The following is a 56,680-nucleotide window of genomic DNA, read 5'->3' on the forward strand; positions in this document are numbered from 1 at the left end:
TCAGAGTTTGGCGACATCATGCCCCACATTCAGCGCTTGGATGCGGATGTGCTTTCCATTGAAAATAGCCGCAGTAACAACGAAACCCTCCGGCAAATTGCCGAGGCAGGCTACCGGCATCAAGTGGGAAATGGAGTGTATGACGTTCACAGCCCCGTGGTACCCACTGTAGAGCAGATAGTTCAACAGCTGAAAAAGGCTATAGAGCTTCTGCCGCTGCAGCAGATTTGGGTAAATCCTGACTGTGGACTGAAGACTCGCCGCTGGGAGGAGGTTATCCCTGCTTTGAAAAACATGGTGGCAGCAGCGAAAATGCTCCGGGAAGAAATTCAGGGAGCTTCTACACCCTCCTCAGCTCAGTAAAGCTGGCCTGCTACTATCCTTGGTTGTTCTCTAAAAGAGAGGAGGCGGTGATGGCAAGCCAAAAAACTTTGCTCACACCACACACCGCCTCTTTTCTCCGCTTAGCAAGGGCTGCTTTCGAGGGATAGGTAGATCCTTAGGCATTCTGGCTTTTGCTGGTACTTGCTAGCTTTACCCTTCACGGAGGCTACCACTTGAGCAGGTTGAACCTCTCCATATCAATGGTAGCGCGATTGCGATAGATCCCTAACACAATAGCCAAGCCTACAGCGGCCTCGGCAGCCGCCACAGTAATGACAAACACTGAGAAGACTTGGCCGCGGATCATAGCCGAGTCCAAAAAATTCGAGAAGGCCATAAAGTTTAAGTTGACAGCATTGAGCATCAGCTCAATTGACATCAGCACCCGAATGGCGTTGCGGCTAACAATTAATCCGTAAATGCCAATACAAAAGAGGACTGCTGCTACTACTAGAAAAAACTGCAGTTGCAACATTGCCAAAGGCTCCAATGGATAGAAAAGTACGAGGAAAGCACTAGGTGGATGGCCGAAAGCAGGCCGCTTTAACGGGTGCTCACCAGTTCTGTCTGGCGTTCCAACTCGGATTCAAGCGGGGGCCGGGCCCGCTCCAGCAAGCTAAGATCCCCCTCTTTGGCTTGGGGGGCGACGAACTCTCGACGCGCTAGTACAATGGCTCCAATCAGGGCCATCAGTAGCAGAACAGAAGCCAGCTCGAACGGCAACAGGTAGTCGCTAAAGAAATGCCCGCCGATCACCATAGCACTACTCATGGGCTGGATCGGCTGCAACTGCCAGGGGGTATTCAGGGCCATTGCTGTTAGGAGGGCAAACAGACCCAAACACACTACTGCTGTTACTCCATCGCGCAGCCAGCCTAGCTTTAGAGGGGCAAAGGTGTAGCGGCGGTTCACCAGCATGATGGCAAACAGGATCAGTACGTTGACAGCGCCGACGTAGATCAACACTTGAGCGGCAGCCACAAAATCGGCGTTCAAGAGGAGATACAGCCCAGCAATGCTCAGGAAAACGCCCCCCAAGAGAAAACCAGAATAGACAATGTTAGGGGCCCAAATCACCCCCAAGGCAAAGCCGACGGCCATTGCCGAGAGCACCCCAAACGTAACCAGCTGTACGCCTTCTGCAAGAGTCATGGGCTTTTATCCTCACCAGTTGTTATTGTCACTCCCTTACCACTGTACTGTCCTAACGGATCTAAGAGAAGGCCGGCTCTCCTTTTAGATCGATAGAGAAATCTCTAGGGTTAGGGGGCATTCACTACCTTTTACCAACTGCCGCCTGCTCCGTCGCCGTCGCTGCTGCCGCCCCCGAAATCGCTATCAGAGGTACTCCCAGAATCCCTCTCGGAGTCACTGTCCCTAAGTGGCGGGATCACCACTGTTCTCTCGCTACGGTACTGGCAAATCGGGCAGGTTAGGATCTCCAACTTCAAACCGCTGGAGGAATAGGTTGCTTCCTGGAGAATCTGGGTAGTGAGGTCAAGGGTAAGGGCTTGACAGCTAGGGCAGTAAAGGTGACGGTAGGCTATTCCCTCGCGAACAACCAGGGCAACTCCCCGACAGGCGGGGCAAAACCAGCCGTAGTAGCGGGCTCTGCGCCGGCTTTTGGCCAGGCGATGCGCTGGGGGAAGTTGCTTATCCAGAACTTGCGGCTGGATGGGGCGCAGGGGCCGACCGCAGCTTTGACACACCACCGGCTGAAACGGGATCCCACGCTTCGAGCCCAAGATGCCGTCGGTGGTCACAACTGCCAGGAAGGGCAGCACCAGTACCAGCCAGTTGCCGCTGACCGACATCAGGAAGAGACCAAGGCAGAGGGAACCAGGATAGAGAAGCCGGCGAATGGGGGCGCTCTGGAGCGAAGAGAAGGCAGCCGTTGTCCCCTGCTCTCGGCGTGTTAGCGATAGGACTTTCCCTCCTCCCCGCTTGGCCTTGAGATAGACCGGCAGGCGGGAGCGCCGCCACCCCAGCCCTAGGAGCAGGATCCCCAGCAGCAGTAGGCTCCCTTCCAGCAAGCCTTGAGCAACGGCCAAGGCTTCCCTTCCACCCGATCGAGGAACGGCTGCAGGGGAAAGCGCAGAGGAAGCTTGAACCTCGGCAACTGGCTGCCCCTGCAGCACTGCAGTTAACTGCCGTACTCCTGCCAAGGTGCCGCCATCGAAATCCCTATTGCGAAATTTGGGTAGAATGTGCTGGTCGATAATCTGCTGAACGCGGCTGTTAGGAAGGATGGTGGCCAAGCCTCTGCCCGTCTCAATTTCCACCCGCCGATCCCCCACCGAGATGAGAAACAACACGCCGTTGTTGCGACCGGCCTTGCCAATGCCCCAGTAGTTAAATAGCTGCGTGGTGAACGCTTTCGGCGTGGCATATCCCTGAGTATTGGGTACCGTCACCACCGCCATCTCGGCAGTGGTACGCTGCTCAAGCTGGGTAAGGAGACGGTTGAGCTCGTTTTCAGTGCTGCTGCTGAGGATGTTGGCGGTGTCGGAAACCCATCCTCCATACTGGCGGCGGGGGTTGGGCACTTGTTGGAGGGCAATGGCCCAAGCAGGCTGCGGGATCCACAGCGATACACTGAGCAAGACTGCCGCCCAAACTTTTGGCATGGCTCACCTGGCTGAGCGCTGCCTTGGTTTTAGCACAGGCCCCTCAGCTGGAGATTCCTCCTCCCTTGCAACGTTGTCTACCGTCTCCGCTGCGGGGAAGCCCTATCCCTCAGGGTCAGCTTTGCCCGGTTATCCCCGCGGGATCCTCCAAATGGAGCGGCTCTGGCCAGGCCTCCTCTTGCCACTCCACCCCAAAGCACTCCTGCGCTGCCTGGAGAAAATGGGCAACCAAAGCAGGGATCCCCGGCGCTGTGGGGCAAAGGTCGTACAGGCCAATCACCTGCGAGCCGGGCAGATAGCGCTCCCACAGCTCGAGATTGGGCCGCAGCAAGAGGGATCCCTGTTGCAGGATCCCCCAAGGTTGCCACAGTTGGGCATTGCCCATGAGCTTTTTGCCTCCCCAGCTGAGATCGGCGCGGGTACGGGCAGCAAAGCAACTGGTTTTGTTGCGGTAGCCCGAATCTGGGGTTGGGCGGTTCTGGGCATGGGTTCGGTTGTGAGCGAGGATTGGATCCACCTCAACGCCCAGTTCTGCCAGCCCCTTTACCCAAAAGCGGCAGCAGAAGTCGTACACCGAGGTTCGCTGCAAACGAGGCAGCCGAGCTTGGAGGTAAGACAGGGGCAGCACCAAGCTGTAGGTCAGCTCTGCTCCATCTTCAGCCGCCTGGTGTAAGACCGCTCTTCCGCCAGTGGGACGGCGCACCACCGGAATCCCTGGCGCTGGATCCGGCCAGGCCTGGTGCCGTCCCAGCGAGAGGGTAAGCCGATCCCAGCCGTAAAAGCGCAAACAGAGCCTGGGATCCTGGCGCAGCCGCTGCAAAAGCCAGGTATCTTGCTCCATTTGCCAGGTGCCGGGGGCTACGCAATAGGGCAGCCAGTAGCCTGGGGATCCCATCCTGATCGCGCCGCAGCTCAAGCTTTGGGAAACTCAGCCTGGAGCTGCTCATCGTACTCATCGGCCAAGCTGGCCACAAGGGTGATGGCGCGCGAGATCTCGCTGGCGCTGATCCCTTCCAGAGTGCGGTGGTGGTTGAGGACCACTTGGTTGTTCCAGATGCAAAAGCGCGCTTCCAGCGTTTCACTCCAGTTTTTCTCCAGGAGTTTCTGCATTAGCTTGGCCGGCTCCGCCACCGGCAGCGAGAGAACGGGAGACCACACCAAGAGGGTATCTTCGGGGGATTCGCCGCTTAGGTGGACAAACACTTCCACGCTGCCATAGGTGAATTTCCAGGTGTGCCCCTGCTCGTGGTTCTCGTAGGCGGCATCTTCTTTGAGGCTGGAAACCACTGCCGAGACCACTTCCACGTAGCGGGGTGGCTCTTCCACCAAACCTGGAAAAACCTCTGGGGAAAGCTCAATGAGCGGCTCGCTGGTGGCCATGGCCTTCTTTCCTACTTCCTGTCCAACCACCTTAACTATACCCCCTACGCGTCTAGCTGGCTGGTCTCTTTCCTGGCCGGATCCGGCTTGGGCCAGAATGGAGCTGCTTTGGGTTAAATGTCTCCAGGGCACCTAGTTTGGTGGAAGAAAGAACTGAGGGAAGCGTCATGGCAACTGCATCCAGCCCATCCCAGAAAGCTATCGGTATTGTGGGAGCCCTGCCAGAGGAAGTGGCCATGCTCACCCAGGCAATGGAGACTTATGCCGTCCATACCCACCTGGGGCGGCAATTCCATCAGGGATCCCTGGCTGGGCAGCCAGTGGTGGTGGTACAGGGGGGGGTGGGCAAGGTGCGGGCGGCAACCACGGCAGCTCTGCTGGTGGCCCATTTTCCCTTGCAGGGCATCATCTTTACCGGCGTGGCCGGCGCCTTGGCCGATCATCTCCATCTAGGGGATGTGGTCCTGGCCCATGCCGCTATCGAGCACGATTTCGGCACCGGACGCCCAGAGGGCTTTGTCTTGGGGATCGACTTCATCCCTGAGTTGCGCCATCCCCTCGCTGAGGCCGATAGCGCCCTCTACGACCTCCTCATGAAGCAGGTGGAGCGGATCCCTCTCCACCCCCTGCAAGGACGCTACCCGGCTATCCATCAAGGCCTGGTGGCCACCGGCGACGTCTTTGTGGCCGACGCCCAGCTCCGCCACCAAATTCGCAAGCGCACGGGGGCGCTGGTGGTGGAGATGGAAGGGGCAGCCGTGGTGCGGGTGGCCCAGGAGGCTGGGATCCCTTGCCTGCTGGTGCGCTCGGTTAGCGATGTAGGGAGCGATACCGATTTCCTCAGTTTCTTTCAGACAGTAGCCCTCAACTCGGCGGCCGTGGTCCACAGTCTTCTCCAGAGCTTGCCTCCCCCCTCTGCGTAGCCTACTCCAGAAGAAAAACTGCGGCCCCTGTCCTTGGACAGGGGCTCTTTCCTAGTTAGGGATCTAAGTCGGAGCGAAAGGATTTGAACCTTCGACCCCCACTACCCCAAAGTGGTGCGCTACCAAGCTGCGCTACGCCCCGACGCACCTGTACCAGAGACGCGCTCTGGAGGTGCTCTACTAAACTAGCACTAGAAGCTGGCTCCTGGCAAGAGCCCCAAGCCAGCTGCCAAATCCCGCAAAGGACGTGCTAGCTTAGTTAGGCTGTCAAAACCCCACACGCCTGAACCATCGGGTGCCCTCAACTGGGATCTGTTCAGGCGGAGGCTAACCCGTAGGAGAGAACTGAACCATGAGCGTCGTCACTTTGCCTCAACTGTTGGAGGCGGGGGTTCACTTCGGTCACAAGGCCAGCAGCTGGAACCCCAAGATGCGGCCCTACATTTTTGCCGAGCGCAACGGCATCCACATCATTGACTTGGTGCAGACAGCCCGCTACCTCAATGAAGCCTATGAATACGTGCGGGAGGGTGCCGAAAAGGGCTGGCGCTTCCTCTTTGTTGGCACCAAGCGCCAAGCTGCTGGGATCATTGCCCAGGAAGCCACCCGCTGTGGCAGCTACTACGTTAACCAGCGCTGGCTGGGGGGCATGCTTACAAACTGGGCCACGATTAGAACCCGCATTGATCGCCTCAAGGAAATCGAAGAGATGGAAAGCAGCGGTCTGCTGGACCGTCTGCCCAAACAAGAAGCAGCCCGCCTAAGGCGTGAGTTGGCCAAGCTAGAGAAGTACCTAGGCGGCATCAAAACCATGCGCCGACTGCCGGATGCCGTGATTATCGTGGATCAGCGGCGCGAAGCCAACGCTGTCCGAGAATGCATCAAGCTCAAGATCCCCATCATCTCCCTCCTAGATACCAACTGTGATCCTGATCTCAGCGACGTTTTCATCCCCGCCAATGACGATGCCATTCGAGCCATTAAGCTGATTGTAGGCAAGCTGGCCGATGCCATCTATGAAGGTCGACACGGGCAACTCGACACGGTCGAAGAGGAAGAGTACGACTACGAGGGGGCCATGGATCTAGAAGAAGAGGACACTTTGGAAGATATGGAAGAGGAAGGAGATCCCGAGGCGGGCGAGTAGCCCTCAATTCCAAGGCAGGGAGGATTTCCCTGCCTATTCTCTGTCCAGAGATCTCAGCTTAAAATTTTCCCAGGGAACGGCCGCAAGCTCCGTACCCCCGCAGTGGGGGGAAGAAAAGTCCTGAGGCGACTTTAGTCGCTCCCATGGTAGGCTACAGGAGCGGATACCAGCGGTTCAGGGTCCTGGTAATGCCCACTTGGGCGCGGAACACTTTTAGGGGCTGCCTTGGTAACCCAGGCGGGGAATGGACGGTTGGCTTGCCGACAGCACCCCCAGCTTGGCCCAGAGTCAGGTGACATCTTTACCATATCCTTAGTTTGTTGAGGAACCCTCATGAGCGATGCCAAGACTAATGTCAAAATTGATCCCCAACTAGTCAAACAACTGCGCGAAGAAACAGGCGCAGGCATGATGGACTGCAAAAAAGCCCTGGAAGAGGCCGGCGGCGACAGGGAGAAAGCTATTGTTTTGCTGCGGCAGAAAGGCTTAGCAGGGGCAGCCAAGAAGGCCAGTCGCATCACTGCAGAAGGAGTTGTTGATAGCTACATCCACTTCGGCAACCGAATCGGGGTTTTGGTAGAGGTCAACTGCGAGACAGACTTTGTAGCCCGCAACGAAGAGTTTAGAAAGCTGGTTCAGGACATTGCCAAGCAGATTGCCGCCTGCCAAAACGTGGAATACATCAGCATTGACCAGATCCCTCCTGAAGTGGTGGAGCGAGAGAGGGCCATCGAGATGGGCAAGGAGGATCTGGCTAGCAAGCCCGAGCATGTGCGGGAAAAAATTGTTCAAGGTCGCGTTGAAAAGCGTCTGAAAGAGCTGTCTCTGATGGATCAGCCCTTTATCAAAGATCCATCAATTACCGTAGAGGAATTGGTAAAGCAACACATTGCCAAGCTGGGAGAAAACATCCGGGTGCGGCGGTTTGCTCGCTTTGTCCTGGGGGAAGGGATTGAGAAAGAAAAAGTGGATTTTGTCGCTGAAGTGGCTGCGCAGGCCGGTCTCAAGCCAGCGGAGCCACCGCAAGCGGCAGAAGCAGCAACTGCTCCTCCCGCAGAACCTGCGGCTGACCAAGTTGCGGTGGAGGCTGCTGGGAATGAGCCTGTTGCCGAGGGCAAGCCGGCCAAAAAAGGCTCTAGCAAGAAGAAGAAATAGGGGACTTCGTGGCGAAAGGAAAGTCAGCAGAAGTGTGGAAGAGCGCCTTGACAACGCCTTTGCGAGCTCCTTTGTGGGCTGCGTAAGAAGCCGGGGGAGTGGCAAGCTAGGGTAACAGGCAACCATTTCGGATCTTGGGCATGGGCTTTATCCTGCGCAATGCGGTGATCCCTACCGCCGGCGGCTACGAGACTACAGATGTCCGCATTGAAGGGGAGCGAATTGCTGCCATCGGCAAAGGGCTGGCCTCAGTAGGCCCAGATGGCGTAGAGCTCGATGCCCACAACAAGCTTTTGTTGCCTGGCTTTGTTAATGCCCACACCCACTCTTCCGAGCTGTGGCAGCGCGGGATCATCCCGCCCTACCCGCTAGAACTGTGGCTGGCGCAACTGCACGAGTACTCGCCGCCGGATCCAGAAAAGATCTACCTCAGCGCGCTGGCGACGGCGGTCGAGACCCTGCTCAGCGGCGGCACGACCGTAGTGGATCATCTTATCCTCATCCCTGGCCAGGAGCTGGCCACCCTCGAGGCAGCCGTGCGGGCCTACCGAGAGGTCGGGATCCGCGCCTTCATTGGTCCGCTGCTTCAGGATCAGGCGCTTCCTGCTTGCCTGCCAGGCGGAGAAGGGGAGGCACCAGCCTATCCCCTCTCTACAGCAGAAGTGCTGGCCCTGGTGGAAGAGGCGGTTGAGAAGTACCACCGCCCAGAGGAGGGCATTAGCCTGATGGTGGCCCCCACCGGCATTCAGCTCTGTTCTGACAAGCTGTTTGAGGGCTGCGCGGAGTTGAGCCAAAAGTATGATCTCCCCCGCCATGCCCACCTGCTGGAAACCCGCGCTCAGCAGATGCTGGCCCAGGAAAAGTACGGTTGCAGCGCAGTCAAGCATTTGCAGCAGATCGGCTACCTGGACAACCGGACTTCCCTTGCCCACTGTGTCTGGCTCACCGATGCGGATATCGAGATCCTGGCCCGCACCGGCTCTACGGTTGTCCACAACCCCTTGAGCAACCTGCGCTTAGGCAGCGGTATCGCCCCCATCCTCAAGTATCGCCGAGCAGGGGTGAATGTGGCCTTTGGCTGCGATGGGGCTGCCAGTAACGATTCCCAGGATCTCCTGGAGGCCATTAAAATCGGCACCATCCTGCACAACATCACGGATCCCGACTACCGCCACTGGATTGCTCCCCGTGAGAGTATTGAAATGGCCTCCCGCGGCGGGGCCATTGGCCTAGGGCTGGGAGAGGAGCTGGGATCCCTGGAAGTGGGCAAGCAGGCGGACCTCGTGCTTTATGATCTCACCCAACTGTCCCTGCTACCCCGCACGGATCCCATTGGGCTGCTGGTACTGGGCCGGCCCACCCAGGTAGTACACAGCGTCTGGGTCAGAGGAAAGCGGGTGGTGGCCGACGGCAAAGTAACAACGGTGGATGTAGCCAAGCTGCGGCAGGAGCTGTTCGAGCACAGCTTTTGGGATCCCTGGCGCCGCTCACAGCAGGTGGCCCAACTGGAGGCCCGCTACCGCCGCGTGATGGGTCTGCCAGAATAGGGATGTCGGGGATCGCTCGAGAATCAGAGATGGACTCGGCCAGAGTCACTGCCCAGCTAAAGCAGCAGGCTCTGGCGCTGGGCTTTGACAAAGTTGGCATTGCCAGCATAGAAAACCCCCCGGACTTACGGGGTCTGTCAGCCTGGTTAGCTGCAGGCATGGCCGCCGACATGGCCTGGATGGCTGACCCGCGACGAATGGATCCAAAGCGGGTGCTGCCGGGGGTGCGCTCCCTGGTCTGTGTGGCCCTAAACTACTACACCCCCACCTGCCATAGTCAGGATCCCAGCAAAGGCAAGATTTCCCGCTACGCTTGGGGGCGGGATTATCACCGCGTGCTGGGGCGGCGACTCAAACAGCTCCACCTCTGGATGCAAGCGCAATTCCCGGATTACCAGGGCCGATTCTACGTAGACACCGGCCCAATAGCAGAAAAGCCCTGGGCCATGCAGGCGGGCTTGGGTTGGATTGGCAAAAATAGTCTCTTGCTCACCCGTGAGTATGGCTCCTGGGTGTTTCTAGGGGTCATCCTGACCACCCTTAAGCTCGTTCCTGACCAACCTCACACGAGCCACTGCGGCACCTGCACCCGCTGTCTGGAAGCCTGCCCCACCCAGGCCATTGTTAGTCCAGGCGTGGTCGATTCCCGCCGCTGCATTGCTTACCACACCCTAGAGAGCCACGCCGAGCGGATCCCTGCTGAGATTGCCCAGAACCTGCAGAACTGGGTGGCCGGCTGCGACATTTGCCAAGAGGTCTGTCCTTGGAACCAACGCTTTGCCCGGCTCAGTCCCCTTCCCGATTTTCAGCCCTACCCCTGGAACATCGCCCCCGACCTCGAGGAGCTGGCTCGCATTGACGACGAGGAGTTCGACCGCCGCTTTCCCGCCTCCGCCCTGCGCCGGCTCAAGGCCAACCGACTGCGCCGCAATGCCCAAGCTGCCCTCCAAGGCCATGAGGCCAGCTAGCCTATCCCTCTTGTTGGCCTCCCGCCTGCCCCAGCGCTGCCTGGACCTGTTCCCAACCTCACTTACACTGCAGCCTTTCCCCGGAAACTGGGGGGTGGGGATAAGCACTAGCCGGAGGGTGGGAGAGTGTTACGTTGCCCGCAGTTGCACTGGCATGACCAAATAGCAAAGGCGCACCGCTCCCAGTGGCTTCCAAACAGCCGGCTGCGTGGCCCCGTTGAGTTCTAGGCTTACCTGCTGCGTGTGAAACACCTTGAGAGCCTCCAGCAGGTAGCGGACATTGAAGGCCACCTCTAGATCGGGGCCGGACATCTGCACTGGCAGCGATTCCTCGCCACTGCCTACATCAGGTGCTTCGGTGCTGATGCGCAGGGTTTGGGTTGCTGCCGAGAGACTGAACTTGATGATGTCGTTTCGCTGGGCAGCAAACACTCCCACCCGCTCCAGCGACTCCATCAGGGGTCGCCGCTCCAAGGTCACTTGCCGCTCAAACTGCCTGGGCAGCAAACGGTTGTAGTCGGGGTACTGACCCTCCAAGAGACGACTGGTAATCCGCTGTTGGGGCAAAACAAATTGTACCTGTGACTGGTCAAAGCGCAACTCCACCTTGGAGGCACCAGTCTGGGCGCTGAGGATGCGCTCCACCTCCCGCAGAGTCCGAGCGGGAATGGTGAAATCAGGCCCTCTCCCTTCCCTGGCTACCTCAACTGGAATTCCCTCGACTTCTACCTGAGCTATGGCCAGCCGATGTCCATCAGTGGCTGCAAACTCCAGCTGCGGCGGCTCCCCAGGCACAAGCTTGACATGCACCCCTGTGAGTACCTGCTTGGTTTCGTCACTAGAGGCGGCAAAGAGGGTCTGGCCAATTCCCTGCAACAAGCTCTCGATGGGCACCTCTAGAGCCCGCGCGGCACCACCCTCAATGGCAGCAGGGATCACTACCTCGGGCAGGGTGGGGTACTCCTCTGCCGCAGCACTGCGTAGCTGGTACTGACCAGCAGCTGAAGTGAGGATAACCTGCTCCTGAACTTGGCTCACCGTAACTGAACCACTGGGCAGACGGCTGACGATGTCGCCAAACAGCTTGGCTGGCAGCGTAAGGCGACCGGATGCTTTCACCTCCGCCTCAAACTCGCTGCGAATGCCCAAGCTTAGGTCAAAGCCCGTCAGAGCCACCTGCTGCCTTTCTGCGCTGGCTTCCACCAGCACGTTGGCCAGAATCGGCAGCGCGGGCCGACTGGCGATAGCTCGCCCAACTGTTGCCAGTTGCTGGCTAAGCTTGGCCTGCTCACAGGTAAAGCAAAGGCCACCAGTAGGACTACCTCCCGCTGCTGCAAAGGGCTGCTCCTTGGCCCCGTCCAGGAGCTCAGTTTCACGAACCCCCAGCGAAGTTCCCGAGCGGCCGTCGCGCGGGGCAGACGCGAACATGCTTGCCCTAGGTTCTTCCTGCAGAGGGCGTTGAGCTTGTACCATTGCGGGCCTTGCGAGCTGAATACGCTAATCCTAGCACTGACTTGCCCCTAGTTTGCACTCTCGCGCGCGCGAAGAGGATTAAAAACCACGATCCCTACCCAATTTAAATTTTTAACAGTAGTAGTAGGGCCTGTGGAAATTGTGGAAATCGATGGCCTGGTGATTGGCAAAGCCTTGTGCTGTAAGCCTTTGGGCTTGTCCCCTGCCTGTGGAAAATCTGTGGATAACTGGGTGCTCTTTTCCACAGAGTATTTATACCTTGTGGATAACTAGGGGGTTTTTTCCACAGGTTTTCCACAGTTTTTCAAAGTTTTCCACAAGTTTTCCACAGGCGGGTAGGGCAGGAGCTGGGAAAGTTTACAAAACTTAATGATCGATCCGTTGGGGATCCCCTAGACTGGGGAACTGTAGACTTAGGGATCCTGTCCAGGTCAGGGGCAGCCTGGGAGGGAAAGCTAGGTGGCTTCCTCTGGTCCGCTGAGGAGGTGGGAAAACTGTTGCGGCTAAAGTAGATATGAGGGTAGGGGAACTTCTCTTAGAGATTGCCCTACCTCGGGTAGTAGCCTAGGAGATTACGAGGACACAGAAGGCCCAGTCCTCTGCTCCTTTAAGCCAGAAGAGCTTCTTCACAGGCCGCTTGCTCTCCCTCAGAAGCCTCACCTGGCTCCTCGGGCTGCAAAACAGCTTCTTGGCAACGCTCCATAGCCTGCAGCAGCAGGGTTTCTCCCTCTTGCAGGGTCTCAATGCGGCAAAGAAGAGCACGAAAGTGGGAAGCGCCGGCAAAGCCCTTAACGTACCAGGCCATGTGCTTGCGGGCTTGCCGGATCCCGCGTTCCCCTTTATATTCCCAAAGACCTCGTAGATGCTCTAGAGCTATTTGAATTCGCTCCAAGGGAGTAGGAGCCGGCTTTTCTTGCCCGGTTTTCAGGAAGTAATCGATTTCCCCCACCAGGAAGGGGTAACCCATCGTGCCGCGGGAGCACATCACCCCGTCGGCGCCAGTTTCTTCGAGACACTTCACTGCTGCAGCTGTGGAGAAAATGTCTCCGTTAGCAATGACCGGAATGTGCAAACGTTCTTTGACGCGGCGGATCCACTCCCAGCGGGCTTTGCCGCTGAAGCCCTGGGCACGTGTCCGAGCATGTAGAGTAAGGAGTTGGGCTCCCGCCTCTTGGAGGCGGTAGGCAAAATCCAAGATGTTAATTTCCTCGTCCGACCAGCCCAAGCGCGTTTTTACAGTAACGGGTACCTCCACTGCCTTGGCCACCGTTTCAACAATTTTCGCAGCGGTATCTAGGTCTCGCAGCAGGGAGGAGCCGCCACCGTTTCTGGTAATTTTATTTACCGGGCAGCCCATGTTGATATCTACCAGAGTTGCCCCTTCGTCTACAGCCATGCGAGCGGCTTCAGCTAAAAAATGGGGCCGGCAGTCGAACAGCTGAATGCCAATGGGCTGCTCTCCCTCCCCCACCTCCATAATGCGGGGCAGCTCGCGAGCATAGTGCAAGCCAATGGCGCTAACCATCTCGGTGTAAACCATGCTTTGGGGGGCAAAACGGCGGACTAGCCGCCGGAAGACCATGTCGGTTACCCCTGATAGGGGTGCCTGGAAGACCCGACTGAAGATCTTTACCCTCCCAATCTCTAGGGGTTGGGCCATTCGTGCTTGCAACTGCGGTGAAAGCTGCAGGCTCATGGAAGGCCAACGCAACTATCCTTCTTTGTTGACAAAGTAGAGAAGGCCTAGGATGCGCGCCTGTTTGATGGCTTTGGAGACTTGCCGCTGCTGCTTGGCAGTTAGGCCTGTGATGCGGCGAGGCAAGATTTTGCCACGCTCAGTTACGAACTTCTTGAGCAGCTCAACGTCGGTGTATCTAATGGGTTCTCCTGGCTTGATGGGAGACAAGCGACGGCGAATGTAAACCATAGCTCAGGAACTACTTAATCTCTTTGTGAAGGGTATGGCGGTTACACTTGGGGCAGTATTTTCTCAACTCCAAACGACCGGGGGTGTTGCGGCGATTTTTGGTAGTAGTGTAGCGGTTCACCCCTGGAGAACGCTTGTTAACGTTGGTGCGGCACTCCGAACACTCCAGTGTAATGATGATGCGAGCACCTTTTCCCTTTGCCATGGGTGGATCCCTCTGCAGAGGAAGAAACTACCTCCCCCTTCAACAGCCACGGTTGAAGAAGGGCTTGCGCGTAGCGCAATTACCAATTATCTAACTTTTCTTTGAGGGAAGCAAGCCAACTTTTAACTTGCTTTCCAGCTTGGTGGCGAAGGCTGCGGGTGTTGCGGCCAACCTCCTGACGTAGGCGCCCCAGTTGGTTGGAGAGGTCCCGTACTGTCTCATGGCGCTGGGCTTTGCGCAGAAGATCCCGCGCAGCCAATTGAACGTCCTCAGTAGCTTCCCCTTCGAGGAGGTTTTGTAGCAGCCGCAGGACTTTTTCATCTAGGTGGTAGCCCCGCTCGGATTCCACCACTAGGGTGCGCCCGGCACGGTCGTGGATGCTCTGGCGTTTTTCCTTGTCGAAGAAGGCAAACAGACCATCGGCAACTAGGGGTACCAGAAGGGCTTCCGTGAGAACAAACAGCGAGAGCACTCCCTCCCGGGCCAGGGAGCGAATCAGATGAGGCGAGGCTTCGGTTTCCGGATCCCAGGTTTTAATGTTCAGCAGCCATTTGCCGAGGCTTTGGCCCTCAGGACGGGATTGGAAATAGCCGCGGTTCACCAGCCAAGTGGCAAAGAAGGCAATGTAGCCAGTCATGTCCACGGCGCCAGCATCGGCTCCCAGCAGGGAAGCTAAACCCTGCGCTAGGTAGGAGACCCCTAGCCCCAGCCCAAAATCCAGGGCAAAGGCCCCAATCCGCTTGCCCCAGGGAGCTAGTTTGGGCAGGTTTTCCTTAGCCTGGGGGGCGCCGGCTGCCGGGGAAGCCGGTTGCTTCGTCTGGACAGAAGGTAGGGAGGTTGCTGGAGGCAGGGCGCTAAAGGCTTGCCACTCGCTGGCGCTTTGATCCAGCTGCTGGGTTTTGGGCCGTTCGGGAGAGGGTCTGGGATCCGTCATCGCAGGTTGAGGCTGTTATCCCTAACCATTGTAGCTAGCAAAGCGGGCCTAGACCCCTATCGGCAGGGAAGCAGGGCTGCGGCGCGGGATCTCGTAGGTCATCCGATCCCGGGCCAGGAGTGTATTGGGGAAGATGGCGCGGGCTTCGGCCAGTAGGTCTTCCAAAGTAATGGGGCCATCTGACGTGTAGCGAGGGCTAAAGTGGGTAAGGATGAGGGTCTGGGCCTTGGCTTCAGCGGCCACCCGCGCAGCCATGGCAGCAGTGGAGTGCTTAGCCCGCTGAGCCAGCTCGCGATCCGCTTCGGCGTAGGTGGCCTCGTGGATGACCAGGTCAGCAGCACGGGAGAGATCGACGGCGTTGCGGCAGAAGATGGTGTCGGTGCAGTAGGAGAACTTGCGCCCTGGGATGGGATCCCCCACGTAATCTCGCCCGTGGAACCAGCGGCCCTGCCAGAAGATGGATTGCCCAGCCTTGAGTTGGCCATAGAGGGGGCCAGGTGGGATCCCGTCGGCCTGGGCTTTGGCCACGTTAAAGGTGCCTGGCCGATCCTGTTCCACCACGCGGTAGCCAAAGGCGGGCACCCGGTGATCCAAAGGCGCGCAGAAAACCCAATACTCTGGATCCTGAAGAATGAGACCTGTTTCTACGGTGTGAACCTGGAAGGAATAGGGGATCCGCGTCTCGCTGTAGCGTAGCACCGCCTTCAGGTACTCTTCCAGGCCGGGGGGGCCGTAGATGTCGATGTGTTGGGGGGTGCTGCCCAGGCCACAGGAGGCCAACAGCCCCGGCAGGCCGTAGATGTGATCCCCGTGCATATGAGTGATGAAAATGCGGCGCAACTGGCTGGGGCGCAGCTCGTCTAGCCGCAACAGTTGGTGTTGGGTGCCCTCGCCACAATCAAACAGCCACCATTCCGACCGCTGCGGAAACTGCACCGCCACGCCCGACACATTGCGCTGGCGGGTGGGCATGCCGGAGCTAGTACCCAGAAAGGTAACGCGGATGGCGTTGGGATCTGTCACAAGGGCCAAATGCCGATAGCGCTAAGGACTGGGATCCCTAGCTTATCAACTTACCTAGAAAGGGCGCCCAAAACCCTTGTTAGCTTAATTGGCGGCAAGCCCCGCCCTGTATTTGTGTTCCGTATTGCCAATCAGTGTCGGGATAAAGCCGTTCGTGCTACAACTAAGGAGAACAAGTTCAATCTCGGGAGAGCTTCCCTGACTTGTTCCCGCCGCGGGTTGCACACTGGCGGCAGGCTGTGACCTTCGTACCAACAAGTCGGTAAAGCGTGCAGTCCGTACGCTGGCTGTTCGTGCAGTGTGGCGTAAGCCATGTTGTGCTTACTTAGCGAATGAGGGTTGGGAGTCGTTCACGATAAGGGTACGTGTCAGCTTTCTTGCCATGATCACCTTGACCGAGAGCGCCATCCAAGAGCTAAAGCGCCTGCGCAGCAAGTACGAGAAGGAGGGATCCCAGCCCATCCTGCGGCTGGGGGTCAAGCCCAGCGGCTGCTCTGGCCTCTCTTACGTGATGAACTTTGAGCCCCAGGCCAACCCTGATGACCATACCTTTGACTTTGGCGAGCTCCGCGTGGCAGTGGATCCCTTGAGCATGACCTTGATCCAGGGCCTTACCGTCGACTTTTCCGAGGATCTGTTGGGGGGCGGCTTCAAGTTCAAGAACCCCAATGCAGTGGCTACCTGTGGCTGTGGCACCTCCTTTGCCACTGCCGAAACTGCCGTTGCCACTGGCCATTGATCACATCCTGCTGGAGGGTTCTAGGCTGGGCAGGCGGAGCACAAACCATGTCCACCCGTCCTTGCTGCTGACTCGAATGTGGCCCTGCAGGTATTCCACCCACTGCTTCACCAAAGCCAACCCCAGACCGCTGCCTGGCTGGGCCCAGGGATCCGCAGTGGGCACCCGGTAAAAGCGCTCAAACAGGTAGGGCAGATGTTCCGGCTCAATCTGAGCCGTGTTGGCGATCTTAAACTCAACCCCTCCAGGGATTGGCTGAACCTCTAGACGGATCGTGCCACCTGGCTGGGTAAACTTGCAGGCATTGTCCAGCAGTTCTTTGAGGATCTGGGTCAGGAGCTGCGGATGGCTGTAAAACCGCCAGGGGGAGGAGGGCGGGTCCCCCACCTGCAGCGTGAGGGAGCGGGCCTGAGTGCATTGCTGCGCCGATTCGATCAAGCTGTGCCAGAGGTGGGGCAGGTCAATAGCTGCAACGGCAGAGCCCAACTCTTTCCTTTCCAAGCCCTGCAGATCCAACAGGCGGTTGATGAGCTGGATTTCGGCCTCGCACTCCTGCAGGGCAATGTCCCAGTATTGCCGCTGCTTCTCGTTGAGGGGGGTGCGGCCCAGAAGCTCCAGAGCTAGCTTGATCTTGGTCAAGGGTGTGCGCAGCTCGTGGGAGACCGTGGCCAGAAAGTGGTCTTTGAGGCGGTTGAGCTGCTCCAGATCTGCCACCTGGCAGGCCAGCTGGGCGGTGCGCTCCTGCACCTTGGCTTCCAGTTCCTGGTTAAGCTGCTGCAGACGGCGCTGGGCCTGGTTGGCTTGCAGCAAGTGGCGCAGCCGCCGCTTCAAAACCGACCAGTGGATGGGCTTGGGGATGTAGTCGCTGGCACCGGCGGCAAAGGCCTCACTGACAAAGGCTTCGTCTTCTAAAGCGGTGACGATTAAAATTGGCATGTCGGGGTTTTGGGCGTGGAGGCGGCGGCAACACTCAAACCCATCCAGATCCGGCATCACCGCATCCAGGAGCACCATGTCCGGCCGATGGCGGCTTACGGCTTCTAGACAAGCCAAGCCGCTGTCCGCTTCCACAACTTGGTAGCCTTCCCGCTCCAGGGTATAGCGAGCCAAAAGCCGCTGGCTGGGATCATCGTCGGCAATCAGCAGCAGTGGCTTTTCCTCGGCCCCAGAGGAGCCCTCTCCCTGTCGGGGAAGGAGATCTGCCACAGGATTGGCATTAAGCTTCTGCATGGGTACTGGCAACAGGAGAAGGCCCAGACGCGGCAGCCGATAACTCCAGGGTAACTCGCTGGTACTCGGCTTCCAACCGTTGCAAGGCCTGCTTCAGGGTATCCCAGTTTACAAAAGCGGGAGAGGGGTGGCGAGAGAGGTTCTCCAGCTCCTGACACATCTGAGCTAGCGACTTGGCCCCCAGGGTGCTGCTGCTGCCCTTGAGGCGGTGGGCCAGTTGGGCCACGGTTTGGGCATCTTGCCGCTCCAGAGCCTGGCGCAGGGATCCCAGCAGGGCCTGGCTGTCTTGCTGGTAGGTTTGCACCATCTCCTGCCAGTCTTCGGGGGATCCCAGCATGCTGCGTAGGCTGGCTAGGGTGTCGGGATCCAAGGCTGGCTCCGGTTTTTCTTCCTTGCAGGAAGAAGAGATTTCCTGCAAAGCGCGCTCCAGCACAGCCGGCTGCAGGGGCTTGGTCAGGTAGCCGTCGACGCCGGCGGCCTCGGCAGCAGCACGGCTTTCCAGGAAAGCGTCGGCGGTGAGGGCAAGGATGCGCGGCTGGCGATCTGGGGGAAGTTCGCTGCGGATGCGGCGGGTGGCGGCCAGGCCGTCCAGCTCCGGCATGTGCAGATCCATCAAGACCAGGTCGTAGGCGCGCAGTTGCAGCGCCTGCAGGGCTTCCAGGCCATTGGCCACGATGTCCGGCTGATAGCCCAGCCGCTCCAGCATCAGGCGGATGACTTTTTGGTTAACGGGGTTGTCCTCGGCTACCAGGATGCGCAACGGGCAGCGGCAGGCCAAAGGCAGCGGGGGCTCCAAGGGGGAAGTAACGGCAGGCACTTTTTCCTGGCAAAGCAGAGCCCGCAGTTGCGAGGCCTTGACCGGCTTGCTCAGGGCAGGAAAAGAGCCAGAGCTTGCCAAAGCCGCGCTGCGGGCCACCAGCAGCAAAGGCCTCAGGGGGGGCTGCTCCTGCTGCAGAACTTTGGCCAGGGCCAGCCCATCGCCGTCAGGCAGGCTGGTATCCACCAGGGCCAGGTCAAAAGTCTGGGCTTTGGCCAGGGCTTGGGCTTCTGCTGCAAAGCTGCAGGCCGTTACCTGCATCCCCCAGGCCTGGAGCAGGCGAGCCAGGAGCTGCCGTTGGCTGGCGTTGTCTTCCACCAACAAAACCCGCTTGCCGGCCAGAGCAGCATCGAGGGCTGGGGCTGCCAAGAGGGCCGGATCCGGAACACGCAGCGGGACACGGAAACCAAAGGTGGATCCCTGGCCCGGCTGGCTTTGCACCCAGATCTCTCCGCCCATCAGTTGACAGAGGCGCTGGCTGATGGCCAAGCCCAAGCCCGTGCCGCCGTAGCGGCGGCTGATGGAGCTGTCCACCTGGCTGAAAGGCTTGAAGAGGCGATCCTGCTTTTCCGGCGGGATGCCGATGCCGGTGTCTTGCACCTGGAAGCTCACCCACTGCACCTGGGGATCTCGCTCCTGGGCCTCGACGGTTACCACCACTTCTCCCTGTGGGGTGAACTTGATGGCGTTGCTGAGGAGGTTGGCCAGGATCTGGCGCAGACGGTTGGGATCCCCCACCAGGGTGGCTGGCAAGCTGGGATCCACCCAGGCCACCAGCTCCAGATCTTTGCTCTGGGCTTGGGCGGCCATGAGGTCCAAGAGCTCCTCCATGAGCTGGGACAGGGAAAAGGGCGTTTCCTCCAGCTCCAATTTCTGAGACTCGATCTTGGAGAAATCCAAAATGTCGTTGATGAGGCTGAGCAGCACCTCACTGCCGTAGCGGATGGTCTGCACCCAATCCCGCTGCTGCGGATCCAGGGGGGTATCCAGCAACAGGCTGGCCATGCCCATGATGGCGTTGATGGGCGTGCGGATCTCGTGGCTCATGGTGGCCAAGAATTCGCTCTTGGCGCGGTTGGCCGCCTCGGCAGCTTCCATAGCCGCCTTCATCTGCTCTTCCGTCTGCTTGGCCAGGGTGATGTCCCGACCGGCGGCGTAGGCCAGGGATCCCGCCAGAGAGGCGCGCCATTCGATAAAGCGGTAGCTGCCGTCTTGGGTGCGGTAGCGGTTGACTAAGCCATCCAGGCGTCCTTCTTGCAGCAGCTTTTGCATCGCCTTCTGGGTGGCCGGCAGATCTTCCGGGTGCACCCATTCCCACAAGGGGTGCTGCTGCAGCTCCTCGAGGGAACGGCCCAGAACAGTCTCCCAAGCAGGGTTGAGGCGGCGAAAATACCCCTGCTCGTCGGTAATGCAGAGCAAATCCAAAGCTACCGAGAAGAATTGCTCCAGCTCTGCTTCGGCCTGCTTGCGGGCGGTGATATCGACGGCGGTAAACACCCAGCAAGGGATCCCGCGCAGCACCAGCGGCTGGACGAAGACGTCTTCCCAAAACTCCCGGCCATCCCGCCGTTGCCAGTGCCACTCAAAGCGGGCGGATCCCTGAGAGCGAGCTTGCTCCAGGTAGGGCTGCAGTGAGAACCCCCTTCCCTGCAGGGCCTGGCGATAGGGGGACTGCTCCGAAGCGTCAAAGGCCCGCAGCTCCTCCAGGCTGGGAAATCCATAGGCGGCAAGGGCGCGCGGGTTGGCCTCCAAGATCTCGCCCGTTTCGGCATGGCGAATGAGGATGGCCACGGCAGCATTTTCAAACAGGGCGCGGAACTTCTGCTCGCTCTCTTGCAGGGCTTGCTGTGCCTGCACCCGCTCCGTGATGTCGCGAATGATGAGCACCACTTCCTGCGCATTCAGAGGGGCAATGCGCACCTCCTCGTGGCGCACCTCGCCATCGATTTCCAGGCTTTGCTCATAGCGCTGCAGGGTTTGGGTGGCCAGGGCTTGGCGAATATAGGCAAGCCGCCGCTCCGCCAGGTCTGGGGGCAGGAGTTCGTGGGGTGAGCGCCCCAGGTAAGTTTCTGGCAGGCCGTAGGGCCGCACCTCCCCCCCACAGCTCACTCCCAGGCAAACGCCCTGGCTGTCGAGGTGAAAGATGAGATCCGGGATGGCCGCCAGAATGGCTCTTTGTTTTTCCTCGGCCGCTTTGAGCTCTAGCTCAGTCCGCTTGCGCTCTGTGATGTCCTGCACCAAGACGTAGAGCTTCTTGCTGCCGTGGGCAACGATACAGGCCCTGCGATACTGCCTGACTCCTGGCTGGGGCTCAATCTCGTACTCCAGGTATTCGGCGGTCTGGTTGGCCAGAGCCCGCCTTCCCAGAACTTCGCATTGCTCCCGCAAAGCAGGAGGCAAAATCTCCTCGATCCGGCGGCCAATGTAGTCCTGAGAGGGGCGCAGCGTGGCGAAGTAGCGGGACGGCTTGCAGTTGAGGATGCGACCGTCGGCAGCAATCTCCAAAATCATGTCTGGGATTGCCTCGTAGAGGGCGCGATAGCGGGACTCGCTTTCCTGCAGCGCCTGCTCCCGCTCAACCTGCTCGGTGATGTTGCGGCTGGTGATGAGGATCCCATCCCCCACCGGCACCACCTGGTGGTGCAGCCAACGGGCCCGCAAGCCCGGCTGGCCGGAGATGGGAAACTCCTCTTCCAGGGGGATGCGGGTTTCCACCACCCGCTTGTATTTTTCAAAAAAGCCAGCCGTGCGGTTGATGGGCAGCAGCTCGCACAGCCGCTGGCCGAGGATCTCCTCCCGGCGGCGGGAAATCAGCTCCTCCCCCTTGGCGTTGACATCGACGAAGACAAAATCCACAATCTCGCCGGTAAAAGGATCCCGCACCGCCTCCAACAGATAGATGGCATCCAGGCTGGCTTCCAGCGCTGCGCGGAAACGGGCCTCTGGACTGGAAGTTGCTAGCGATCCCCTGAAAATGAGCTTGAAAAGAGGGATCCGCCGCCGGAGCCAGCCAAGCCCCAGAAGTGCTCCGAGAACCAAAACAATCCCCCCAAGCATAAAGCTGGCCCAGCCCGGCAGCATTATCTCTATCCCCAGCTCTTTTCTGGTGGCGGCTGCTTCCAGCTTATCTTCTGGCTTCCGCAGAATCGCTCAGTTAAGTTGCGGAAAAAAGCTGCCCTACCCTGCCCTGGGAAAAAGCTTTTGGCAAAGGAGGAAACCATGGAAGCTAGCCTTAACGGGGGCGCCAGCGGCGGTAGAGTTTTTCCAGATCTACCCAGACCATCACCACCGTGCTGAAGCCCACGCAGATAAGCAGCTCAGTGAGGGTCAGTTCTTCTGTCCCGAAAAAGTCGCGCAGGAAGGGCACATAGAGCAGGGCCAACTGCAGCAGCAAAGTGGTCAGCACCGCCCCCAGCAGGTAGGGGTTGGAAAAGGGGTTGAGCTCGATGGTCAGCTTGTCATTAGAGCGAACCGCCAGCGCATGGCCCATCTGGGCAATACACAGGGTGGTGAAGACCATCGTGCGCCAGTGAACGATGTAGGCTTCCACAATCGCCATCATGAGGATCGTCGCCAAGCCAAAGACGACGCCAATGCGCACCATGTAGGCGCCGAGCCCTTGGGCAAAGATGCTTTCTTTGGGGTTGAAGGGGGGGCGCTGCATCACCCCTGGCTCTGCTGGCTCCATTGCCAAAGCCAGAGCGGGCAGGCCGTCGGTTACCAAGTTCATCCACAGGATCTGCAGGGGCGTCAGCGGCACGTCCTCTAGGCCTAGAAGGGGTGCAGCAGCCACGGTCAACACCTCGCCGATGTTGCTGCCCAGGATGTATTTCACAAAACGGCGGATGTTGCTGTAGACCACCCGCCCTTCTTCAATGGCCGCCACGATGGTGGCGAAGTTGTCGTCTAGCAGCACCATGTCGCTGGCCTCTTTGCTGACATCGGTGCCGGTGATGCCCATGGCAATGCCGATATCCGCTTGGCGCAGGGCAGGGGCGTCGTTGACGCCATCGCCGGTCATGGCCACAAACTGGTTTTGCTTTTGCAGGGCCTGCACGATGCGCAGCTTGTGCTCGGGAGCCACGCGGGCGTAGACGTTAACCCTCTGCACCGTCTCCATCAGCTCCTCAAAGCTCAGCCGGGAGAGGGTGCGCCCATCAATGGCCTGGTTCTCGGAGTCGAGAATGCCCAGCTCGCGGGCAATAGCAATGGCGGTGAGTTGGTGATCGCCGGTAATCATTAGGGTGCGGATCCCGGCCTGCCGGCAGCGGGCTACCGCTTCCCGCGCTTCGGGCCGAGGGGGATCGTACATGCCCACTAGGCCCAGCCACACCAGGTTGCGCTCGATCTCCTCCAGGTTCTCCGGGATCCGCGGCAACTGCTGAGTGGCCACCCCCAAAACCCGGATGCCCTGAGCTGCCAAGCGGTTGTTGGCGCCCAAAATGGCCTGGCGATCCGCTTCTGAGAGGGCCTGCCAAGTTCCGTTTTTCTGGATGTAGGCGCACTGCTCCAGCACCAGTTCCGCGGATCCCTTGACGTAGACGCGGTAGCTGCCCTCCTCTTGCACCACCACGCTCATGCGCTTGCGTTCTGAGCTAAAAGGGATCTCCTGCACCCGCGGGTGTTGCTCCTGCAAAGAGGCCTTCTGCAGGTTGGCCTTGGCGGCAGCCACCAGCAGGGCGGCCTCGGTGGGATCCCCCAGGATTGACCAGGTGGGGGCAGCGCCGCGCTGGGCTGGGAGAGTGGCTTGCAACAGGGCATCGTTGCAGAAGACCACCGCCCTGAGAAGGGCCTGCAAATCGGGGGCGCTCTGGGGATCGATGGGCTGGCCGCCGCAGTAGAAGGATCCCTTGGGAATGTAACCGCTGCCGCTGACGTGGTAGTGGCGCTCAGGGGTAACGATGTCGGTAACCACCATTTTGTTTTCGGTGAGGGTGCCGGTCTTGTCGGAGCAGATGGTGGTGACGGATCCCAGGGTCTCTACGGCCGGCAGGCGGCGGATCAAGGCATTGCGGCGCACCATGCGCTGGGTGCCAATGGCCAAGGTAACCGTGGTGACAGCCGGCAGCCCCTCCGGCACCACCGCCACGGCCATGCTGAGGGAAGTTTCCAGCAGCGAGGCAAAAGGCGCCATGCTCCCGGCTTGGAGCAGCCCCACGATCACCACCAGCGCCACCAAGGCCAGGGATCCCGACACCAGCACATTGCCCAACTGGCTCATGCGCCGCTGCAGGGGGGTGGGCTCGGTTTCCACCGTCTGCAGCAGCCTGGCCACCTTGCCCAGCTCCGTGTTCATGCCGGTGGCAGTAACCAAGAGGATCCCTCGCCCCTGCAGCACCTCCGTGCCCATGAAGGCCATGTTGCGCCGCTCACCCAGCTCTGTGTCTTCGGGGAGGACACAATCAGCCTGCTTGGTAACCGGTACCGCCTCTCCGGTCAGGGCCGCCTCTCGCACCTGTAGGTTCACCGCTTCCGCCAAGCGCCCATCGGCTGGGATCTGCACCCCCGCTTCCAGCAGCACCCGATCCCCTGGCACCAACTGGTTGGCAGGGATCTCCTGCCACAGCCCGTCCCGCTGCACCCGCACGCTGGGGGAGGCCAATTTTTTTAGGGCCGCCAGCGCCTTTTCCGCCCGGCTTTCTTGCAAGTAGCCCAGCAGGCCATTGAGACCTACAACCAGCAAAATGGCTAGGGCATCTTTAGGAAACTCTCTCTTTTGCCAATCCAAAAGGGCTGAAATCAGCGCCACGGCAATCAGCATCAGCAACATGACGTTGCGGAATTGGTCAAGAAAGAGCTGCCAGGCGCTGCGGCCAGGAGAGGAGATCAGCTCGTTGGGGCCGAATTCCCGCTGCCTTTGGATCACCTGCTGGGTAGTCAGGCCAGAATCGGGATCGGTCTGCAACTTCTGGATAACAGCGGGAAGAGGAAGACTATGCCAGGCAGGAGTAGAAACAGCGGCGGATCCAGAAGCTTGGGCCATCGCAAACACTTCCAGGGAATGGACAAATTCTACGTTAGCTCTCAAAGCTTTCCATAGAGGAAAAGGGATCCCCATTTCCCCAGTTTCGTGGCAAGGTGGGGACAGAGGCCCCCTGGAGACTGCTATGGCGAGCAAAACTCCCACTCGCGATGTTCAAGTGGCCGTTATCGGCTCCTCTACCTTGGTTCTCCGCTCTCGCACCTGGGATCGCCTCAAGTTTGAGCTGGAATACGCCCGGCAGCGGGGCACCACGGCCAACAGTTACCTCATCCAGGCCCGGCAGACCTTGCTCATTGATCCGCCGGGGGAGTCGTTTACAGACATTTTTCTCGAGGAGCTGGCCCAGCACCAGTACCTGCAGCGGCTGGACTTTATCCTACTGAGCCACGTCAACTTCAACCGCATCGCCACCCTCAAGGCACTTCTGCCGCTGGCTCCCTATGCAGTGGTGCTCTGCTCTAAGCCGGGATCCCTCACCCTGCGAGCCGCTTTTGAGGGCAGGGAATCCCCGCCTCCTAGTCGGGATGAAGAGGAGGCCGCCGATTTTGGCATTCCCTACGGCAATAACCAGTCCTTTCGCCTGCGGGTAATCCGGGATGGGGATCGCCTGGATCTAGGCGAGGGCCATGAGCTGCACTTTCGCACTGTCCCCACGCCCCGCCACCCCGATGCCCTCTGCACCTACGACCCGGCCACTGGGATCCTCTTTACCGACAAGCTGTTTGGTGCCCATGTCTGCGACGAGCAGGTGTTCGACGAGCACTGGCGGCAGCTTAGCGAGGATCGCCGCTACTACTTCGACTGCTTACACCGCAGCCAAGCGCCCCAGGTAAAAGCAGCCCTGGCCAAGCTGGAGGAGTTCCCCGCCCAGATCTACGCCCCCGCCCACGGCCCCTTGGTGCGCCACAGCCTGCGGCGGCTGCGCTTGGATTACCACGCCTGGTGCGAGGAGGATCCCTTGGAGCAGCGGGTGGCTCTCCTGTATACCTCTGCCTACGGGAACACGGGCCTGATGGCGGTAGCCATTGCCCAAGGCTTGGAGCGAGCAGGAGTTACCGTGGAGCGGATTAACTGCGAATGGGCTACCCCTGAAGAGATTGCCCAGGCCCTGGAGCGCTGCCAAGGGTTCATTATCGGATCCCCCACCTTGGCCGGCCACCCCCCTGTCCAGATCCAAACAGCCCTAGGCATTATCCTCTCTTCTGTTCCCACCAGCAAGCTGGCCGGGGTCTTCGGCTCCTATGGCTGGAGCGGTGAAGCCCTGGATCTCATTGAAAGCAAGTTGCTCAACGCCGGCTTTACCCTGGGGTTTGCCACCATCCGCGCCAGGTTCAAGCCTACCCCCGCCGTCCTGGAAGCCTGTCAGGAGGCGGGATCCCAGTTTGCCCAAGCCCTGCGCAAGGCCAAGCGAGCCCGTGCCCCCCGCCAAGGCGGTGTTGAAACTCAGGCGGATCGGCTGGGGCAGGCCCTCAGCCGGGTTGTGGGATCCCTCTGTGTGGTGACCGCCCTGCAAGATGGGATCCCGCGCGGCTTCCTTACCTCCTCGGTGGCCCAGGCCAGCTTCAACCCCCCTGGCCTAACCCTTTCTGTAAGTAGGGACAGCGAGGCAGAACTGCTCACTCGTCCCCAAGCGCCTTTTGTGCTCAACATTTTGCGGGAGGGCAAAAGCAGCAGCCTGCAGCGACACTTTCAACGGCCCCAGCGCCCTGGTGAAGACCGCTTTGCCGGTTTGGCCATCACCACTGCCGAAAATGGCTGCCCGATCCTATTGGATGCCCTGGCTTACCTGGAGTGCTGTGTCAAAAGCTGGATGGAGTGTGGCGATCGCTACCTGGTCTACGCCGAGGTAGAGCGCGGCAAGGTGCTGGATCCCACGGGGGTTACCGCCATGCGGCGCGGGCAAGCTAGTATTTTGCTGGTCTCAGCTCCCAGGGGGTGCCATTGACTATGCAAGACATTCTTGAGGGGGTCTTCAAAGGTTTTGCCCAGATTGGCGGAAAAGTTGTAGAGACCGCCTTTGATATAGGCAAGGTTACCGGCCAGGTTACCGGGTCAGTTGCGCAAACTGTCATTGGTACAGGTATCGAGACCACCCAAAAAGCCGGAGGAATTCTTCTTGGCACGGGTCAAACCACTTTCCAAGTCAGCCAGAAAGTTACAGAAATTATTGTTGAAAAGATTAAAGACCATATTTTCGATCCCCATCATGAGCCTTATTTGATCTGTATTGAACCCTCCCTGGGTTGGGACGAGGCCCTGGTTTTCATCAACGGTTTCCTTAGCGAAGGTGAAACCCAACCTTGGAAAAAAAGACTGTTGTGGGAAACACTCCGACGTGCCGGATGGCAGGGATCCCTGTACTACCTTTGGTGGGATGCTTCCAACCCGGCGAGTTTGACCTTGTCCCCTCTGAAGCTAGGGGTAGGACTACTTGCCCACTGGGAAGCCCACAAAGCAAAGGCCAAAGAAGTGGGACTAAAGTACGCCTATCCCCTGCTCTCTGCTTTGCCGGAAAGGCAGATTACCCTGATGGGGTTTTCCTTGGGGGCAAGGGTAGCCTACTACATCATGCGCGGTTGGCCCCAGACTGCAGATCGACGTCTTAAAGATGTTATCTTGCTCAGCGGTGCCGTTAGGAGGCAAGCCGATAAGAACTGGAGCCTGCATGTAGAAAATATCACTGGAAAGTTGGTAAACATCTACAACGAAGACGATTGGGTTCTGGCCTACGTCTTCAAAGTACCTTCCCTTAACCGCAGCCCCTGCGGGATCAAGCCAATTAGAGAGTTTCACCCCAGAATTGAAAACCTCAACGCCACTCACTTAATCGGCTCTGGTGAGCATAGCTACGAAGCCTATCTACCTCATCTGGAGTTTCTTCTGGATCAGAAGCTGGACTGGAAAAGCCGCAGGAACCGTTTGTTCTAGGTCATGAAGCCAGAAGAGAGGGGCGACATCTGTAGAGAAAGTTGCTCTCTGGCTCCCCTCTCCCCCTGTAGAGAGGTTGGAGGAGCGGAGCGTCTCAATCTTGCTGGGAACAACCATCAGTGAAGATGAGTGGCTTTTCACCTGTATTCTCTGTTGCCGTCCGAGCCTGTTTCTATTCGGAATGGCAGTCGGGGAGTGAGTTTCATTGCAACAAACCCTCTCTGCCCTGCGTTTTCAGTACGACAACAAGCTTGATCTCCTCTTTACCGACCAGGGCGAATACCAAGGTTTTGAATCGTCAAGATTGGTGTGTAGAGGTGCTGATGGAGAAATCTCCCATGCAGGCAACCGCTGAAACGAGGAGGAACTGCGGCTACGCCAGGATCCGCTCGCAGGTGAGTGTCTCTGCACGCCGTCTGAGCAAGAGCTGATAGACTGAATCGAGAAGCACTCTCGGAACGGCTAGAGAGCGTTGATCCCTGGGATGAAGGTCCTGCAGAGGGGCTGGGTTGCTGAGCATTGGTTATCGAGCTTTGGGCGGAGGCGGGATCCGCCTGCTAGGATTGACCTAATCAGGGGAGAGGCGCGGGGATGGTTTGGCAATTGCTGACGTGGCCGGCCCAGAGCCTGCTGTGGTTGGCGGAGCAGATTCGAGAACGAGCCGAGGCGCAACTCGACAGCAAAGAAAACCTCCAGAAGGAACTCACCGCCCTGCAGATCCAGCTCGATCTGGGGGAGATTGACGAAGAGACCTATACCCGGCGAGAAGAGGAGATCCTGCTAGCTCTGCAAGCCCTAGAGGAAGCCGAAGCAGCTGCTGAGGGGGAGGCAAGGGATCCTGGATAGCCTTTGCTCCAGCAGGGTGGAGCGTTCGGCGTTCCCCCAGGCCTGCAGGTTTTCCAGGACGTCAGCTGGCAAAGCGTTCCCTGGCTAGTGCTTTGCAGAAGCAAGCTATGGCCGAGGGGAAAGCATTGGTTTTTGCCATCCGCCCTGGCCCTGCCCGACCCGTGCAATTGCGGCGGAGCAATTTTCCATCTTCAGTTTGTTGGGGGGCCAGGCTCACTGGATCCCGAATTTCATCTTCAGAATGCTCAGGGCTTGCGGTATCATGTGCTAAGCAGCTCCAGAACAATTGAAAGCAGCGAGGTCAAAAAAGTGGTTAGGGTAGCCATCAACGGGTTTGGTCGTATCGGCCGCAACTTTCTGCGCTGTTGGCTCAGTCGTCCCCAGTCCAATATTGACATTGTTGCCATCAACGATACTTCAGACGCTCGCACGGCTGCCCATTTGCTCAAGTACGACTCCATCCTCGGGACCCTACAAGGAGTGGAAGTGGAGGCTACTGAGGGTGGTTTGTTGGTTAACGGCAAGCACATCCACGCCGTTTCCGATCGCAACCCAAGCAACCTGCCTTGGAAAGAGTGGAAGGTGGATCTCGTAATCGAGGCTACCGGCGTTTTCGTAGACTACCAGGGTGCCTCCAAGCACCTAGAGGCAGGAGCCAAGAAGGTGATGATCACCGCCCCAGCCAAGGGGGGTGATATCCCCACCTTTGTCTATGGGGTTAACCAGCACACCTACGACCCAGTGCGGCACAACATTGTCAGCAATGCCAGCTGCACCACCAACTGCCTTGCCCCACTGCTGAAGGTGTTGCTGGACAAGTTTGGTGTGCGGCGGGCTACGATGACTACCACCCACAGCTACACGGGTGACCAGCGCATTTTGGATGGCGGCCACCGCGATTTACGACGGGCGCGGGCAGCAGCCTTGAGCATGGTGCCTACTACGACGGGGGCAGCTAAGGCAGTGGCGCTGGTGATCCCTGAATTGAAAGGCAAGCTCAACGGGGTGGCAGTACGGGTTCCCACGCCCAATGTCTCCTTGGTGGATTTGGTAGTGCAAACAGAGCGCCAAGTGATTGCCGAGGAGGTCAATGCTGCGTTGAAAGAAGCCTCGGAAACGACAATGAAGGGGATCATTGCCTACTCAGAGGTCCCCTTGGTTTCTATTGACTACCGCGGCCACAGCTGCTCCGCCATTGTGGATGCAGAGCTGACCAGCGTTCTGGACGGGGATCTCGTCAAGGTCATGGCCTGGTACGACAACGAGTGGGGCTACTCGCAGCGGGTGCTGGATCTGGCCGAATACATGGCTGCCCACTGGGTGGGGTAGGTGACTGCCTCATCCCTTAGCGGCAGAAAAGGAAAACTCAGCAAAAACTTGCCAGCGCCTGCCGTCGTGGGCAAGAAGGGTGAGGGCAGAAGCGAGGAAGGATCCCTGGAAAGGGCGGCTCTGGAACTCTGGCCAGGCAGCACGGAACTGGGCTGGCCGGAGATCCCGAAAGGCTACTGTTATGTGAGGCACAAAAGGGCGAGGGGGAGCTGTTGTTGCCTGCAGGTTGAGAAGGAGGCTCATGTGCCGCTGGGCCTTGGCCTGGAGCTGCTGCAGCTCCGGAGAGGGCTCGACGTGAATATAGATAACCCGTGGTGCAAAGGCGCCGAAGCCACGGAGCTCAACAGCAACGGGGGCCTGCTCCTTGGCAAATTCTTCCAGGGATCCCGTCAGGGCCGTCAGCTGGGCAGTGGGCCACTCGAAGGGGGGCACTAGGGTAATGTGAGGAGGCGAGCGCAGGGCTGCTCGACTGGCAAATTGCTCAGCCACCTGCTGCTTGATGGCTGTTACTTGCGCTTGCAGCTCAGGAGGGGGAAGGAGGGCAAGAAACAACCGCTGGTGGGGGGCATTGAGCAGCATTGCCGGGCAGCTGGGGGCTACTTTATCCAGCCTAGGGCATCACCGCCCCAGCCCTCTACCCCGATCCCAAAGGCTTTCTGGGACGCCCCAGGCTTTCTTAAATTGCTCATATAATTATCCAGCGATTACCTAGTGGCAGTAGGATACAGCGATCCCCCATGACAGAGCTTTCCAACCCCCTTCCCACGCCGGCAAGGTCCCATCGGATTCCGTTTTACCATTGGCATCTCTTCCTCTGCGCCGACCAGACCAAGCCCAAGTGCTGTGAAAAGGCAGTGGGGCTGGAAGCCTGGGAATACCTGAAGTTGCAGATCCAACAGTTGAACCTAGAGCTGGGGGGCGTGGGCCCCTTGTGGGTCAACCGCACCAAGGCCAATTGCTTGCGGGCCTGCAACTACGGTGTTCCTGGGCCAGTGTTGTTGGTGTACCCCGGTGGATTTTGGTACCACTCGGCTACGCCGCCGGTGATAGAGCGGGTGCTGCAGGAGCACATCCTGGGTGGGAAGCCAGTGGCCGAGTATCTGGTTGCCCAAGCTACTCTAATTACCGCTTAGCGGTCGGAGCCTTACCGCCCCTGATCTAGGAGGGCGTGGATGGCCTCCACACAGGCTGCGGTGGTCTGCTGCAGTTCAGCTTTCTCGCTAGAAGCGGGCGGGGGGAGCAGCTTGCCAATGCGCACCGTGATGGGGCAAAACAAGCGCGGCCAGCGGGATCCCTTCGGCAGCACCTTCTCAGTGCCCCAGAGGGCCACAGGGAGCAGAGGCGTTTGAGTGCGCGCGGCCACTAAGGCTGCCCCCAAGTGGGGGTGGGGGATGCGGCCATCAGGGGTGCGGGTGCCGCTGAGAAAGATCCCTACCGCCCACCCCTGGACTAAGGCCACTTCAGTTGCCCGCAGGGCACTGCGATCTGCCCCTCCTCTTTTCACGGGATAGGCTCCGTAGAGCCGAATCACCTGTTTCAGCACGGGCACCTGAAATAGTTCTTCCTTGGCCATAAAGGCTACAGGGCGGCGTACTGCATTGGCAACCAGCGGCGGATCCAGGTAGCTAGCATGGTTGCTGACGATGATCAGGGATCCCTGGCGAGGCACATTTTCCTGCCCATAGGTGCGGCCAAAATATAGTCCCCGAAACAGGGGGTTGACCACCAGCCACTTGAGCAGCCAGTAGGCCAACCAATCGCGGCGGCGATAGCTCATTTTGACTTGCGATAGCTCCTTCCTTGAGTGTAGGGGGGAGGAGGCGTTGCTTCTAGCTCTCCAGTCCGGATTCCCTCCTCCAGCCAAGTCTCAGCGATTTCCGTAAAGTGGCGGCTCCCCAGCTTGAAGAGGCGCAGCTTGGTCCTAGATCGTGGCCTGCCCGGTTCTCCCGGCGGGCAAACTGCCAGAGGAAGTAGCAGGAGGACTCTGGCCCTGTAAACCTCCAGCCCAGGTGGAGGCAGCTAGGGATCGGGGAGATCCCGCCATTGGCGGCGGCTGGGAAGGGGGGTCCGCAGCTACAAGATGGGTAACATCGAGAACCAGAAGCCCGCATGGAGGAGGATGGATCACCAGTTAAGCTGTGACGTGTTGGTCATTGGCTGCGGGGTGGTGGGCTGTGCCATCGCCTATGAGCTAGCGGCAGCAGGGCTGTCAGTCATTGGGGTAGATGCTAGGGATCCTGCCTCGGGCGCTACCGGCGCGTCGCTGGGGGTGTTGATGGGAGTCTGTAGCCGCCAACCCAGCGGAGAGGGGGTGCAGTTGCGCCTAAAAAGCCTGGAGCAGTTTGATCCCCTGATTGCCCGGCTGGAAGCGGACTTGGGCCGGAGTTTGCCTGTCAATCGGCGTGGCATTCTGCGCCTCCTCCAAGAAGAAGAGGTAGCAGCTTGGCAGGAAACCTTGGCAGCTCGTCAACAGGCGGGCTATTGCCTTCAGTGGCTGAGTCCGGCGGAGGTGAGATCCCTGCAGCCTGGCCTACGGAGCGACCTAGCAGGGGCTATCTACTCTCCCCAGGATCGCCAAATCCAGCCCAAGCTCCTCACCCAGGCCCTCCTGGAGGCAGCTCAACGCCGAGGAGCCCGCTTTTTTTTCCACCAGCCGGTTCACAGCTTTCAGCGCAGCCCGGATCCTCCCTTTCGCCTAGCGGCAGTTCGCACGCCCTCCCTCACCTTTACCGCAGGGCACGTTGTCCTTGCCGCCGGTCTGGGCAGTTCCGACCTGGCCAAGGAGCTGGGCTTGCAAATGCCGCTACAACCTGTTAAGGGCCAGGCCCTGCGGATTCAAGCCCCTGGGATCCCGCTGGGGCCAGTGGTTACCGATGGGGATCTCAACTTGGTTCCCCTGGGCGATGGCTCCCTATGGGTGGGAGCAACAGTGGAGTTTCAGGCCCCCCACCCCGAGCCAACCCTGCTGGCTCTTCAGGAGTTGCTGACCCGCGCCATCCAGCTTTGCCCGGCCTTGGCGGAGGCGAGGCTACTGGAGCACTGGGCTGGCCAGCGACCGCGACCGCTGGGGCAGCGCGCCCCTATCCTAGGGCCGGTTCACGGCTATACAAATCTTCTTGTTGCCACCGGTCACTATCGCAATGGGATCTTGCTGGCTCCCATTAGCGCTGCCATCCTGCGAGACTTGGTCCTGGAGGGCAAAACAGACCTGGGCAACCTCAGCGCCTTTGCCCCTCGTGAGAAAGTCGGGGGGGCGGAGGGCTAGCGACGCTACAGGCAGCTTTTGTCTATGGCTTTGCAGCGGCCTTGGCAAAATAGGGTCGTTTCTGCTGCCAGCGCCAGGCAGTTTGAAGGATCTCGGCCAAGGTGGTATAGCGAGGCTGCCAGTTGAGGTCGCGAGCAATAGCCGTGGTGTCGCTCACCAGCCGCGGCGGATCGCCAGGACGGCGCGCCCCCACCTGCACTGGGATCTGTTTGCCGGTCACTGCCTCAGCGGTGGCAATCACTTCCCGGACAGAAAAGCCTTGGCCATTGCCCAAGTTATAGGCTAGTTGCAGGGGCTTGCCAGCCACCAGCGCCTCTAGGGCCAACACATGAGCTTGCGCCAGGTCAGCAACATGGATGAAGTCACGGATGCAGGTGCCGTCGGGGGTATCGTAGTCATCCCCAAAAATGGTTAGGTGAGGGCGCTGGCCAGCGGCAACTTCTAGGGCTAGGGGGATGAGGTGGGTTTCCGGGTCATGGGCCTCGCCAATTTCGCCGTCAGGATCGGCGCCAGCAGCATTGAAGTAGCGCAGGCTCACCGACTGGATCCCGTAGGCAAGCTGAAAGTCCCGCAGCATCTGCTCCACCATGAGTTTGCTCTGGCCGTAGGGGTTGATGGGGCGCTGCGGGTGGGTTTCCGGGATGGGGATCTGCTCCGGCAGGCCGTAGGTGGCACAGGTGCTGGAGAACACCAGGTAGGGGATCCCGTGATCCCGCATGGCTTCTAGTAGAGTCAGGGATCCGGCTACGTTGTTGCGGTAGTACTTACCGGGCTCCTTGACCGACTCGCCCACGTAGGCGTAGGCGGCAAAGTGAATCACCCCTTCAGGGCGGTACTGGCGGATAACCTGATCCAGCCGCTCCCGGTCGGCAATGTCGCCAATTGCCAAAGGCCCCCAGCGAACAGCCCAAGGGTGGCCGTAAACCAGGTTGTCGTAGGCAATGGGCAGGTGGCCGTGGGCCGCCAGGGCTTTGCAGGTGTGGCTGCCAATATAGCCCGCACCGCCTGTAACCAGAAGCCGCATAGGCCAGAGCAGAAGGCAGTTTCCGTCCAGAATACAGCCATTCTTGCCGACCTTGGCAATTCCCCGGCCTATTCCAGGAGCTGCTGCAAATCCAGATGAGGCCGCCAGGCCTCTGCCAGACGATCCAGCAGTTCTTCCCGTTGCTGGGCGTAGTGGCCGTCCACCTCCGGCAAGGGATCCCAGCCTTTTTGCCGGCGCAGCCAGTTGAGCCAGTGGCGCCGCCAACGGTGGTTGTCAAAGAGACCGTGCAGATAGCTGCCCCAGATGCGGCCGGTGGGATCCCGCCAGCCCAGGTTTTCCTGCTCGAAGATTGGCAGGCAGCCAGAGGAATCGGCCTGGGTGGATCCCTGATGAATTTCGTACCCCTGGACGGGGGCAGGGGCGGGCCATCGGCTCTGCGTCTGCACCTGCCGGGTAATCTTCGTGGGCTGCAACACGGTGCTCAGCGGCAACAAGCCCAGCCCTGGGTAGGTGCCGGCGATCCCCTCCAGGCCATTAGGATCAGTGATGGTTTGCCCCAACATCTGCAGCCCGCCGCAGATGCCAACAATGTGGCCGCAATAGTGGCGCAGTTGGTCAGCCAGGCCAGTCTTTTGCAACGCCAACAGATCCTGGAGGGTAGTCTTGCTGCCGGGCAGGATGACCGCATCGGGGGATCCCAGGCTCTGGCCAGGGGCAACCCAGCGCAGATGGACGCTAGGCTCCGCCAGCAAGGGGTCGAAGTCGGAGAAATTGGCTACCCGCGGCAGGCGAACCACCGCGATCTCCAAACAGTCCTTCCCTAAGGCGCGGCGCCGGGGGCGGCGATCTTCCCAGAGTTGGGGGCCAGCCTCAAGGCCCAGCGAGTCTTCCTGGGGCAGCACCCAGTCCAGCCAGGGCAGAACTCCAACCACCGGGATCCCGGTGTAGTTCTCCAACCAATCAAGACCAGGCTGCAGCAGCTCCCGCACGCCGCGAAACTTGTTGATGACAATGCCGCGGATCAGGGCCCGCTCTGCCGGCTCCAGCAATTGCAGCGTGCCCACCACATGGGCCAGCGCCCCGCCCCGGTCAATGTCGGCCACTAGCCAAGTAGGGGATCCCAGATGCAAAGCTACCCGCATGTTGGCCAGATCCCGCTGCTTGAGGTTGACCTCCGCCGGGCTGCCCGCCCCCTCGCAGATAATCCACTCGTACTGCTGCTGCAGGCGGGCTAGGGCTGTTTTCACTGCCTCCCAGGCAGGCGCAAACCAGCGCTCGTAGTACTCCCTGGCACGGCAGGTGCCCACCGCCACGCCATTCAAGACAACCTGGGAGGTCAGGTTGCCCTGGGGCTTGAGTAAAATCGGGTTCATTTCCACCGCCGGCGGGATCCCGGCGGCCCAAGCCTGCAGAGCCTGCGCGTAGGCAATCTCGTGGCCCTCAGGAGTGACATAGGCATTAAGCGACATGTTTTGAGCCTTGAAGGGGGCAACCCTTTTCCCCGCCTTTTTGAGGAGACGACAGAGGGCAGCTACCAAAAGGGTTTTGCCCACATGGGAAGAAGTCCCCACCACCATTAAGGATCGGCAGGCGCCGTTCATTGGGATCCCTTTCCCTCACTTGCACTCGGCGAATTCCTCTTCCGCAGCAAAAGCCCTTGCCCCCCCTCTACCCCCTAAGGGCAGAAAGTCTTCTTCTTGTTTTTGTAGGACTGGGGCAGATGGATTCGAACCACCGAATGGCGGGACCAAAACCCGCTGCCTTACCGCTTGGCGATGCCCCAATTTGCCTTGCTTAGCTAGCTCAACCAATATAGCGAGGCGGCTTTGGATCTGTCAACGGTTGTCCTGCCCTCCTGGGTTAGGGGGAAGCGGCGTCTCCTGACCCGGGCCAGCGTTGACCTCAAAAGGGTTGGGCAGGTGGGGGATGCGGGCCACTTCGAAGAAGTAGGCACGGATTTCCGGCCCAAAGTAGATGACATCTCCACTTCTTAGGTAGTGGGTAGCCACGCGGCTGCCGTTGACAAATACGCCGTTGGTGCTAGAGCGCCCCTGGCGGTTGCCGTCAATGAGGCAATAGGTAAACCCTGTGCGGTTGGAGCGGGTGGGCACTCGCACCAAATAGGCGTGGCGGCGGGAGACGAAACGATTGACAATCTGGATGGAATTGGAGGAATCTCGACCGATGGTGTAGATATCCCCCCGCAGGATATAGCTGCAGGGCCGCACAGGATGACAAATGCAAAGGGTGAACTCCGGATAGGACAGGGGCTGCTCGGGAACTTGATCGAACAGCTCTTCCGGCAGTTCAAACTCCTGAGGAGTGGACGGATGCGCTCCGCCCACTGCCGTGGTTGCGGTAAAAAACGCAGTAAAGAAGTTGCTGTGGCTAGACGGCAATGGCTTTCCCTCTTCCACGCTTAAGCAGGCTCCACTCAATCTAGGGTTAAAACCCGCACTTTATAGCGCCTCCCGCCCCTCGTCGCTTGTTGGAAAACCCCTAGCTCCAGTGTACTATGGGCAACCTTGCAGATCCCTGCCTTCTCGAAAAACTTGGGAGGGGCTCAGAAGGGGCTCCCTTGGAGCGGCAAGCCTTGCCAGCAGACGGGCTATTCTGGGTAGCAGGGGTGTAGCCTGGAGGGGTGGATGTGACGGAAGCGCTGTTGCGTCGGTTGGATGTGGCTACAGAAGCGGCTCTGGAGGCGGCAGCGCTGCTGCGCGAGTATTTGGACAAAGCCCTGGCCATTGAGGAGAAACGTCCGGGGGACTTGGTAACGGCAGCGGATCGCGCCTCCGAGGAGCTCATCTTGAAGATCCTGAGGCGCCACTTCCCCGAAGACGTGATCTTGACGGAGGAATCTGGCCAGCAGGGATCTCCCGAAGGCACCTACGCCTGGATGGTTGATCCTCTGGATGGCACCACCAACTTTGCCCACGGCTATCCCTTTGCTGCCGTCTCTATTGGCCTGCTGGAGGGGCGGGAGCCCGTGCTAGGGGTAGTCTGCGACATCTTTCGCGGGGATCTCTTTCGCGCCGTCCAGGGGATGGGAGCCACCCGCAACCGCAAACCCATCCGCGTCTCCTCTACTACCGAACTCTCCCGCAGCCTCTTGGTAACTGGCTTTGCCTACGACCGCCGGGAAACCCCGGACAACAACTACGCTGAGTTCTGCCACTTCACCCACCTCACCCAGGGAGTGCGGCGAGGCGGATCGGCTGCCCTGGATTTGGCCTATGTGGCCACCGGCCAGCTGGACGGCTATTGGGAGCGGGGCCTCTCCCCCTGGGACATTGCCGCTGGGATTGTCTTGGTGCGGGAAGCCGGCGGTAAGGTTACCGCCTACGATGGCAGCCCGGTGGATGTATACAGTGGCCGCCTGCTGGCCAGTAATGGCTGGTTACACGCCGCTCTGCAAGAAGAACTGGCCCAGGTCAGCCCCCTGCCCGTCTCCTTTCCCATGCGACGGGATCGCCAGCCCAGGGAGCGAAGTAGCTAAAGATGCGGGCAAAAAGGCGGGGGGTCATGGGGCTTTTGCAGGGCAAGGAAGGCAACCTAGCCGGGAAAAAATTCCGGGGTTGGGGTTGGGCACTGGGGTTTGGCCTGGCGCTTCTCTTGGGGATCCCGGCCTACCCTCAGCCTGCCCAAGAGCCAGCCCTGGCCGCTCCCGTGGGCGAGCGAGCCCAGCCCCCCGACTCCCGTTGGGCCCAAATTCGGAGGCGGGGCCGTCTGCGGGTGGGGTTGGATCCCAGCTTAGGCCCAGCTTACCTCTACACCGACCCGGAGCGGCAAACCTACGCCGGCTTTGAGTGGGAGATCCTCGAGGCAATTGCCCAGACGCTGAAGGTACGGCTTGAGCCCGTCTACGTGGCTTGGGGTCAGCAGTTGACGGCTTTGCAGGCGGATGAGGTGGATCTCATCTGGGGAGCGCGGGAAGGCCTGGGCCTGGATCCGCAGCAATTTCTTGCCACCCGGCCCTACTACCTCAGCCCGCAGCGCTTGGTGGTACGGGATCCGGGGCCAGGGGAAGCTCCCATTGAGGCGCTGTCGCAATTATTTGGCCGCAAAGTGGGCATTGTAGTTAACAGTACAGGAGCAGCGCTGTTGGAAGCCTACAACGAGAGGCGGGGCAACCCTATCCGGCTCTTTGCCACCAGTAACCCGGAGCGCCTATTTGCTCAGCTCCAGGCTGGCCAGTTGGATGCCGTGCTTGTCGATCAGCCCGTTGCCGCCCTCCACCTGCGCCAGGCGGGATCCCGGCTGCGCCTAGTGGGGCCGCCCCTCTTTCCCATTCCTTTGGTGGGCGTGGTATCCTCGCAGCATCCTTCCCTGAAGGAAGCCCTGGATGAAGCAATCGCGATCCTGACCGAGAACGGAACCCTGCAACGCATCTTGGAGAAGTGGCAACTATGGGATCCCACTCTGATGTCCCCCGCCTCAGCCGAGGGCTAGCTCGCTACGAAACCGATCACTTCGCCATCTTGGGTGTGCCCCTCACTGCCGACTCCAAGAGGATCCGGCGCGGCTACCTGCAGGCGGCCAAGGCCCTGCACCCGGATCGCTTTGTCGGGGATCCGGAAGGGGCAGAGCGGGCCAATCTCCTTTTTGCCAAGCTGGTCAACCCAGCCAATGAGGTGCTGAGCAAGGAGCGGGAGCGGTCGGAATACGAGGCCCTCCTCAAGCTGCGCATCCAACGGCTACTGGAGTCGCCACCTGCAGATCTCTGGCCTACGGGAGAGACAGTCAAAGGTTTGGCCGAGTCTCCCAACTGGCAGGAAGAATATGTCCGGCGGGTGGAGAAGCTGGCCCAAGAGCAATACAGCTCCATGGCCACCCTGCTGGAGAAAACCGAGCAACTGAGCGAGCTCAACCTGGCCTATCTGCTGCTCAAAGCCGGCTACAAGGGAATCCCGACTCCTGCCGCCAAAACCACGCCCCCGCCTGGGATCCCAACCCCTTCCCCCAGCCGCACCCCCTTGGGTGGGATCGCAGCCAGCTCCCCGGTCCCGCCCACCCCGCCCCCAACTCCCCAACTCAACCCTGCCGAGACCCGCTTCCTGCAGGCGCTGGACATGATTGAGCGCAAGCAGTACCGGGTTGCCATCCAGTATTTAAACTTTGCCATCAGCGCCGAGCCCAACGTGGCCCGCTACTACCTGCACCGGGGCATTGCCCACTTGAAGCAAGGCAACGCCGGTATGGCCAAAGCCGACTTCCTGCAGGCCAGCCGCCTCGAGCCGGGCAACGCCGAGCTAATGGCGGAGGTGCGCCGCTGGCTACAGCAGGTCACCACCCAGCCGCCGGTTCCTGTCCCTGCTGCCAGCCGCCAGACCTCCCAGGCCCAGAAAGTGGTGCCGCCGCCGCGCAAAGAGGATAGCGGCGGCTTCTGGAGCCGCCTCTTTGGCAAGAAAAAGTAGGCCCAACTCCCCTTAGGAAGCGTCCCCCAGCAGCAGCAGCGTGACCAGGGATCCCGTATTCCAGAGGCTGTGCAGCAGGATGGGGGCCAACAGGTTGCGGCTGTGGCTGTACACCACCCCCAGCACTATCCCCAGCGTGGTCAGGGGCAGCAGATCGGAAAGGTTGAGGTGGGCAAGGGCAAAGGTGAAAGCACTGAGCAAGATGGCACCCCCCATTGGCAAGTAGCGGCTTAGCGTAGGCAGCCAAAAACCCCGGAACAGGATCTCCTCAAAAACAGGGGCACAGACAGAAACCACCGCCAAAAACAGCAAGCGCGCCCCCCAGCCGTGGCTCTCTAGTAGCAGCGGCAAAATGGGGTTGCCACCCCCCGCCTGCGGCAGCAGCAGCTGCGACAGGGCCGCCGCCAGCACTACCAAAGGCAGGGCTGCCCAGTAGCCGCCCAAGCCCCAGAGCGGCCAAGGGCCCCACAGCCGCACCTGCAACACCCTCTGCCAGCCGGGATAGAGCCGGAGAAGCCGGTACACCAGCGCCACTCCCAGCAGAGCGCCGGCGTTGTAGGTGAGAAACAGGGTTACCGCCTGATGCCAAGGGCTGAGCTGTTGCGCCCCCAAACCCAGCAGGACCGTGTAAAGGCGAGGCACCAGGGTATTGAGGAGAATGAACCCCAAAAACCAGCCGGTCAGCACCGCTTGCGCCCCGATCCCTGGCCAAGGCACCTCCCAGGCCGGGCCGAGGAGGGGACGTTGGTGCCAGAAGCTCCAGCCCAGCCAACCCAGCAGGAGGACGAGCCCCAGCAGCGCCCCTAGCACCGGGATCCCGCCCACCACCGCTAGCCGAAACAGGGCTGCCAAGGCCAACTTTTCCTGCTCCTGGTTGAGGGCATTGAGGCTGTCGCTGCGCTGCTGCAGATGGTAGAGCTGTTGCAAAGCCACCGCCTCAAACCAGCCGTCCAGGTGGTTGCGGATGTGCACCTCGGCCTCGGGCAAAATGCGCCGCGGTGTTCCCCACAGCCCCTGTAAGACCTGCGCCACCTCCTTGTGCTTGGATTCCAACGCAAAGGGGCGGCTGGGATCGGTGACCTGCTGCCACTGCTGCTGGGCCGCCTCCAGATCCTCCTGGTAAGCGTAGAGCAAGCCCAGGCGCAGCCATAGCCCATCCAGCTCTGCCTGCAGATCCTGAATAGCAGCCAGGAGGGCGGGATCCCCTTCTTCTTGGATTGCGGCCGGCCCCGCCGCCTCGGAAAGGCTGGCCAGTTCGGGTGTGCCCACCTCTGGAGCCCCAGCCGTTTCCAGCCCCGCCATTCGCTTGAGGCGCTGGAGGCGTTCGGCGTAGTTGTCAGCCACCTGTCGGTAGCGATGGCTGGCTACCTTGAACACCTCCTGACCCAGCAGAGCTCGGGCCAGATCCTGATAGCGGGGATCATCAAGGGTGCGGGCAGCCTGCAGAGCCAGGTTGGTCTGCAACAGATCTAACTTCGTTTGCGGTGGCGGCTGGAACCAACTGCTGGCAAGCGAAAGCCCAACAATGCCCAGAGCCAGCAAGCTGAGCAGGTTGAGGATCCCCCGGCGAACAGCAAGCCAAGTGGAAAAGGAATCAACAGAGGCCGTGGCTTCAGGAGGAGACATGGCAGCAAGGGAGGCAACTCCAGCGGGTTATATCCTAGCTTCTAGCTCAGCGGCGCTCTAGCCAATACCGGTAGATGGGTAACCCCAACTGCAGGCATTGCCACTCCCGCTCGGTAGGAATGCCAAAGGGGTTGTCCTCGATGGGCCCTTGATGGGGATTCCAAAACTGCGGATGCTCTAGGAAGCGGTCAACCATCTCCTCAGCAACTTCCTGCACGTCCGACTGTAAAAAGACGGGGCTGCCCGGTTGCAGCAGCAGCGCCAGATCCGCCACCAGTTGCGGCTGGACAATCCGCCGCTTGTGGTGGCGCTTTTTAAACCAGGGATCCGGAAAGAGGATGGTCACACGGCTGAGATCGCCAGGGGCAAACAGAGATCTTAGGGAAACATTGACGTTGGCAAAGAGAAAGTAGACGTTGTCCAGTCCCAGCTCCTCACGCCAAGCATTGGCCCGCTCCACCAGCGGCTGCCGAATTTCTACCCCCAAAAAGTTCCAGTCCGGCTGTTCCTGGGCCAAGCGCAGTAGAAAGCGTCCGCTCCCGCTGCCGATATCCAAGTGAAAGGGTTGCCCCAGCCGCCGATATACCCGTTCCCAGTGGGGTGGAGCGGCGGGCTGTTGGTACTGGGCCTGCAGGGGGTTGACGTGTTGCCGCAGCCGCTGGCCAAGCCCCTTTTGCAACGGGAGGTCAGCCCAGGGTGGAGAAGAAGAGCTCTTCTCCGCTTGACTTTTAAGACTTCGCTGTTGCACTTCTGGGGTCATCAGCCACCTCCTGCTGCCAGCTTCGGTCCTTGCAGAGGGGATCCCAAAACCCTCCCCCCACGCGGGAAAGGGTAACATCAGCTACCACTGGAGGCTGTCGATGACCTGCCGCAGGATCTGGGCCGAGCGGTGCAGTTGCTGCTGCTCGCTCTCGGTGAGGGACATGACCAGCGTGCGCTCCACCCCTTGCCGACCGACCACCCTGGGCAAGCTAAGGCAGACCTCCGGCAGACCATACTCCCCCTGGGTGAGGCTGCTCACGGTTAAAACGCGCCGCTGATCCCGCACCAGGGCCTGGACAATCTGCGCTACCCCTAGGCCAATGGCGTAGCTTGTGGCCCCTTTGCGGCGGATGATCTCGTAGGCGGCATTGCGCACCTGCTCGAAGATATCGCCCAAATGGGCGGGATCCCACTCCGGCAAGATCTGGCCAATCGGCGTGCCGGCAATGTTGACCTTGCTCCAGACGGCCACCTCGCTATCCCCATGTTCGCCGATGATGTAGGCGTGGAGGCTGCGCGGATCCACCCCCAGCCGCTGGGCCAAAAGGTAGCGGAAGCGGGCCGTATCCAAAATCGTTCCTGACCCAATCACCTGCCCCGCCGGCAGCCCCGACAACTTTAGAGAAACATAGGTCATGACATCGACGGGGTTGCTCACCACCAAGAAAATGGCACTGGGGCAGTGCTCCCTCAGGGCCGGGATCAGGCTTTTGAAGATCTCAACATTGCGGTGAGCCAAATCCAAGCGGGTTTCCCCAGGCCGCTGCTTGGCCCCTGCCGTTAAAATCACCACGTCGGACCCGGCGCAGTCGGCCAGCTCCCCTGCCCAGATCCGCGTCGGCTCGACAAAAGGGATCCCATGCACCAGATCCATCACTTCGCCTTCCAGCTTGGCGCGGTCGATATCGTAAAGAACCAGCTCGTCTAGCGTGTTCTGGATAACCATGGCGTAGGCACAGGCCATGCCCACTTGCCCGGCGCCGATGATAGCTCCCTTCAAAAGGCGACGAGAATCCCGCTGCTCCCTCTGCCGCTGAGGGGGCGAGGGGGGTTGGTGCCCAGAAACCGTCATGGCTTAACCTCTTCTCTTTGCTCTCCAGCTTAAACCCGCCTTGCTCCTTGGCAGCGGTGCCCTAGCTGGGCTCGGCAAAACCCCGCAGCAGCTGGGCAGATTCCGCCTCACTCAGGCCCTTGGCCTGCAGCAGTACCCCAAAGCTTCCTAGCCCTAGCGGATCAAGCAGGGCCTGGAGGGCAAAGCGCCGCCGCAACACCTGCCCCACCTCCTCTGCCCCCTCTTGGCTAAGGGCGGCCAGGCGTTCCGCCAGCCCCAGGTTTACTAGAAAACAGCTTTGCTGCGTGAAGCCTAGCCGCTTTAGTCCTAGAGATTCCCCTACCTGTTCCAGAGTGGTAAAGTCCACATGGGCAGTGAGGTCTTGGCACCCCACCCAACCATAGGGATCCGCAGAAGTGCCGTGGCGGCGGTAAGCCAGGAGCGTGCCCTGGGAGCGCTGGGGACTGTAGTAGCGCTGGGCAGGGTAGCCGTAATCGATAGTCAGCACGTAGCCCCGCCTCAGCTTGCGGGCCAGGAGCTGCAGCCACTCCAGAGCCTTGAGATTGACCTCAGTTTGGTAGCCAGAGGGGTAGGTGGTAATTGCAATCCCCAGCCGGGCAAAGTACGCTTCCAGAGCAGGTGTCGAGGGATCCCCCAGAACCTCTTGAAACCTTCCCTCTGCCCAATCCACGTAGATTTCCCGTAAAGACCCCCCCTGCACCTGCACTCGGTGGACGGGGAAGGCGTCCACCAGCTCATTGGAGAAGAAACAGCCAGTTACCGCCTCCTCGGGGATCTCCTCCCACGTGAGCCAGCGCACCTTCTCCCCAAAGCCAGCCAGGCGCTCCTGCTGCAGCCGCCGCAAAGAGGCAGAGCGCTCCAGGATCCCGTACTCTAGAGCCTGCCACAACGCAGGGTAAGCTGAGCGCACGTAGGCTAGCCAATCTTCAGCCAGGCAACCGCTGCCCGCTCCCATCTCAATCACCGCAAAAGGAGAAGGGGATCCCAGGACTTGCCAGAATTGGCAGATTTGCTCAGCCAACAGGTGAGCAAAGTCCGGCGCCAGCTGGGGAGCAGTCAAGTAGTCAGGGCCAATCGGGTAGTCCCGCTCGTAGTAGCCTAGCCCTGGCTCATAGAGGGCCCACTCCATGAACTGAGCAAAAGTTACTGGCCCCTGGGCACGAATGCGGCTGGCGATGAGATCGCGCAGTGGCTGATTGGTCTGAAGGTGCAGCAAAGACAAGCCTAAGGGCTGGGGTAGAGACAAACTCACTGCTTCAAAGAGCGACGCCAGTTTTGGCGAAACTGACGGTTAGTTAAGAGCAGCACCGGCCAAAGAGCTGAGACTAGCCATTTTCCAGATCCCGAGTAGATACGGTCTGCCTTGCGGACCGAGTACCAAACACCCCCCGCATAGATTGCCAAGAGCAAAAGAGGCCACATCTTCCGCTCATCCTGCAAACGCCGGCCAGGTGGTTGAGGGATCCCCTTCAGTAGGCATCCTGCAACTCATAAAAGTCGGGCGTAATGTAGTCTTTGCGCAGTGGCCACCCAATCCAGTCTTCTGGCATCAGGATCCGCTTTAGGTTGGGGTGACCCTCAAAAATAATACCGTACATGTCGTAAGTCTCACGCTCCTGCCAGTCAGCCGACTTCCAGATCCAGTACACCGAAGGCACCCGCGGGTTGTCGCGGGGCAGCTTGACCTGGAGGCGCACCTCTGGCGGGCGATCAGCTCCGTCGGTCAGCTTAACTAAGTGGTAAAGGCTAACCAACGGCTGGCCCGCCCCTAGATCATAGCCGCACTGGCAGGCAAGATAGTTAAAGCCATAGGCGTAGAGAGCGGTACACACCGGCAGGAGAAAGTCCCGCTCCACTTCCAAAAGCTCTACTCCAGCAGCATCTCTACCCAGATACTGGTGGTCGAAGCCGTTTTCGGCCAGAAACTGGGAAACTGGGCCCCGCTCTCCTCTCACCAAAGACTCTGCTGCTTCAGGGCCAGAAGACGGAGTTGCCGGTGTCTGTGGGTCGGTCATCTCACACCCCTCCTTGCAAAGCTTTGAGCTGTTGCTCTACCCGCTTGAAGTCAGCCGTCTGCAAGGCCGGCGGCACCGGCAGGCCGATGGCGGCAGCTAGCTCTGGCGGCGGGGCTTGGCGGGATTCGCTCTCTAGGTACTTGCCAGTAATGATCTCGGGCACAGGTTTGAGGTTGTGCTTGACGGTGTAGTAGCGGTGGGTTTGCTGTAGACGGCCCCGCTCCCGCATATCTTCGGCAGCAATCTTCTTGCGCAGCTTCACAATGGCGTCCATGATTGCCTCGGGGCGAGGTGGGCAGCCAGGAATGTACACATCCACGGGGATAAGCTTATCCACCCCTCGCACAGCGGTGTAGGAATCCGAGCTAAACATGCCGCCGCTGATGGTGCAGGCTCCCATGGCAATTACGTACTTGGGCTCGGGCATCTGCTGGTAGAGCTTCACCAGCGCCGGCGCCATCTTCATGGTTACTGTTCCAGCGGTAATGAGCAAATCAGCGGTGCGCGGCGACGTCCGAGGCAATAGGCCAAAGCGGTCGAAATCAAAGCGGGATCCCAGCATTGCCGCAAACTCAATAAAGCAGCAGGCAGTGCCATAGAGCAGCGGCCAGAGGCTGGACATCTTGGCCCAGTTGTACAGGTCGTTGACGGTTGTGAGAATAACGTTGTTGGAAAGATCGGTAGTAACTTGCGGAGGAGAGGTCGGAAACAGGACTTCAGGCTCTCTAGAGGTCATGACCATTCCAGCGCTCCTTTTCTCCAAGCGTATACAAGAGCCACCACAAGGATGGCAATGAAAATTAAGGCCTCTACAAATGCCAGCAGCCCCAAGCGGTGAAAGGCTACTGCCCAAGGATAGAGGAATACAGTTTCCACATCGAAAATGACGAAGGCCAGCGCAAACATGTAGTAGCGGATGTTGAACTGAATCCAGGCCTGCCCAAACGGCTCCATCCCTGACTCATAGGTGCTGCTCCGCAGGTATCCCCGCCGCTTGGGAGACAGGCGTGCCGAGGCTCCTAGAGCCAAAGCTGGCAGCAGCGCGCAGACAATTAGGAAAGCCAGCAGGTACTCGTAGCCGGATAAGACAAACACGACGCCAGACTGCCTCAGCTGCTCAACATTTAGATACGTTTTCAGTATAGAGCCACTCAGCGGTCTCCTGGTGCCGGCGGATCTTCAGTTTTGTTGATGGTCTGGATTGCGCGACCAGCGTTTCTCTAGCCAGCTCCACACGCCGCTTAGTAGAGCACTGGCTACCAGAAGCCCCAGCAGCGGCTGGAACAGGGGCAGCCACAGCCGCAGCCAAAGCTTGTAGCCCAGGAGGATCCCAAAGAAGGCTGCTATTACTGAGAAGACAAACCAGACAAAACCGGCAAACATCAAAAGGGCCAGGGCAATGAGAAAAGAGTCCAACCAGCGCTTCCAGCTAGAGACCTTCATGGAGAGATGCAGCTAAAACAGGCCAAGTCTTTCAAATCCTAGCTCTACTGCCCAGATCCCTGCTTGCTAGGACCCATTGCGGTCATGAAGGCCCTACTAGCTTCCCCTCAGGCTTTGCCGCCGATGGCGCTAGGCCGTCTCTCATTTTTCTTGGCAAGCGGCTAGGATCAAGCTACACCGTGTCCCTCCAACAACTCCCTGCAATGCCTCCTCCCTGGCAACGCACAACGGTTTTTCTCAACCTCTTGGGGGGGCTTCTCCTCATCGGCAGTGGTATTGCGGTTGGGATGGTGCTTCCCCTCGAGGCTCAACTTCAGCCCCCGGCTGAGATCAGCCCCTTTTCTCCCCCAATCCTGCCCACCCTGCCCCCACTTCAGGCCAGTTCCCCCCTGGCAAGCCCAACACCTCCTGCAGAGCCAGGGGAAAATCGCGGGAGCTCCGCGGACCTGGAAGCAGAGCTACGGGAAGTTCGTCAGCAGGTGATCCAGCTTTTGGTTCGAATTGAAGAGTTGGAGGCACAACTGCAGCAGCTGTCTTCCCTAAGAGCTGCTCCTGTGCTGCAGCAGGAGTCTTCTACTGCTGCTGAGGTTACCCCCGGGGAAGCAGAGGTCCCCCTTCCTACCACTTTTCAGGTGGGAACCCGCACCATTAGCTTGCCAGGGGATCTGCTCTTTGATTTTGACAAGGCTGAGATTCGGCCGGAGGCGGCTTCTCTGCTGGCGGAAGTGGCCAAATTGCTCCAGGAAATGCCCGGTGCCCGCGTCCAAGTCAACGGCCACACCGACAACATTGGCTCCTTGAACTACAACCTCGATCTTTCCCTGCGCCGCGCCAACGCTGTCAAGGACTATTTGATGAACCTACTGCCGAAAGACCACCCCGTTCGTTGGACAACCTCTGGCTTTGGCCCCACCTTGCCTGTGGCCGACAACAACACGGAGGTTGGGCGCCAGCGGAACCGCCGCGTAGAGCTGGTGATTGCCCCCTAGCAGCAGATCCCTCAAAAGGGGTGGAAGACACCCCCACGAAGGTAGGGTAGGAGGGTCTTGGTTAATCGGGTACAATCCCAGGGTAAGACATCCCCTGCCCACTGGTGGAGGGACTACAAAATCTTCTTCTGCGTCAGTATAGGTGCGTGTCACAATTGCGCTGGGCCATCCCTGCTGAGGGAGAGGCAGGCAATTTCCAGATTTGGAGTGGGGTGCAATTTGAGTGGGGCGGAGATTCAGTCGGAGGAAAAACGGGTCTTTGCGCTGAAGGTTGACACGACTTTGGAGGCCCTAGGTGAAGTTTTGACCTGGTTTGAGTCCTTCCGCAACGCTGGTATTCCAGATCCCATCTGGTTAGAGTGCCAGTTGGCCTTGGCAGAAGGATTTACCAATGCGGTTCGCCATGCCCATCGCGCACTGCCCCCCAGTACGCCCATCGAGATTGAGTTGGTTCTGCTGCCCCAGGGACTAGAGCTGCGCATCTGGGATCAAGGGCAGGAGTTCGACTTGGAGGGCTTTGCCCAAAACCTGGCAGCCAACAGGCCCCCCAACGCCGAATCTGAGGGAGGACGGGGCATTTTGCTGATGAAAGCTCTCTCCACCCACTTGAGCTACACTCGCCAGGCGGATGGCCGCAATTGCCTGCTGATTAGCAGGCGCTTCGACGATCCCGGCTGCACTTCCCAGCAGGCCGTCTAAGCCAATAGGCCAGCGCTCAACTGGCGAATGGCCGAGCTGGCCACGTCGCTGTAGCGCAGCTCGCCAGCCAGGATTTGACCCATGCGCCGGGTGGCTCCCGGTCGCTTGACGCCAACTTGGTAGCCTAGGCTAGGAAAGCGGTAGAACAGCGCCGCAATCCGCTTGGCCCAGCGCATCTCAGTGCCCCACTCCTGGTGCACGCGGGCGGAGTAGTTGGCCAGGGCTTGGGGATCCCCTGCCAAGGCTTGGTCGATGGCCTGTGCCGCCAGCATACCGGTGAGGAGGGAGGGGCGGATCCCTTCGGCAGTAAACGGATCCACAACGCAGGCGGCATCTCCCACTAGGAGCGCATTTTGGCTGTGCAGGGGTTGATCCCCGTCCCAAAGGCAGATGGGATGGCCAAAGTGCTTGACCGATTTTAGGTCAATGCCAAAGTTGCAGGCATACTGACTGGCTATTTCCCGCAGGTTTTGTTTCTGGCCACCCCGAAAGGTGCCGGCCCCGATTGAGTAGCCGTCCGCCTTGGGGAAGTTCCAGATGTAACCATTGCTTACGCTGCCGAAGTCAAAGTGAGCAGCGGCAGTTGGTGGCTCTGGGACAGCCACTTCCGCCTCCAGGGCGGCAGCCAGGCGGCACTGGCGACTGCGGAAACCCAGCCACTTTGCCATCAAGCCCTTGGCCCCATCCGCCCCAATCACATAGCGGCCCCAGACCGGCCCGGCAGGCGTCATCACCTGCCAGCGGTCACTCTGCCACTCAAGGCCAGCAGCGGCACATCCCGCCCAGAGGGTGGCCCCTTGCTTCTGCGCCTGCTGGATCAGGTAGGAGTCGAAAACCTCCCGCCGCACCATCCACACCGGCTCTTTTAGATCCAGCTCGACAACCACCGGATCCCCCCCCCGCCAGGTGTAGCGAATTTGGCGAATCTTCAGCGAAATGGCGGGGCTAAAGTCAAAGTCAAACCAGGCTGCCACAGCAGGAGAGACACCGCCGCCACAGGGTTTGTAGCGGGGCAGGGGATCCTTTTCCAGGACCAGCACCGAGCGCCCCCGCTTGGCTAGGTGATAGGCGGCAGCTCCACCGGCAGGGCCAGCACCGACAATGACGCAGTCATACACATAGGACATGGCTCGACCTCCCTCCTGGGAAACGCCGCAGCGGGGAAAGGGGTGTTGCACTGGGATCCCTAGGTGGCTTTAGGCAGTGGGCGGATTTTCTGCCGGGTTGTTACAGCGATACACCTTAGCCCCCACACTGCGCAACTTTTCGTCAATGGCTTCGTAGCCGCGGTCAATGTAGTGGAGCCCGTAGATGGTGGAGCAGCCCTCAGCTGCCAGGCCAGCCAACACCAAGGCCGCCCCTGCCCGCAAATCCGTAGCCACCACCGGTGCTCCTGACAGCGACGGCACGCCCCGGACAATGGCCACCCGGTTCTTCAGCCGAATGTCCGCGCCCATGCGGTTGAGCTCAGGGATGTGGTGCATCCGGTTTTCAAACACTGTCTCCTCGATGGTGCAACTGCCCTCGCTCAAGGCAGCCAAAGCCATGATTGGTGCCTGCACATCGGTGGGAAAACCTGGGTAGGGCAGGGTCTGGATATCGGTTGCCTGGCAAATCCAGCCTGAGGGGAGTTGAGCCGGGGCAATGCGCAGCCGGTTGGAGCCCTCTTCCTCCACCCGCAACCCCATCTCCCGCAGCTTGGCAATCACCGCTCGCAGGTGATCCGGAATCACCGGCCCAACCGTGAGCTCAGAGCGAGTAATGGCTCCGGCAATGAGGTAGGTACTGGCCTCGATGCGGTCAGGAATGACGGTGTACTCTGTGCCATGCAGACGCGGCACCCCCACCACCACAACTGTATTGGTGCCTACACCACGGATGCGAGCTCCCATCGCCTGACAAAAACGGGCCAAGTCTGCTACCTCTGGCTCTTGAGCGGCATTTTCAATCACCGTTTCTCCTTCGGCCAGCGTAGCAGCCATCATCAGGGTTTCGGTAGCACCAACGCTGGGATAGTCGAGGTAGATGCGGGTTCCCACCAGCTTGCGGGCATAGGCGTGGACTACACCGTGCTCAATCTGAACCGTTGCTCCCAACGCCTGCAAACCCCGCACGTGCAGATCCACCGGCCGAGAGCCAATGGCGCAACCGCCCGGCAGGGGCACCCTGGCCACTCCCAGCCGCGCCACCAACGGCCCAATGATAAGGAAACTGGCCCGTAGCTGGCTGACCAATTCATAGGGAGCCTGGCAAGTCTTCAGGGAGCTGGCGTCGAGGTCAAGGATATTGCCGACATGGGACACCTTGACCCCTAGAGCAGTCAGGATCTGCCCCATACGTTCGATGTCTAGCAGGCGTGGCACGTTGTGAATTCGACAAGCAGCAGGGGCCAAAAGGGATCCGGCCATGAGAGCTAAAGCCGAGTTTTTCGATCCCCCAATGGGAATGTGGCCGCTCAGGGGCTGCTTGCCGACAATTTTGAGAACCGGCCCCCTCATCTCTGACGAGGTTGCCACACCCGTTGAGGCCGGCCACAGATTAGGCTCCAAGAACCCCGCTTGGCTAGGACAAGGGGATGCTTCGTTATCTCTCAATCTTCCTCCTCACCCAGAAAAGATAGGCAAGCCCTTCTCAGAGAATACTCTGGGGATCGCAGCAGCGGCTAAACTCGCAGACCCAAACCGGCAGTGAGGAAGGAAGAGAAGTTCCCATAGCCCTTATCCTAGGAGTGGCATTATTAGCTAGGCCACTTCCCCAAATGCGGGCTCTCAGCGCGGGCGGCTGGGTTTAAGCCAACGGGGGAAAGCGGTAGCATGGGTAGTGGTGAGAATCTCTTGCAAGAAAAACAGGAAGGAGATCCCTGATGACTGCAACTCACGTTTCTGCCGAAGAACTGTTTCGGGCTGCCTATGAAAATCGCTACACCTGGGATCCCGAGTTTCCAGGCTATAGCGCGGAGGTTACCTACTGGGATGGGAAGCGCACTTTTGTGGGGCAGGTGCGGGTGGGGGCAGACTTGAAAGCCACGGTGACGGGTGTGGAAGATGAAGAGGCCCGGAAAGCCATCCAAGAGCAAATGTGGGAGATTGCTGTCCACCGGGTGCGCCGCAGCTTTGCTGAAGCCCACGGTCAAAACACGTTTCGCTACGGCCAAATCCTGCCGGATGGCTCAGTGGAGATCCTGGTGGGAGGTAAAGCTGAAGGGGATCGCTACCACGTGCGCGACAACCAAATTACCATGGTACACCGGCATATTCACGGCGTGGTGGTTACCATTCACACCTTCAGCAGCCATGACACCGGCGAAGGCTACCTCTCCCACCGCTATGACTCTGTCTACCACGACGCTAAGACCGGTGAGCAAAAGGGTGGGCGCAGCCAATTTGAAGATCTCTACACCAAAGTAGGCAAGTACTACCTCCTCTCGGAGCGGCGCATTCAAACAGAGACGGAAGCTGGCGTTGTCGAGAAGCGCTTTAGCTTCAGTAACTTTGCGTTGCTGGATGCCGGCGCCTGACTGGCCAAGCGACCACAAACTTTTTAATTTTTTTGTGGCAGCGACAACCTCCTTAGAAGAAGGAGGATTCTGGGCTATGCTTTGAGTGTTCCCCCCCGCCCTTTGCCATGGACAGGACGACGGTGAAACCCCATCCAGATTCCGAAGCCCCCAGTGAGGCTCCCAAGCTAATTCTCCGCCCGGCCCAGCTGGGGGATCTGGAGGCGGTGGAAGAGATTTTGGCGCAAGCCTTTGAGGAAGAGTACGGCAGCCGCTCGGTGGACATTCGTCGCCAACTGCGGCGGCTGCGCCAGTGGTACGGGCTCCTGAGAACCCTCAGCCTGTTTCCTAACCGCTTCCAGCACATGTTTACCGTGCATGTGGCGGAGCTGGAGGGCAAAATCCAGGGAGTCATTCAAGTGTCTCCTTTTAACCATTCCCGCAGCACCTGGCGAGTGGATCACATTGCGGTGGCGCCTTCCGCCCAGCGTCAGGGAATCGGGTCTAAGCTGCTCAGACATTGCATGGAGCACTTTCGCGAGGCCCGTACCTGGATCTTGGAGGTGAATACCCACAACAAGGGGGCGATAGCCCTCTACCGGCACAATGGCTTCCAGCCCCTGGCCCAGATTACCTACTGGTCAATTCCGCCTAAGATCCTGGCCGCCCTCAGCCAGCACGAGCCCAACCTGCCCAACCTAGTGCCAGTAACCAACCGGGATGCCTACGCCATCTACCAACTGGATACGGGATCTATGCCGGCCACAGTGCGCCAGGTGTACGACCGCGACGTGAGCGATTTTCGCACCAGCCCGCTGGATTGGCTCTTGGAGCAGGCCAAGTGCATCATTAGCCAAACAGAACGGGTGGAGATGTGTGTCTATGAGCCCGAGCGGAGAACTGCCATTGGCTATTTCAACCTCAAGCTGGATCGGACGGGGCAGCAGCCGCATGTGGCCAAGCTCACGGTTCACCCTGCCTACACCTGGCTCTACCCCGAGCTCATGGCCAAGATGGCCCAACTCACCCAAGCCTATCCATCCCAGGCCTTGGCCTTGGCCTCCACCGATTACCAGCCGGAACGAGAGGAGTTCTTGCTCAAGCTGGGAGCCCAGGACGTGGAGCGAACCCTGTTGATGTCGCGCTCGGTGTGGCACAAGGTGCGGGAAGTCCGTTCCCCCTGGTATAGCGAGTATCTCAGCATAGTGCTCCAGAAATTGCCGGTGAAACAGCCGGTGCCAGAACGCTTTGAGGAGCTAGCGGGAGGCTGGCTGGAGCCTCCCTTTCCTTCTCTCCACCCAACTGCGCCGGATCCCAACGCCGGGCCGGGGTGCTCCAGGGATCCGCAATCGGAAGCGCCTCCCCCTCCCAGCTAAAGTTGCAGCTGGCACCTATGAAGCTCTATGAAGATAACCCAGCTGGGGATCCCTCTTGGCGGATGTTGCTCCAGGCGGCCCTGCACCGCAACCGCAGCGATCCCGGTGTACGCTATTTGCAACTGGCTACAGTGGATCCCCAGGGGCATCCGCGTAACCGCACAGTCGTCTTCCGGGGATTTTTGCGGGATACCGACCGCATCCAGTTGGCGGTGGACAGCCGCAGCGAGAAGATCCCTCAGATTGCCCACTGTCCCCTGGCCCAGATCTGCTGGTATTTCGCCAAAACGCGCGAGCAATTCCGCATTGCCGGGACTCTGGAGGCCATCACCGCCAGCCATCCAGATCCTGAGGCGCAGCAGTACCGACAACAGTTGTGGCAACAAATCTCAGAAAAAGGACGGCTGCTTTGGTTCTGGCCGGAACCCAAAGGCCCTCTTGCCCCCCCAGAAGCATTCATTGAAGAGCTGCCCCCCGAAAAGGCCTCTTTGCCGCCGCCAACATTTGTCCTACTGCTGTTGGATCCAACGGAGGTGGATCACCTGCAGCTCAAGGGAGATGCAATCTACCCTCAACGGCGAACCCTCTATGAGCGCAGCCCGCAGGGATGGCAACGCCGAGCAGTCAATCCCTAAAGATCCCAGCCGGCTTCAACCTGGGCAGGGGAGCCGTTTTTCCCTTGCTTCCCGAGAGAATATTGATGAAGAATAGATGTGCTGGCGCAGATGAACACTCTCCCACCCTCCAGAGCGACGCCATCCGACGGCAGCTGGAGCTCCCCGCCTGGGGGGTAAGTGTCCCTCAGCTTCTTTCTCCAGCCGATACCTAGGCTTCCTAGTTGCAGTACTTCTGATGTCTATCTCCGCCCTCTCATTGGCTAAGCGCATTGCCCAAGCTGTTGCTCCTCTTTTGACCGGCGAGCCCTTGTTGGCCAGAGCTTTGCAGGACAAGGTGCGCCAGGGATCCCTGGGGTTAGCAGCTACTTTGGTTTGGAGTCTGGTTGCGACTAGGGGGCTGGCAGCCCACCTGATGGCCACATCCCCACCCCCTTCCTCTAGGGAGGGAGGAGCCTCTTCTGTCCTAACCTCGCCAGCGGTTTCCCCTACCTCTGCCCGCACAGGGCCCTTTCGGGTTGGCAACCGCACCCCTCATCCAATTCGCCTCGTGATTTTGTTGCGCAGCAGTAGTCGGCTGACCAACCCCGAAACAGCTCACTGGGATTTTGCCCCTGGCGAAGGGGGCAGCCAGGGTTTGCTGCTGAGCTTGGGGGAGGAGCCGCTGCAGATTGGCCCTGGCGATATTGTGGTGGCTTTTACCCTGGATGGGACCCGCCGCTACTGGGGTCCCAATGTGGTGGGAGAGTCACTGGCACCCTTTTGGGATGAGGAAAGCGGCTCCTGGTCGATGATCTTGCAGCCCTAGAGAGGGGGAAGCGCTTCCCCTCCAGCCCACTGCCAGCAGAGCCAGCCCAGCCCCACCAACAGCGCCGTTAACCCATAGAAGCACCCCACCACCTGCACCTCCGACCAGCCGCTCAACTCCAGGTGGTGGTGCAAGGGGGACATGCGCAGCAGCCGTTTGCCTTGGCCGGTTTTGCGTTTGGTGTACTGGAAGTAGCCCACCTGCAGGATGACTGACAGGGCTTCCACCACCAAGATCCCGCCCATCCAGGCTAGGGCCCAGAGCTGATCCCCCAGCAGGGCCAGCCCCGCCAGAGCGCCTCCCAAGCCCAGGGATCCAGTATCCCCCATAAACAGGCGGGCCCGGTGGTGGTTGTGCACCAGAAAACCCAGGCAGGCACCGCTGAGGGCAAAGGCCAGGAGAGCCAACACCGGATCAGGAGCGGTTAGCCCCAGCCCTGCCAGGAGGAGGGCCACCACCCCTGCCGCCAGGCCGTCCATGCCGTCGGCGAGGTTGACGGCGTTGTTGGTTCCCACCAACACAAACAGAGCCAAGGGCCAGAACAGCCAGCCCAGGGAGAGGGGGCCTATTCCCGGCAGGGTGAGAACCGTAGGGATCCCTTGCCAAGCTAGATAGCCGCAAAAAGCCAGGCCAATCCCAACTTGGAGCAACAGCTTCGCTTTGGGGGACAACCCCTTGTTGGAGCGCTGCCGGATAACCAGCCAATCATCCAGCCAGCCAACCAAGGTGTAGGCCAGAGTCAGCAGCGCCACCGCCAGCCACTGGGGATCCCAGCCGCTCCCGATGCCAGCTACCAGCAGCCCTACGGGCAAAAAGCTAAGGCCCCCCATGGTTGGTGTGCCTGCTTTTTTGTAGTGGGACTGGGGCCCCTCCTCCCGGATGACCTGTCCTGCCTTCCAGCGCCGCAAGGCTGGGAGAAGCAGGGATCCCAGCCCAGCCGATCCCACCGCACTTAGCCCAAAGGGAAGGAGCACCTGGGGCCGGCTTCCGATGACCACGGCCGAGAGAGTCAGGCCCAGAACCCAGGAGAGGGCCATTCCTCCCCAGGCCGCCTCTTCCAGGTGGGGAAGGGTATCCGCATCCATTCTTTCTGAACCCCTCACACCCTCAACCTCCAGCCCAACTCCTCAAAAAACTCCGGCAGGAGAGCCTAAGAAAACTCTACCCTGCCGGAGGGCCAGAGGCGAAGGATCCCCTAGTAGGGCCACTTCCAGTTGCGCACCTCCGGCAGATCCTCGCCGTACTTGCAGATGTACTGCTTGTGCTCCACCAGCTTGTCGCGAATGAGCTGCTGGAGGTGATCCCGCCGGTATTTGAAGCGCTCCACCCGCTCCAACACATCGTTGGCCAGGTTGAAGCGATCCACCTGGTTGAGGACGCACATATCAAAGGGAGTGGTGGTGGTGCCTTCCTCCTTGTAGCCGCGCACATGCAGGTTGTGGTGGTTGGGACGGCGGTAGGTGAGGCGGTGAATTAGCCAAGGATAGCCGTGGAAGGCAAACACGATGGGCTTGTCGGGGGTGAAGATACTAACAAACTCCTTGTCGCTGATGCCGTGGGGGTGTTCGCTGGGCGGCTGCAACTTCATCAGGTTCACCACGTTCACCACTCGGATCTTGATGTCCGGCAGGTGCTGCCGCAAGAAGTCCACCGCCGCCAGGGTTTCCATCGTCGGCACATCGCCACAGCAGGCCATGACCACATCCGGCTCCGAGCCCTGATCGTTGCTGGCCCACTCCCAGATCCCCAGGCCCTGGGTGCAGTGCTTGATGGCGGCATCCATGTCCAGGTACTGCAGGGCCGGCTGTTTCCCCGCCACAATGACATTGACGTAGTGGCGGCTGCGCAGGCAGTGGTCGGCCACCGAGAGCAGGGTGTTGGCATCAGGGGGCAGGTAGACGCGGATAACATCGGCCTTTTTGTTGACCACGTGATCCAGAAAGCCGGGATCCTGGTGGCTAAAGCCGTTGTGATCCTGCCGCCACACGTGGGAGGTGAGCAGGTAGTTGAGGGAGGGGATGGGCCGCCGCCAAGGGATGTGGCGAGAGGTTTTCAACCACTTGGCATGTTGGTTAAACATCGAGTCCACCAGGTGGATGAAGGCCTCGTAGCAGGAAAAGAAGCCGTGGCGGCCTGTCAACAGGTAGCCCTCCAGCCAGCCCTGACAGACGTGCTCGCTTAGGATCTCCATGACCCGTCCATTGGGGGAGAGGTGCTCGTCGTAGTCGTAGATAGGCGCCACCCAAGTGCGGTCACTGGCCTCAAACACAGCGTCCAGGCGGTTGGAGGCAGTTTCGTCGGGGCCAAAGAGGCGGAAATTGTGGGGGTTAAGCTTCATCACATCTCGCAAAAACTGCCCCAGCACCTTGGTGGCCTCCGCTTCCGTAGTGCCAGGGCGCGGGACGTCCACTGCATACTGGCGGAAATCTGGCATCCTTAGCTCCCGCGTCAGCAAGCCGCCGTTGGCATAGGGAGTGGCGCCCATGCGCTTTTCCCCCTTGGGGGCCAGCTCCTGCAGCTCGGGGAGCAAGCGGCCGTTTTCGTCAAAGAG

Annotated in this window: 53 protein-coding genes and 2 tRNA genes (2 of these 55 running past the window's edge); 22 read left to right on the forward strand and 33 right to left on the reverse strand. The window is 59.8% G+C overall.

What is annotated here, in order from left to right; all coding sequences use genetic code 11:
• On the forward strand, positions 1-363 hold the final stretch of the coding sequence (gene metE / locus NW822_RS02510) for a 5-methyltetrahydropteroyltriglutamate--homocysteine S-methyltransferase (protein ID WP_414403416.1). Its footprint begins 1,896 nt before the window's first position; only the last 363 of its 2,259 coding nucleotides appear in the window; its start codon lies beyond the left edge, outside the window; it ends in the stop codon at positions 361-363.
• 187 nt (positions 364-550) lie between these two features.
• On the opposite strand, the gene nuoK is transcribed toward metE, so the two are convergent.
• The 5 genes from nuoK to NW822_RS02535 all read right to left on the reverse strand — a co-directional run bounded on the left by nuoK (position 551) and on the right by NW822_RS02535 (position 4,391).
• Positions 551-859, reverse strand: coding sequence for an NADH-quinone oxidoreductase subunit NuoK (nuoK, locus tag NW822_RS02515; protein ID WP_414403417.1), 309 nt, complete (start codon positions 857-859; stop codon positions 551-553).
• A gap of 68 nt (positions 860-927) precedes the next feature.
• Complete coding sequence (locus tag NW822_RS02520) at positions 928-1,536, reverse strand: NADH-quinone oxidoreductase subunit J (RefSeq protein ID WP_414403418.1); 609 nt, start codon at positions 1,534-1,536, stop codon at positions 928-930.
• Positions 1,537-1,667: 131 nt separating this feature from the next.
• Positions 1,668-3,011: a TPM domain-containing protein gene (locus NW822_RS02525; protein WP_414403419.1), complete on the reverse strand. Its 1,344-nt coding sequence runs from the start codon at positions 3,009-3,011 to the stop codon at positions 1,668-1,670.
• A gap of 115 nt (positions 3,012-3,126) precedes the next feature.
• Positions 3,127-3,906 carry a lipoyl protein ligase domain-containing protein gene (locus NW822_RS02530; RefSeq protein WP_414403420.1) on the reverse strand — a complete coding sequence of 260 codons (780 nt, stop codon included), beginning with the start codon at positions 3,904-3,906 and terminating at the stop codon, positions 3,127-3,129.
• Positions 3,907-3,923: 17 nt separating this feature from the next.
• Positions 3,924-4,391 (reverse strand): YbjN domain-containing protein, encoded by a 468-nt coding sequence (locus tag NW822_RS02535; protein ID WP_414403421.1) that lies wholly within the window; start codon positions 4,389-4,391, stop codon positions 3,924-3,926.
• Between the two features lie 167 nt (positions 4,392-4,558).
• On the opposite strand from NW822_RS02535, the gene NW822_RS02540 reads away from it, so the two are divergent.
• Positions 4,559-5,314, forward strand: a complete 756-nt coding sequence (locus NW822_RS02540) for a 5'-methylthioadenosine/adenosylhomocysteine nucleosidase (RefSeq protein WP_414403422.1) — start codon at positions 4,559-4,561, stop codon at positions 5,312-5,314.
• A 68-nt stretch (positions 5,315-5,382) separates the two neighbouring features.
• On the opposite strand, the gene NW822_RS02545 is transcribed toward NW822_RS02540, so the two are convergent.
• Positions 5,383-5,456, reverse strand: a tRNA-Pro gene (locus NW822_RS02545).
• Between the two features lie 210 nt (positions 5,457-5,666).
• Between NW822_RS02545 and rpsB the strand changes: the two genes are divergently transcribed.
• From rpsB to queG, 4 genes are all read left to right on the forward strand, one after another.
• Entirely contained in the window at positions 5,667-6,461 is a 795-nt protein-coding gene (gene rpsB / locus NW822_RS02550) for a 30S ribosomal protein S2 (protein WP_414362557.1), read from the forward strand.
• A 333-nt stretch (positions 6,462-6,794) separates the two neighbouring features.
• Positions 6,795-7,616, forward strand: a complete 822-nt coding sequence (gene tsf, locus NW822_RS02555; protein WP_414403423.1) for a translation elongation factor Ts — start codon at positions 6,795-6,797, stop codon at positions 7,614-7,616.
• Between the two features lie 140 nt (positions 7,617-7,756).
• A complete protein-coding gene (locus tag NW822_RS02560; RefSeq protein WP_414403424.1) occupies positions 7,757-9,163 on the forward strand; it encodes an amidohydrolase in 1,407 nt (468 codons plus the stop codon).
• 29 nt (positions 9,164-9,192) lie between these two features.
• Positions 9,193-10,131 (forward strand): tRNA epoxyqueuosine(34) reductase QueG, encoded by a 939-nt coding sequence (gene queG / locus NW822_RS02565; protein WP_414403425.1) that lies wholly within the window; start codon positions 9,193-9,195, stop codon positions 10,129-10,131.
• Positions 10,132-10,260: 129 nt separating this feature from the next.
• Here the strand turns inward: queG and dnaN are convergent, their stop codons facing one another.
• The 6 genes from dnaN to rnz all read right to left on the reverse strand — a co-directional run bounded on the left by dnaN (position 10,261) and on the right by rnz (position 15,675).
• On the reverse strand, positions 10,261-11,559 hold the full coding sequence (gene dnaN / locus NW822_RS02570) for a DNA polymerase III subunit beta (RefSeq protein ID WP_414403426.1): 1,299 nt from the start codon (positions 11,557-11,559) through the stop codon (positions 10,261-10,263).
• A gap of 652 nt (positions 11,560-12,211) precedes the next feature.
• Positions 12,212-13,264 (reverse strand): tRNA dihydrouridine synthase DusB, encoded by a 1,053-nt coding sequence (dusB, locus tag NW822_RS02575; protein ID WP_414403427.1) that lies wholly within the window; start codon positions 13,262-13,264, stop codon positions 12,212-12,214.
• 51 nt (positions 13,265-13,315) lie between these two features.
• Positions 13,316-13,531 (reverse strand): 30S ribosomal protein S18, encoded by a 216-nt coding sequence (rpsR, locus tag NW822_RS02580; protein ID WP_414362562.1) that lies wholly within the window; start codon positions 13,529-13,531, stop codon positions 13,316-13,318.
• A 10-nt stretch (positions 13,532-13,541) separates the two neighbouring features.
• Entirely contained in the window at positions 13,542-13,736 is a 195-nt protein-coding gene (gene rpmG / locus NW822_RS02585) for a 50S ribosomal protein L33 (RefSeq protein WP_414362563.1), read from the reverse strand.
• A gap of 79 nt (positions 13,737-13,815) precedes the next feature.
• Complete coding sequence (locus NW822_RS02590) at positions 13,816-14,670, reverse strand: RDD family protein (protein ID WP_414403428.1); 855 nt, start codon at positions 14,668-14,670, stop codon at positions 13,816-13,818.
• 48 nt (positions 14,671-14,718) lie between these two features.
• Positions 14,719-15,675: a ribonuclease Z gene (gene rnz, locus NW822_RS02595; protein WP_414362619.1), complete on the reverse strand. Its 957-nt coding sequence runs from the start codon at positions 15,673-15,675 to the stop codon at positions 14,719-14,721.
• 400 nt (positions 15,676-16,075) lie between these two features.
• On the opposite strand from rnz, the gene NW822_RS02600 reads away from it, so the two are divergent.
• Complete coding sequence (locus NW822_RS02600) at positions 16,076-16,432, forward strand: HesB/IscA family protein (protein ID WP_414362565.1); 357 nt, start codon at positions 16,076-16,078, stop codon at positions 16,430-16,432.
• Here NW822_RS02600 and NW822_RS02605 read toward each other — a convergent pair whose 3' ends face one another.
• From NW822_RS02605 to NW822_RS02615, 3 genes are all read right to left on the reverse strand, one after another.
• On the reverse strand, positions 16,433-17,638 hold the full coding sequence (locus NW822_RS02605) for a response regulator (protein WP_414403429.1): 1,206 nt from the start codon (positions 17,636-17,638) through the stop codon (positions 16,433-16,435).
• 10 nt (positions 17,639-17,648) lie between these two features.
• On the reverse strand, positions 17,649-21,560 hold the full coding sequence (locus tag NW822_RS02610) for a PAS domain S-box protein (protein ID WP_414403430.1): 3,912 nt from the start codon (positions 21,558-21,560) through the stop codon (positions 17,649-17,651).
• Between the two features lie 151 nt (positions 21,561-21,711).
• On the reverse strand, positions 21,712-24,462 hold the full coding sequence (locus tag NW822_RS02615) for a cation-translocating P-type ATPase (RefSeq protein ID WP_414403431.1): 2,751 nt from the start codon (positions 24,460-24,462) through the stop codon (positions 21,712-21,714).
• Positions 24,463-24,586: 124 nt separating this feature from the next.
• Between NW822_RS02615 and NW822_RS02620 the strand changes: the two genes are divergently transcribed.
• The 4 genes from NW822_RS02620 to gap all read left to right on the forward strand — a co-directional run bounded on the left by NW822_RS02620 (position 24,587) and on the right by gap (position 29,565).
• Positions 24,587-26,407 carry a flavin reductase gene (locus tag NW822_RS02620; RefSeq protein WP_414403432.1) on the forward strand — a complete coding sequence of 607 codons (1,821 nt, stop codon included), beginning with the start codon at positions 24,587-24,589 and terminating at the stop codon, positions 26,405-26,407.
• Between the two features lie 2 nt (positions 26,408-26,409).
• A complete protein-coding gene (locus NW822_RS02625; protein ID WP_414403433.1) occupies positions 26,410-27,390 on the forward strand; it encodes a DUF726 domain-containing protein in 981 nt (326 codons plus the stop codon).
• Between the two features lie 591 nt (positions 27,391-27,981).
• Positions 27,982-28,236: a gas vesicle protein GvpG gene (locus NW822_RS02630; protein ID WP_414362574.1), complete on the forward strand. Its 255-nt coding sequence runs from the start codon at positions 27,982-27,984 to the stop codon at positions 28,234-28,236.
• A 309-nt stretch (positions 28,237-28,545) separates the two neighbouring features.
• Positions 28,546-29,565, forward strand: a complete 1,020-nt coding sequence (gap, locus tag NW822_RS02635; protein WP_414362620.1) for a type I glyceraldehyde-3-phosphate dehydrogenase — start codon at positions 28,546-28,548, stop codon at positions 29,563-29,565.
• Between the two features lie 9 nt (positions 29,566-29,574).
• Here gap and NW822_RS02640 read toward each other — a convergent pair whose 3' ends face one another.
• Positions 29,575-30,144, reverse strand: coding sequence for a 2'-5' RNA ligase family protein (locus tag NW822_RS02640; protein WP_414403434.1), 570 nt, complete (start codon positions 30,142-30,144; stop codon positions 29,575-29,577).
• A gap of 158 nt (positions 30,145-30,302) precedes the next feature.
• Here NW822_RS02640 and NW822_RS02645 point away from each other — a divergent pair, with 158 nt between their 5' ends.
• Positions 30,303-30,698, forward strand: a complete 396-nt coding sequence (locus tag NW822_RS02645; RefSeq protein WP_414362576.1) for a (2Fe-2S) ferredoxin domain-containing protein — start codon at positions 30,303-30,305, stop codon at positions 30,696-30,698.
• 11 nt (positions 30,699-30,709) lie between these two features.
• Here the strand turns inward: NW822_RS02645 and NW822_RS02650 are convergent, their stop codons facing one another.
• A complete protein-coding gene (locus NW822_RS02650) occupies positions 30,710-31,342 on the reverse strand; it encodes a lysophospholipid acyltransferase family protein (protein ID WP_414362577.1) in 633 nt (210 codons plus the stop codon).
• A gap of 342 nt (positions 31,343-31,684) precedes the next feature.
• On the opposite strand from NW822_RS02650, the gene NW822_RS02655 reads away from it, so the two are divergent.
• Positions 31,685-32,830: an NAD(P)/FAD-dependent oxidoreductase gene (locus tag NW822_RS02655; RefSeq protein ID WP_414403435.1), complete on the forward strand. Its 1,146-nt coding sequence runs from the start codon at positions 31,685-31,687 to the stop codon at positions 32,828-32,830.
• A gap of 22 nt (positions 32,831-32,852) precedes the next feature.
• On the opposite strand, the gene galE is transcribed toward NW822_RS02655, so the two are convergent.
• The 4 genes from galE to NW822_RS02675 all read right to left on the reverse strand — a co-directional run bounded on the left by galE (position 32,853) and on the right by NW822_RS02675 (position 36,214).
• Entirely contained in the window at positions 32,853-33,854 is a 1,002-nt protein-coding gene (galE, locus tag NW822_RS02660; RefSeq protein WP_414362579.1) for a UDP-glucose 4-epimerase GalE, read from the reverse strand.
• A gap of 68 nt (positions 33,855-33,922) precedes the next feature.
• Complete coding sequence (locus tag NW822_RS02665) at positions 33,923-35,416, reverse strand: cobyric acid synthase (RefSeq protein ID WP_414403436.1); 1,494 nt, start codon at positions 35,414-35,416, stop codon at positions 33,923-33,925.
• A 110-nt stretch (positions 35,417-35,526) separates the two neighbouring features.
• Positions 35,527-35,598, reverse strand: a tRNA-Gln gene (locus NW822_RS02670).
• 52 nt (positions 35,599-35,650) lie between these two features.
• Positions 35,651-36,214 (reverse strand): FHA domain-containing protein, encoded by a 564-nt coding sequence (locus tag NW822_RS02675; RefSeq protein ID WP_414403437.1) that lies wholly within the window; start codon positions 36,212-36,214, stop codon positions 35,651-35,653.
• 242 nt (positions 36,215-36,456) lie between these two features.
• On the opposite strand from NW822_RS02675, the gene NW822_RS02680 reads away from it, so the two are divergent.
• The 3 genes from NW822_RS02680 to NW822_RS02690 are packed head-to-tail and all read left to right on the forward strand — an operon-like array spanning position 36,457 to position 39,229.
• A complete protein-coding gene (locus tag NW822_RS02680) occupies positions 36,457-37,311 on the forward strand; it encodes an inositol monophosphatase family protein (RefSeq protein WP_414362582.1) in 855 nt (284 codons plus the stop codon).
• A gap of 2 nt (positions 37,312-37,313) precedes the next feature.
• Positions 37,314-38,264, forward strand: coding sequence for an ABC transporter substrate-binding protein (locus tag NW822_RS02685; protein WP_414403438.1), 951 nt, complete (start codon positions 37,314-37,316; stop codon positions 38,262-38,264).
• Positions 38,222-39,229, forward strand: a complete 1,008-nt coding sequence (locus NW822_RS02690; protein WP_414403439.1) for a DnaJ domain-containing protein — start codon at positions 38,222-38,224, stop codon at positions 39,227-39,229. Before NW822_RS02685 ends, NW822_RS02690 begins: the two co-directional genes overlap by 43 nt.
• A gap of 12 nt (positions 39,230-39,241) precedes the next feature.
• Here the strand turns inward: NW822_RS02690 and NW822_RS02695 are convergent, their stop codons facing one another.
• From NW822_RS02695 to NW822_RS02730, 8 genes are all read right to left on the reverse strand, one after another.
• Positions 39,242-40,855 (reverse strand): lysostaphin resistance A-like protein, encoded by a 1,614-nt coding sequence (locus tag NW822_RS02695; protein WP_414403440.1) that lies wholly within the window; start codon positions 40,853-40,855, stop codon positions 39,242-39,244.
• Positions 40,856-40,901: 46 nt separating this feature from the next.
• The gene (trmB, locus tag NW822_RS02700) at positions 40,902-41,615 is read right to left on the reverse strand and encodes a tRNA (guanosine(46)-N7)-methyltransferase TrmB (RefSeq protein WP_414362586.1); all 714 of its coding nucleotides are present in this window, start codon (positions 41,613-41,615) and stop codon (positions 40,902-40,904) included.
• Between the two features lie 81 nt (positions 41,616-41,696).
• Positions 41,697-42,617: an L-lactate dehydrogenase gene (locus NW822_RS02705; RefSeq protein ID WP_414403555.1), complete on the reverse strand. Its 921-nt coding sequence runs from the start codon at positions 42,615-42,617 to the stop codon at positions 41,697-41,699.
• A gap of 133 nt (positions 42,618-42,750) precedes the next feature.
• Positions 42,751-43,935 (reverse strand): class I SAM-dependent methyltransferase, encoded by a 1,185-nt coding sequence (locus NW822_RS02710; protein ID WP_414403441.1) that lies wholly within the window; start codon positions 43,933-43,935, stop codon positions 42,751-42,753.
• A 223-nt stretch (positions 43,936-44,158) separates the two neighbouring features.
• Positions 44,159-44,704 (reverse strand): NAD(P)H-quinone oxidoreductase subunit J, encoded by a 546-nt coding sequence (locus tag NW822_RS02715; protein ID WP_414362588.1) that lies wholly within the window; start codon positions 44,702-44,704, stop codon positions 44,159-44,161.
• Between the two features lies 1 nt (position 44,705).
• Positions 44,706-45,446, reverse strand: coding sequence for an NADH dehydrogenase subunit K (locus NW822_RS02720; RefSeq protein ID WP_414362589.1), 741 nt, complete (start codon positions 45,444-45,446; stop codon positions 44,706-44,708).
• Positions 45,437-45,799 (reverse strand): photosynthetic/respiratory NAD(P)H-quinone oxidoreductase subunit C, encoded by a 363-nt coding sequence (ndhC, locus tag NW822_RS02725; protein ID WP_414362590.1) that lies wholly within the window; start codon positions 45,797-45,799, stop codon positions 45,437-45,439. The genes NW822_RS02720 and ndhC overlap by 10 nt, the downstream gene beginning before the upstream one ends.
• 84 nt (positions 45,800-45,883) lie before the next feature.
• Positions 45,884-46,147 carry a hypothetical protein gene (locus NW822_RS02730; protein ID WP_414362591.1) on the reverse strand — a complete coding sequence of 88 codons (264 nt, stop codon included), beginning with the start codon at positions 46,145-46,147 and terminating at the stop codon, positions 45,884-45,886.
• Between the two features lie 203 nt (positions 46,148-46,350).
• On the opposite strand from NW822_RS02730, the gene NW822_RS02735 reads away from it, so the two are divergent.
• On the forward strand, positions 46,351-47,136 hold the full coding sequence (locus NW822_RS02735; RefSeq protein WP_414403442.1) for an OmpA family protein: 786 nt from the start codon (positions 46,351-46,353) through the stop codon (positions 47,134-47,136).
• Between the two features lie 207 nt (positions 47,137-47,343).
• Positions 47,344-47,835 carry an ATP-binding protein gene (locus NW822_RS02740; protein ID WP_414403443.1) on the forward strand — a complete coding sequence of 164 codons (492 nt, stop codon included), beginning with the start codon at positions 47,344-47,346 and terminating at the stop codon, positions 47,833-47,835.
• Here NW822_RS02740 and NW822_RS02745 read toward each other — a convergent pair.
• A complete protein-coding gene (locus tag NW822_RS02745; protein WP_414403444.1) occupies positions 47,832-48,962 on the reverse strand; it encodes a geranylgeranyl reductase family protein in 1,131 nt (376 codons plus the stop codon). The two genes, NW822_RS02740 and NW822_RS02745, sit on opposite strands and share 4 nt — an antisense overlap.
• Positions 48,963-49,031: 69 nt before the next feature.
• Positions 49,032-50,333 carry a UDP-N-acetylglucosamine 1-carboxyvinyltransferase gene (gene murA, locus NW822_RS02750; protein ID WP_414403445.1) on the reverse strand — a complete coding sequence of 434 codons (1,302 nt, stop codon included), beginning with the start codon at positions 50,331-50,333 and terminating at the stop codon, positions 49,032-49,034.
• A gap of 365 nt (positions 50,334-50,698) precedes the next feature.
• Between murA and NW822_RS02755 the strand changes: the two genes are divergently transcribed.
• From NW822_RS02755 to NW822_RS02770, 4 genes are all read left to right on the forward strand, one after another.
• Positions 50,699-51,352, forward strand: coding sequence for a DUF3386 domain-containing protein (locus NW822_RS02755; RefSeq protein WP_414403446.1), 654 nt, complete (start codon positions 50,699-50,701; stop codon positions 51,350-51,352).
• Between the two features lie 122 nt (positions 51,353-51,474).
• Positions 51,475-52,707, forward strand: coding sequence for an N-acetyltransferase family protein (locus NW822_RS02760; RefSeq protein ID WP_414403447.1), 1,233 nt, complete (start codon positions 51,475-51,477; stop codon positions 52,705-52,707).
• A 17-nt stretch (positions 52,708-52,724) separates the two neighbouring features.
• The gene (locus NW822_RS02765) at positions 52,725-53,342 is read left to right on the forward strand and encodes an Npun_F5749 family FMN-dependent PPOX-type flavoprotein (RefSeq protein WP_414403448.1); all 618 of its coding nucleotides are present in this window, start codon (positions 52,725-52,727) and stop codon (positions 53,340-53,342) included.
• 217 nt (positions 53,343-53,559) lie between these two features.
• Positions 53,560-54,129, forward strand: a complete 570-nt coding sequence (locus tag NW822_RS02770) for a hypothetical protein (RefSeq protein WP_414403449.1) — start codon at positions 53,560-53,562, stop codon at positions 54,127-54,129.
• Here the strand turns inward: NW822_RS02770 and mraY are convergent.
• Both mraY and NW822_RS02780 read right to left on the reverse strand, forming a co-directional pair.
• Positions 54,126-55,166, reverse strand: coding sequence for a phospho-N-acetylmuramoyl-pentapeptide-transferase (mraY, locus tag NW822_RS02775; protein ID WP_414403556.1), 1,041 nt, complete (start codon positions 55,164-55,166; stop codon positions 54,126-54,128). The two genes, NW822_RS02770 and mraY, sit on opposite strands and share 4 nt — an antisense overlap.
• Before the next feature lie 158 nt (positions 55,167-55,324).
• A protein-coding gene (locus NW822_RS02780; RefSeq protein WP_414362600.1) for a phosphoketolase crosses the window boundary here: on the reverse strand, positions 55,325-56,680 show its 3' portion. It continues 1,020 nt past the right edge of the window; only the last 1,356 of its 2,376 coding nucleotides appear in the window; its start codon lies beyond the right edge, outside the window; the stop codon is at positions 55,325-55,327.

It is taken from the genome of Synechococcus sp. H70.2 (genome assembly GCF_047462275.1).
Lineage (GTDB): Bacteria > Cyanobacteriota > Cyanobacteriia > Thermostichales > Thermostichaceae > Thermostichus.

Coding starts and splice junctions, on each gene's coding strand:
- NW822_RS02645 (WP_414362576.1), top strand. CDS start 30,303: ATGACAGAGCTTTCCAACCCCCTTCCCACGCCGGCAAGGTCCCATCGG.
- NW822_RS02770 (WP_414403449.1), top strand. CDS start 53,560: ATGTCTATCTCCGCCCTCTCATTGGCTAAGCGCATTGCCCAAGCTGTT.
- NW822_RS02745 (WP_414403444.1), bottom strand. CDS start 48,962: ATGTCCTATGTGTATGACTGCGTCATTGTCGGTGCTGGCCCTGCCGGT.
- dusB (WP_414403427.1), bottom strand. CDS start 13,264: ATGGCCCAACCCCTAGAGATTGGGAGGGTAAAGATCTTCAGTCGGGTC.
- NW822_RS02655 (WP_414403435.1), top strand. CDS start 31,685: ATGGATCACCAGTTAAGCTGTGACGTGTTGGTCATTGGCTGCGGGGTG.
- NW822_RS02615 (WP_414403431.1), bottom strand. CDS start 24,462: ATGGCCCAAGCTTCTGGATCCGCCGCTGTTTCTACTCCTGCCTGGCAT.
- NW822_RS02525 (WP_414403419.1), bottom strand. CDS start 3,011: ATGCCAAAAGTTTGGGCGGCAGTCTTGCTCAGTGTATCGCTGTGGATC.
- NW822_RS02735 (WP_414403442.1), top strand. CDS start 46,351: ATGCCTCCTCCCTGGCAACGCACAACGGTTTTTCTCAACCTCTTGGGG.
- NW822_RS02685 (WP_414403438.1), top strand. CDS start 37,314: ATGCGGGCAAAAAGGCGGGGGGTCATGGGGCTTTTGCAGGGCAAGGAA.
- NW822_RS02630 (WP_414362574.1), top strand. CDS start 27,982: ATGGTTTGGCAATTGCTGACGTGGCCGGCCCAGAGCCTGCTGTGGTTG.
- rpsR (WP_414362562.1), bottom strand. CDS start 13,531: ATGGTTTACATTCGCCGTCGCTTGTCTCCCATCAAGCCAGGAGAACCC.
- NW822_RS02715 (WP_414362588.1), bottom strand. CDS start 44,704: ATGACCGACCCACAGACACCGGCAACTCCGTCTTCTGGCCCTGAAGCA.
- NW822_RS02690 (WP_414403439.1), top strand. CDS start 38,222: ATGGGATCCCACTCTGATGTCCCCCGCCTCAGCCGAGGGCTAGCTCGC.
- NW822_RS02625 (WP_414403433.1), top strand. CDS start 26,410: ATGCAAGACATTCTTGAGGGGGTCTTCAAAGGTTTTGCCCAGATTGGC.
- NW822_RS02755 (WP_414403446.1), top strand. CDS start 50,699: ATGACTGCAACTCACGTTTCTGCCGAAGAACTGTTTCGGGCTGCCTAT.
- NW822_RS02520 (WP_414403418.1), bottom strand. CDS start 1,536: ATGACTCTTGCAGAAGGCGTACAGCTGGTTACGTTTGGGGTGCTCTCG.
- galE (WP_414362579.1), bottom strand. CDS start 33,854: ATGCGGCTTCTGGTTACAGGCGGTGCGGGCTATATTGGCAGCCACACC.
- NW822_RS02640 (WP_414403434.1), bottom strand. CDS start 30,144: ATGCTGCTCAATGCCCCCCACCAGCGGTTGTTTCTTGCCCTCCTTCCC.
- NW822_RS02665 (WP_414403436.1), bottom strand. CDS start 35,416: ATGAACGGCGCCTGCCGATCCTTAATGGTGGTGGGGACTTCTTCCCAT.
- NW822_RS02650 (WP_414362577.1), bottom strand. CDS start 31,342: ATGAGCTATCGCCGCCGCGATTGGTTGGCCTACTGGCTGCTCAAGTGG.
- NW822_RS02730 (WP_414362591.1), bottom strand. CDS start 46,147: ATGAAGGTCTCTAGCTGGAAGCGCTGGTTGGACTCTTTTCTCATTGCC.
- rpmG (WP_414362563.1), bottom strand. CDS start 13,736: ATGGCAAAGGGAAAAGGTGCTCGCATCATCATTACACTGGAGTGTTCG.
- NW822_RS02765 (WP_414403448.1), top strand. CDS start 52,725: ATGAAGCTCTATGAAGATAACCCAGCTGGGGATCCCTCTTGGCGGATG.
- NW822_RS02610 (WP_414403430.1), bottom strand. CDS start 21,560: ATGCTGCCGGGCTGGGCCAGCTTTATGCTTGGGGGGATTGTTTTGGTT.
- mraY (WP_414403556.1), bottom strand. CDS start 55,166: ATGGCCCTCTCCTGGGTTCTGGGCCTGACTCTCTCGGCCGTGGTCATC.
- NW822_RS02530 (WP_414403420.1), bottom strand. CDS start 3,906: ATGGGATCCCCAGGCTACTGGCTGCCCTATTGCGTAGCCCCCGGCACC.
- murA (WP_414403445.1), bottom strand. CDS start 50,333: ATGAGGGGGCCGGTTCTCAAAATTGTCGGCAAGCAGCCCCTGAGCGGC.
- NW822_RS02600 (WP_414362565.1), top strand. CDS start 16,076: ATGATCACCTTGACCGAGAGCGCCATCCAAGAGCTAAAGCGCCTGCGC.
- NW822_RS02620 (WP_414403432.1), top strand. CDS start 24,587: ATGGCGAGCAAAACTCCCACTCGCGATGTTCAAGTGGCCGTTATCGGC.
- NW822_RS02720 (WP_414362589.1), bottom strand. CDS start 45,446: ATGGTCATGACCTCTAGAGAGCCTGAAGTCCTGTTTCCGACCTCTCCT.
- nuoK (WP_414403417.1), bottom strand. CDS start 859: ATGTTGCAACTGCAGTTTTTTCTAGTAGTAGCAGCAGTCCTCTTTTGT.
- NW822_RS02540 (WP_414403422.1), top strand. CDS start 4,559: ATGGCAACTGCATCCAGCCCATCCCAGAAAGCTATCGGTATTGTGGGA.
- tsf (WP_414403423.1), top strand. CDS start 6,795: ATGAGCGATGCCAAGACTAATGTCAAAATTGATCCCCAACTAGTCAAA.
- rpsB (WP_414362557.1), top strand. CDS start 5,667: ATGAGCGTCGTCACTTTGCCTCAACTGTTGGAGGCGGGGGTTCACTTC.
- NW822_RS02535 (WP_414403421.1), bottom strand. CDS start 4,391: ATGGCCACCAGCGAGCCGCTCATTGAGCTTTCCCCAGAGGTTTTTCCA.
- NW822_RS02560 (WP_414403424.1), top strand. CDS start 7,757: ATGGGCTTTATCCTGCGCAATGCGGTGATCCCTACCGCCGGCGGCTAC.
- queG (WP_414403425.1), top strand. CDS start 9,193: ATGGACTCGGCCAGAGTCACTGCCCAGCTAAAGCAGCAGGCTCTGGCG.
- dnaN (WP_414403426.1), bottom strand. CDS start 11,559: ATGTTCGCGTCTGCCCCGCGCGACGGCCGCTCGGGAACTTCGCTGGGG.
- NW822_RS02590 (WP_414403428.1), bottom strand. CDS start 14,670: ATGACGGATCCCAGACCCTCTCCCGAACGGCCCAAAACCCAGCAGCTG.
- NW822_RS02695 (WP_414403440.1), bottom strand. CDS start 40,855: ATGTCTCCTCCTGAAGCCACGGCCTCTGTTGATTCCTTTTCCACTTGG.
- trmB (WP_414362586.1), bottom strand. CDS start 41,615: ATGACCCCAGAAGTGCAACAGCGAAGTCTTAAAAGTCAAGCGGAGAAG.